The 53,535-nt window shown below is 37.0% G+C and carries 59 protein-coding genes; 15 read left to right on the top strand and 44 right to left on the bottom strand.

From position 1 onward, the window contains the following. Positions 1 to 282: 282 nt before the first annotated feature. Together AC1W31_RS09425 and AC1W31_RS09420 are read right to left on the bottom strand one after the other, a co-directional pair. Positions 283 to 717 (bottom strand): CBS domain-containing protein, encoded by a 435-nt coding sequence (locus AC1W31_RS09425; RefSeq protein WP_481734182.1) that lies wholly within the window; start codon positions 715 to 717, stop codon positions 283 to 285. Between the two features lie 66 nt (positions 718 to 783). Continuing rightward, the gene (locus tag AC1W31_RS09420) at positions 784 to 2,403 is read right to left on the bottom strand and encodes an acyl-CoA carboxylase subunit beta (protein ID WP_481734181.1); all 1,620 of its coding nucleotides are present in this window, start codon (positions 2,401 to 2,403) and stop codon (positions 784 to 786) included. 350 nt (positions 2,404 to 2,753) lie between these two features. Between AC1W31_RS09420 and AC1W31_RS09415 the strand changes: the two genes are divergently transcribed. The 7 genes from AC1W31_RS09415 (at position 2,754) to bshC (ending at position 10,700) form a co-directional block, all read left to right on the top strand. Next, positions 2,754 to 3,620: a DUF58 domain-containing protein gene (locus AC1W31_RS09415; protein ID WP_481734180.1), complete on the top strand. Its 867-nt coding sequence runs from the start codon at positions 2,754 to 2,756 to the stop codon at positions 3,618 to 3,620. A gap of 111 nt (positions 3,621 to 3,731) precedes the next feature. Further along, positions 3,732 to 4,637 (top strand): hypothetical protein, encoded by a 906-nt coding sequence (locus AC1W31_RS09410; protein ID WP_481734179.1) that lies wholly within the window; start codon positions 3,732 to 3,734, stop codon positions 4,635 to 4,637. 75 nt (positions 4,638 to 4,712) lie between these two features. Then, complete coding sequence (locus AC1W31_RS09405; protein ID WP_481734178.1) at positions 4,713 to 5,747, top strand: vWA domain-containing protein; 1,035 nt, start codon at positions 4,713 to 4,715, stop codon at positions 5,745 to 5,747. A gap of 259 nt (positions 5,748 to 6,006) precedes the next feature. Then, positions 6,007 to 7,830, top strand: a complete 1,824-nt coding sequence (locus AC1W31_RS09400; protein WP_481734177.1) for a glycosyltransferase — start codon at positions 6,007 to 6,009, stop codon at positions 7,828 to 7,830. A 195-nt stretch (positions 7,831 to 8,025) separates the two neighbouring features. Continuing rightward, entirely contained in the window at positions 8,026 to 8,655 is a 630-nt protein-coding gene (locus AC1W31_RS09395) for a DUF6624 domain-containing protein (RefSeq protein WP_481734176.1), read from the top strand. A 5-nt stretch (positions 8,656 to 8,660) separates the two neighbouring features. Continuing rightward, positions 8,661 to 9,032: a DUF423 domain-containing protein gene (locus AC1W31_RS09390; RefSeq protein WP_481734175.1), complete on the top strand. Its 372-nt coding sequence runs from the start codon at positions 8,661 to 8,663 to the stop codon at positions 9,030 to 9,032. 120 nt (positions 9,033 to 9,152) lie between these two features. After that, the gene (gene bshC, locus AC1W31_RS09385) at positions 9,153 to 10,700 is read left to right on the top strand and encodes a bacillithiol biosynthesis cysteine-adding enzyme BshC (RefSeq protein ID WP_481734174.1); all 1,548 of its coding nucleotides are present in this window, start codon (positions 9,153 to 9,155) and stop codon (positions 10,698 to 10,700) included. Between the two features lie 124 nt (positions 10,701 to 10,824). On the opposite strand, the gene AC1W31_RS09380 is transcribed toward bshC, so the two are convergent. Together AC1W31_RS09380 and AC1W31_RS09375 are read right to left on the bottom strand one after the other, a co-directional pair. Continuing rightward, positions 10,825 to 11,292, bottom strand: coding sequence for an Lrp/AsnC family transcriptional regulator (locus AC1W31_RS09380; RefSeq protein ID WP_481734173.1), 468 nt, complete (start codon positions 11,290 to 11,292; stop codon positions 10,825 to 10,827). A gap of 327 nt (positions 11,293 to 11,619) precedes the next feature. Beyond that, positions 11,620 to 11,910 carry a TIGR03643 family protein gene (locus AC1W31_RS09375; protein WP_481734172.1) on the bottom strand — a complete coding sequence of 97 codons (291 nt, stop codon included), beginning with the start codon at positions 11,908 to 11,910 and terminating at the stop codon, positions 11,620 to 11,622. A 678-nt stretch (positions 11,911 to 12,588) separates the two neighbouring features. Between AC1W31_RS09375 and AC1W31_RS09370 the strand changes: the two genes are divergently transcribed. Further along, positions 12,589 to 14,253: a glutamine--tRNA ligase/YqeY domain fusion protein gene (locus tag AC1W31_RS09370; protein WP_481734171.1), complete on the top strand. Its 1,665-nt coding sequence runs from the start codon at positions 12,589 to 12,591 to the stop codon at positions 14,251 to 14,253. A gap of 67 nt (positions 14,254 to 14,320) precedes the next feature. Here the strand turns inward: AC1W31_RS09370 and AC1W31_RS09365 are convergent, their stop codons facing one another. The 6 genes from AC1W31_RS09365 to AC1W31_RS09340 all read right to left on the bottom strand — a co-directional run bounded on the left by AC1W31_RS09365 (position 14,321) and on the right by AC1W31_RS09340 (position 24,247). After that, positions 14,321 to 14,848 (bottom strand): hypothetical protein, encoded by a 528-nt coding sequence (locus AC1W31_RS09365; protein WP_481734170.1) that lies wholly within the window; start codon positions 14,846 to 14,848, stop codon positions 14,321 to 14,323. Between the two features lie 7 nt (positions 14,849 to 14,855). Continuing rightward, on the bottom strand, positions 14,856 to 15,830 hold the full coding sequence (gene ftsY / locus AC1W31_RS09360; protein WP_481734169.1) for a signal recognition particle-docking protein FtsY: 975 nt from the start codon (positions 15,828 to 15,830) through the stop codon (positions 14,856 to 14,858). A gap of 224 nt (positions 15,831 to 16,054) precedes the next feature. Further along, the gene (typA, locus tag AC1W31_RS09355; protein WP_481734168.1) at positions 16,055 to 17,869 is read right to left on the bottom strand and encodes a translational GTPase TypA; all 1,815 of its coding nucleotides are present in this window, start codon (positions 17,867 to 17,869) and stop codon (positions 16,055 to 16,057) included. A gap of 347 nt (positions 17,870 to 18,216) precedes the next feature. Beyond that, on the bottom strand, positions 18,217 to 20,049 hold the full coding sequence (locus AC1W31_RS09350; protein ID WP_481734167.1) for a sensor histidine kinase: 1,833 nt from the start codon (positions 20,047 to 20,049) through the stop codon (positions 18,217 to 18,219). Between the two features lie 298 nt (positions 20,050 to 20,347). Beyond that, complete coding sequence (locus AC1W31_RS09345; protein WP_481734166.1) at positions 20,348 to 22,360, bottom strand: hypothetical protein; 2,013 nt, start codon at positions 22,358 to 22,360, stop codon at positions 20,348 to 20,350. 69 nt (positions 22,361 to 22,429) lie between these two features. Next, positions 22,430 to 24,247: a 3-keto-alpha-glucoside-1,2-lyase-like domain-containing protein gene (locus AC1W31_RS09340; protein WP_481734165.1), complete on the bottom strand. Its 1,818-nt coding sequence runs from the start codon at positions 24,245 to 24,247 to the stop codon at positions 22,430 to 22,432. Positions 24,248 to 24,396: 149 nt separating this feature from the next. On the opposite strand from AC1W31_RS09340, the gene AC1W31_RS09335 reads away from it, so the two are divergent. Beyond that, complete coding sequence (locus tag AC1W31_RS09335) at positions 24,397 to 24,885, top strand: gamma carbonic anhydrase family protein (RefSeq protein WP_481734164.1); 489 nt, start codon at positions 24,397 to 24,399, stop codon at positions 24,883 to 24,885. A gap of 62 nt (positions 24,886 to 24,947) precedes the next feature. Here the strand turns inward: AC1W31_RS09335 and AC1W31_RS09330 are convergent, their stop codons facing one another. Further along, positions 24,948 to 25,901 (bottom strand): hypothetical protein, encoded by a 954-nt coding sequence (locus AC1W31_RS09330; RefSeq protein ID WP_481734163.1) that lies wholly within the window; start codon positions 25,899 to 25,901, stop codon positions 24,948 to 24,950. A gap of 290 nt (positions 25,902 to 26,191) precedes the next feature. Here AC1W31_RS09330 and nadB point away from each other — a divergent pair, with 290 nt between their 5' ends. Together nadB and AC1W31_RS09320 are read left to right on the top strand one after the other, a co-directional pair. Further along, positions 26,192 to 27,775, top strand: a complete 1,584-nt coding sequence (gene nadB, locus AC1W31_RS09325; protein WP_481734162.1) for an L-aspartate oxidase — start codon at positions 26,192 to 26,194, stop codon at positions 27,773 to 27,775. A 141-nt stretch (positions 27,776 to 27,916) separates the two neighbouring features. Then, positions 27,917 to 28,717 (top strand): ceramidase domain-containing protein, encoded by an 801-nt coding sequence (locus AC1W31_RS09320; protein WP_481734161.1) that lies wholly within the window; start codon positions 27,917 to 27,919, stop codon positions 28,715 to 28,717. Between the two features lie 67 nt (positions 28,718 to 28,784). Here AC1W31_RS09320 and AC1W31_RS09315 read toward each other — a convergent pair whose 3' ends face one another. The 31 genes from AC1W31_RS09315 to rplC form a co-directional block, all read right to left on the bottom strand. Beyond that, positions 28,785 to 29,345, bottom strand: coding sequence for a hypothetical protein (locus tag AC1W31_RS09315; protein WP_481734160.1), 561 nt, complete (start codon positions 29,343 to 29,345; stop codon positions 28,785 to 28,787). 127 nt (positions 29,346 to 29,472) lie between these two features. Next, entirely contained in the window at positions 29,473 to 30,714 is a 1,242-nt protein-coding gene (locus AC1W31_RS09310) for a NupC/NupG family nucleoside CNT transporter (protein WP_481734159.1), read from the bottom strand. Positions 30,715 to 31,054: 340 nt separating this feature from the next. Beyond that, positions 31,055 to 31,618 carry a 50S ribosomal protein L17 gene (rplQ, locus tag AC1W31_RS09305; protein ID WP_481734158.1) on the bottom strand — a complete coding sequence of 188 codons (564 nt, stop codon included), beginning with the start codon at positions 31,616 to 31,618 and terminating at the stop codon, positions 31,055 to 31,057. 173 nt (positions 31,619 to 31,791) lie between these two features. Next, on the bottom strand, positions 31,792 to 32,781 hold the full coding sequence (locus AC1W31_RS09300) for a DNA-directed RNA polymerase subunit alpha (protein ID WP_481734157.1): 990 nt from the start codon (positions 32,779 to 32,781) through the stop codon (positions 31,792 to 31,794). Positions 32,782 to 33,089: 308 nt separating this feature from the next. Further along, the gene (gene rpsD, locus AC1W31_RS09295) at positions 33,090 to 33,695 is read right to left on the bottom strand and encodes a 30S ribosomal protein S4 (RefSeq protein ID WP_481734156.1); all 606 of its coding nucleotides are present in this window, start codon (positions 33,693 to 33,695) and stop codon (positions 33,090 to 33,092) included. A gap of 126 nt (positions 33,696 to 33,821) precedes the next feature. Next, positions 33,822 to 34,217 carry a 30S ribosomal protein S11 gene (gene rpsK / locus AC1W31_RS09290; RefSeq protein ID WP_481734155.1) on the bottom strand — a complete coding sequence of 132 codons (396 nt, stop codon included), beginning with the start codon at positions 34,215 to 34,217 and terminating at the stop codon, positions 33,822 to 33,824. A 116-nt stretch (positions 34,218 to 34,333) separates the two neighbouring features. Next, positions 34,334 to 34,711, bottom strand: coding sequence for a 30S ribosomal protein S13 (gene rpsM, locus AC1W31_RS09285; RefSeq protein WP_481734154.1), 378 nt, complete (start codon positions 34,709 to 34,711; stop codon positions 34,334 to 34,336). Between the two features lie 59 nt (positions 34,712 to 34,770). Then, positions 34,771 to 34,887 (bottom strand): type B 50S ribosomal protein L36, encoded by a 117-nt coding sequence (gene ykgO, locus AC1W31_RS09280; RefSeq protein WP_130895424.1) that lies wholly within the window; start codon positions 34,885 to 34,887, stop codon positions 34,771 to 34,773. Between the two features lie 15 nt (positions 34,888 to 34,902). Continuing rightward, positions 34,903 to 35,121: a translation initiation factor IF-1 gene (gene infA / locus AC1W31_RS09275; RefSeq protein WP_095160735.1), complete on the bottom strand. Its 219-nt coding sequence runs from the start codon at positions 35,119 to 35,121 to the stop codon at positions 34,903 to 34,905. A 2-nt stretch (positions 35,122 to 35,123) separates the two neighbouring features. Then, complete coding sequence (map, locus tag AC1W31_RS09270) at positions 35,124 to 35,930, bottom strand: type I methionyl aminopeptidase (protein WP_481734153.1); 807 nt, start codon at positions 35,928 to 35,930, stop codon at positions 35,124 to 35,126. Positions 35,931 to 35,960: 30 nt separating this feature from the next. Then, entirely contained in the window at positions 35,961 to 37,283 is a 1,323-nt protein-coding gene (secY, locus tag AC1W31_RS09265; RefSeq protein ID WP_481734152.1) for a preprotein translocase subunit SecY, read from the bottom strand. A 175-nt stretch (positions 37,284 to 37,458) separates the two neighbouring features. Continuing rightward, positions 37,459 to 37,905, bottom strand: a complete 447-nt coding sequence (gene rplO / locus AC1W31_RS09260; protein WP_481734151.1) for a 50S ribosomal protein L15 — start codon at positions 37,903 to 37,905, stop codon at positions 37,459 to 37,461. 111 nt (positions 37,906 to 38,016) lie between these two features. Then, positions 38,017 to 38,196, bottom strand: coding sequence for a 50S ribosomal protein L30 (gene rpmD, locus AC1W31_RS09255; RefSeq protein WP_481734150.1), 180 nt, complete (start codon positions 38,194 to 38,196; stop codon positions 38,017 to 38,019). 90 nt (positions 38,197 to 38,286) lie between these two features. After that, the gene (gene rpsE, locus AC1W31_RS09250; RefSeq protein ID WP_481734149.1) at positions 38,287 to 38,805 is read right to left on the bottom strand and encodes a 30S ribosomal protein S5; all 519 of its coding nucleotides are present in this window, start codon (positions 38,803 to 38,805) and stop codon (positions 38,287 to 38,289) included. 73 nt (positions 38,806 to 38,878) lie between these two features. Next, positions 38,879 to 39,226, bottom strand: a complete 348-nt coding sequence (gene rplR / locus AC1W31_RS09245; RefSeq protein ID WP_481734148.1) for a 50S ribosomal protein L18 — start codon at positions 39,224 to 39,226, stop codon at positions 38,879 to 38,881. A gap of 161 nt (positions 39,227 to 39,387) precedes the next feature. Then, positions 39,388 to 39,942, bottom strand: a complete 555-nt coding sequence (gene rplF / locus AC1W31_RS09240; protein WP_481734147.1) for a 50S ribosomal protein L6 — start codon at positions 39,940 to 39,942, stop codon at positions 39,388 to 39,390. A 62-nt stretch (positions 39,943 to 40,004) separates the two neighbouring features. Then, positions 40,005 to 40,400 carry a 30S ribosomal protein S8 gene (gene rpsH / locus AC1W31_RS09235; protein ID WP_481734146.1) on the bottom strand — a complete coding sequence of 132 codons (396 nt, stop codon included), beginning with the start codon at positions 40,398 to 40,400 and terminating at the stop codon, positions 40,005 to 40,007. A 169-nt stretch (positions 40,401 to 40,569) separates the two neighbouring features. Further along, positions 40,570 to 40,836, bottom strand: a complete 267-nt coding sequence (rpsN, locus tag AC1W31_RS09230; protein WP_481734145.1) for a 30S ribosomal protein S14 — start codon at positions 40,834 to 40,836, stop codon at positions 40,570 to 40,572. An 87-nt stretch (positions 40,837 to 40,923) separates the two neighbouring features. After that, on the bottom strand, positions 40,924 to 41,478 hold the full coding sequence (gene rplE, locus AC1W31_RS09225) for a 50S ribosomal protein L5 (protein WP_481734144.1): 555 nt from the start codon (positions 41,476 to 41,478) through the stop codon (positions 40,924 to 40,926). A 61-nt stretch (positions 41,479 to 41,539) separates the two neighbouring features. Next, positions 41,540 to 41,872, bottom strand: coding sequence for a 50S ribosomal protein L24 (rplX, locus tag AC1W31_RS09220; RefSeq protein WP_481734143.1), 333 nt, complete (start codon positions 41,870 to 41,872; stop codon positions 41,540 to 41,542). 13 nt (positions 41,873 to 41,885) lie between these two features. Continuing rightward, the gene (rplN, locus tag AC1W31_RS09215; protein WP_109741982.1) at positions 41,886 to 42,254 is read right to left on the bottom strand and encodes a 50S ribosomal protein L14; all 369 of its coding nucleotides are present in this window, start codon (positions 42,252 to 42,254) and stop codon (positions 41,886 to 41,888) included. 92 nt (positions 42,255 to 42,346) lie between these two features. Next, a complete protein-coding gene (gene rpsQ, locus AC1W31_RS09210) occupies positions 42,347 to 42,610 on the bottom strand; it encodes a 30S ribosomal protein S17 (protein ID WP_481734142.1) in 264 nt (87 codons plus the stop codon). A 141-nt stretch (positions 42,611 to 42,751) separates the two neighbouring features. Then, positions 42,752 to 42,937: a 50S ribosomal protein L29 gene (gene rpmC / locus AC1W31_RS09205; RefSeq protein ID WP_481734141.1), complete on the bottom strand. Its 186-nt coding sequence runs from the start codon at positions 42,935 to 42,937 to the stop codon at positions 42,752 to 42,754. 120 nt (positions 42,938 to 43,057) lie between these two features. After that, entirely contained in the window at positions 43,058 to 43,480 is a 423-nt protein-coding gene (gene rplP / locus AC1W31_RS09200) for a 50S ribosomal protein L16 (RefSeq protein ID WP_481734140.1), read from the bottom strand. A gap of 78 nt (positions 43,481 to 43,558) precedes the next feature. Next, on the bottom strand, positions 43,559 to 44,458 hold the full coding sequence (gene rpsC, locus AC1W31_RS09195; RefSeq protein WP_481734139.1) for a 30S ribosomal protein S3: 900 nt from the start codon (positions 44,456 to 44,458) through the stop codon (positions 43,559 to 43,561). A 26-nt stretch (positions 44,459 to 44,484) separates the two neighbouring features. Then, complete coding sequence (gene rplV / locus AC1W31_RS09190; RefSeq protein WP_481734138.1) at positions 44,485 to 44,850, bottom strand: 50S ribosomal protein L22; 366 nt, start codon at positions 44,848 to 44,850, stop codon at positions 44,485 to 44,487. Positions 44,851 to 44,928: 78 nt separating this feature from the next. Continuing rightward, positions 44,929 to 45,207: a 30S ribosomal protein S19 gene (gene rpsS, locus AC1W31_RS09185; RefSeq protein ID WP_481734137.1), complete on the bottom strand. Its 279-nt coding sequence runs from the start codon at positions 45,205 to 45,207 to the stop codon at positions 44,929 to 44,931. A 4-nt stretch (positions 45,208 to 45,211) separates the two neighbouring features. After that, positions 45,212 to 46,039: a 50S ribosomal protein L2 gene (gene rplB, locus AC1W31_RS09180; RefSeq protein ID WP_481734136.1), complete on the bottom strand. Its 828-nt coding sequence runs from the start codon at positions 46,037 to 46,039 to the stop codon at positions 45,212 to 45,214. 122 nt (positions 46,040 to 46,161) lie between these two features. Beyond that, positions 46,162 to 46,452 (bottom strand): 50S ribosomal protein L23, encoded by a 291-nt coding sequence (rplW, locus tag AC1W31_RS09175; RefSeq protein WP_481734135.1) that lies wholly within the window; start codon positions 46,450 to 46,452, stop codon positions 46,162 to 46,164. A 52-nt stretch (positions 46,453 to 46,504) separates the two neighbouring features. Next, positions 46,505 to 47,134, bottom strand: a complete 630-nt coding sequence (gene rplD / locus AC1W31_RS09170) for a 50S ribosomal protein L4 (protein ID WP_481734134.1) — start codon at positions 47,132 to 47,134, stop codon at positions 46,505 to 46,507. A gap of 76 nt (positions 47,135 to 47,210) precedes the next feature. Then, entirely contained in the window at positions 47,211 to 47,828 is a 618-nt protein-coding gene (rplC, locus tag AC1W31_RS09165) for a 50S ribosomal protein L3 (protein WP_481734133.1), read from the bottom strand. A 681-nt stretch (positions 47,829 to 48,509) separates the two neighbouring features. On the opposite strand from rplC, the gene AC1W31_RS09160 reads away from it, so the two are divergent. From AC1W31_RS09160 to AC1W31_RS09150, 3 genes are all read left to right on the top strand, one after another. Continuing rightward, positions 48,510 to 49,259 carry a glycosyltransferase family 2 protein gene (locus AC1W31_RS09160; protein WP_481734132.1) on the top strand — a complete coding sequence of 250 codons (750 nt, stop codon included), beginning with the start codon at positions 48,510 to 48,512 and terminating at the stop codon, positions 49,257 to 49,259. A gap of 53 nt (positions 49,260 to 49,312) precedes the next feature. Beyond that, entirely contained in the window at positions 49,313 to 50,077 is a 765-nt protein-coding gene (locus tag AC1W31_RS09155) for a methionyl-tRNA formyltransferase (RefSeq protein WP_481734131.1), read from the top strand. 114 nt (positions 50,078 to 50,191) lie between these two features. Beyond that, positions 50,192 to 51,040, top strand: coding sequence for a polysaccharide deacetylase family protein (locus tag AC1W31_RS09150; protein ID WP_481734130.1), 849 nt, complete (start codon positions 50,192 to 50,194; stop codon positions 51,038 to 51,040). Positions 51,041 to 51,067: 27 nt separating this feature from the next. Here the strand turns inward: AC1W31_RS09150 and AC1W31_RS09145 are convergent, their stop codons facing one another. After that, entirely contained in the window at positions 51,068 to 51,358 is a 291-nt protein-coding gene (locus AC1W31_RS09145; protein WP_481734129.1) for a YciI family protein, read from the bottom strand. Positions 51,359 to 51,833: 475 nt separating this feature from the next. On the opposite strand from AC1W31_RS09145, the gene AC1W31_RS09140 reads away from it, so the two are divergent. Next, positions 51,834 to 52,247 (top strand): Crp/Fnr family transcriptional regulator, encoded by a 414-nt coding sequence (locus tag AC1W31_RS09140; RefSeq protein WP_481734128.1) that lies wholly within the window; start codon positions 51,834 to 51,836, stop codon positions 52,245 to 52,247. 88 nt (positions 52,248 to 52,335) lie between these two features. Here the strand turns inward: AC1W31_RS09140 and rocD are convergent, their stop codons facing one another. Next, entirely contained in the window at positions 52,336 to 53,535 is a 1,200-nt protein-coding gene (rocD, locus tag AC1W31_RS09135; protein ID WP_481734127.1) for an ornithine--oxo-acid transaminase, read from the bottom strand.

The raw sequence follows: 53,535 nt of genomic DNA, 5'->3' as shown, positions 1-53,535 counted from the left end.
AACACAAAGCAATATTTAACCAAAAGAGAGGTTTGTCAGAAATTTAAAGATAATATCGAAAAATATGTCACTTTCGATGATAAAAGACCTAAATGGAGCTATCTTATCAAAGGAAGAATTTGACCAACTTATTATTTACACGTTACTTAGCAGGTTTTGATGTGTAATTAGTGAATAATTAATAGAGAATAATTAATAGTTTAATTTGAAGAAAACACTCCCTCTTGGGTAAACGTATCCGACTTTCAACTATTAACTATTCTCTAATAACTATCAACTATTCTACATTCCCCCAGAAATAAAATTCTGTAAATGATTAATCGTATCTTTTTGGTCTTCAATAATGTAACGCACCACATCACCCATCGAAACTAAACCCACTACGTGACTTTCTGCTATCACGGGTAAATATCTAATGTGTTTGTCCGACATCAATTCCATACATCTTTCAATGGTATCTTCAAATTTTACGGTAGCTGGCGAAGCTTGCATAATTTCCGAAACCAATGTATCGTGCGAGTGTCTTCCTTTCACAATTACCTTCTGAGCGTAATCTCGCTCTGTAACAACCCCCACAAATTTATCATTGTCATACACAACCAACGCTCCAATATTTTTTTGAACCATAATTTCCAAGGCATCATATACCGTTTTTGAGCCATCAATAACCGTCACGGTATTTCCTTTGTGATAAATAAGATTGGAGACTTTTTTCATAATGACATTGATTTTAGTTTTTAGGAAGTAAAATTTATACATATTATTTGATAAATGCAAATAATATTACACTTGAAAAACTCCAACCTTAAAATCTTTCGTAATCGGTGCGTGATTTGCGGCTTCAATACCTTTTGAAATTACTTTCCGAGTATCCAAAGGCTCAATTATTTCATCCACCCACAACCTTGCAGCGGCATAATAAGGCGTGGTTTGAACGTTGTATCTATCCATAATTCCCTTCAAAATTCCGTCCTCTTCCTCTTTCGTGAATTCTTTCCCCTTGGCTTTCATCGAAGCAATTTGCGTTTGTAGAAGCGTTTTTGCGGCTTGCTCCCCACCCATCACAGCAATTTTTGCAGAATGCCAAGCGTAAATAAAACTCGGATTATACGCCTTCCCGCACATGGCATAGTTGCCCGCACCGTATGAATTTCCGATAATTATGGTGAATTTTGGGACGATAGAATTGGAAACGGCATTCACCATTTTTGCCCCATCTTTCGTAATCCCAGAATGTTCCGACCGACTGCCAACCATGAAACCCGTAACATCTTGCAAGAAAACCAAGGGGATTCTTTTCTGGTTACAATTCATAATAAATCGAGCGGATTTATCAGCTGAATCGTTATAAATTACGCCCCCAATTTGTACTTCTCCTTTGGCACTTTTCACGACCATTCGCTGATTTGCTACAATTCCTACTGCCCAACCATCAATACGTGCGTAGCCACAAATGATGGTTTTACCGTAATCTTTTTTGAATTCGTCAAACTCAGAATTATCCACCAAACGCTCAATAATATCGAGCATATTATAAGGTTTTGTTCTTAATTCTGGAAAAATATCTAAGATTTCTTCGGGATTTTTGGTGGGTAAATGTGCCTCTGTACGATTGAATCCCGCATTTGGCAATTCTCCCATTTTACCAATTGTTCTTTTTACGTGGTCTAAACATTCTTGTTCGGTTTTGAACTTATAATCGGCAATGCCTGAAATTTCGGTGTGCGTAACGGCTCCGCCCAACGTTTCTGCGTCAATGTTTTCACCAACGGCCGCTTTGACCAGATAAGGTCCTGCCAAAAATATTGAACTTTGTCCTTCTACCATCAATGTTTCGTCCGACATAATGGGCAAATATGCTCCACCCGCCACGCAACTGCCCAAAACGGCTGAAATTTGGGTAATTCCCATCGCACTCATTAAAGAATTATTGTAAAAAACTCTTCCAAAATGCTCACGATCGGGGAAGATTTCGTCTTGCATCGGTAAAAAAACGCCTGCACTATCCACCAAATAAATAATGGGCAAATGGTTTTGCATCGCAATTTCTTGGAGGCGCAAATTCTTTTTGCCCGTAATTGGAAAATAGGCTCCAGCCTTTACCGTTTGGTCATTTGCCACGATAACGCACAGTCTGCCAGACACATAGCCTAAACCACCCACCGTTCCACCCGCAGGACAACCGCCATGTTCGGCATACATTTCGTAGCCCACAAATGCACCAATTTCTAAGAATTCTGTATTGTCATCGATCAAATAATCAATGCGTTCACGGGCGACGAGTTTACCTCTGTCGTGTTGTTTTTGAATATTTTTGAGTCCTCCGCCCAATTTGATGGTTTCCAAACGTAGCTTTCTTTCTTCCAAAAGACTTTGGTGGGCGGTTTGATTTTGGTTGTTCATAGTTTTGTTGAAGATTGTTGTGAATTTTTGCAAGATAAGTTTTTTTGGGAAATGTAGTTTATGTTTGATTGATTTTTCATTGGATTTTTTGGACATTGCGTTAATCAGAGTTTATCACAAAGTTTCACAGGTTTTTTTATTCTTCATTAGTGAAACTTTATATAAAACTCTGTGAGACTCTGAGTAACTTTCACCTTTCACCTTTTAACAAATAACTGGATTTAATAACGACTAATCAGGCTTAAATGCTTATTTTTGAGTTCTGAAAGGCAAAATGTTAGAGGCAACGATTAGGAAAGAGTGTTCTTTTAAATCACTAATTCCTACCAACCAAGTTCTAACCCTAAATAATGAACCCAAACGAATTTTTATCCAAACTTTATAAATACGAAATCAAAATTCGCAAGGCGGTAACTTCGCAAATGCGGGGAAATTTCCATTCTATTTTTAAAGGTTCAGGCTTGGAATTCAGCGATTTACGATTGTATCAATACGGTGATGATGTGCGACTTATCGACTGGAATACCTCCGCCAAAGGACACGGAACGTTCGTGAAAATATTTAAAGAAGAGAAAGAACAAACGGTATTTTTTGTGGTTGATGTGAGTGCTTCGCAAAATGTTGGGCGGTCCGACCGTTCAAAATTAGATACCATCAAAGAGATTTGTGGCGTTTTGACTTTATCAGCCATTAAGGAGGCAAGTCACGTGGGATTATTGTGTTTTTCTGACCAAAAAGAGAAATATATTAAACCCGCTAATACCCTAAAACACGGTTACAGAACGATTTTGGAGCTTTTTAAGCTAAAAGCAGAATCCACAGGAACAAATCTTAAAAAAATGATTTTGTTTACGTTGGACGTATTGAAACGCAGGAGTTTAGTAATTTTGGTATCTGATTTTATTGATACAGGTTACGAAGAAAACCTAAAAGCCCTCGCCCGAAGACATGATTTAATTGTGATTCATCTCTACGACCAACGAGAAACTAATTTGCCACGTTTGGGTATTATTCCCGTATTTGATACAGAAAGTAGAAAAACGATTTGGATTAATGCTTCTTCCAATTGGTTTAGAAATAGAATGAAAGATTTATTTGAGAAAAATTCGGAACAATTAGACCAAATATGTAAGCAAAACCGAGCCAATTATTTAGCCATTGATGCCTCGGAGGATTATGTGCCTAAATTGATTAAGTTGTTTCGGGTTAGGAAGTAGATTTTTTTAGCGTAAAAGTTTTAGAGAATAATGAATACATATTATAAGTCAATAATTCGGACATTTCATCATAGATTACAAATAAAAAATAACACATTGTTTTTGGGTCCAATGGTTATCCTCTATGTCCTATTCTCGCTTTTCTATTCATTTTCTACATCGGCCCAAATCCCCAGTTGGACACCACCCAAGGGCAAGTTTCTGAGTGATAGTGTAAAAGTGGGTTTACCCGTAAAATATGCCCTCAGTTATCGACATACGGCAACTGCGGATATTTTTTTTCCTGATTCTTCTTATAATTTTACTCCTTTTGAATTGGTTAAACGGGAATATTTTAATACCATCACCGATGAAAATGGGAGTTTGGACAGTGTAGTTTATACCCTCATTTCTTTTGAAGTTTGGCCCGTACAGGAGTTGAGTTTGCCCGTGTATGTGCTTTCTAAGCGTGATTGTACTCGTGTATTTGCCCCAATTGATTACGTGATTTTGAATAGTATTATCAAATCTGATGTGAGCATTGATACACTTTCACTCAAAAAAGATACTCGCCTCATTCCTATTGCTCGACAAGTTAATTTTCCATTAATTTTCTTGGTTATTATTGGCTTACTGCTAATGGTTGGGATGGTCTTTTGGTTTTTTGGAAAGCCTATCCGCCGACAGATTAAGCTCTTTAATTTTAAAAGACGATATGATGATTTTAGGAAACTTTTTCAACGCCTTAGTCGAGGAACGGATGATGCAAAAAAGCGTTTAGAGAATATTGAAAAGGCCGTAGTACTTTGGAAAAAGTACATTGAACGCATTGAAGACAAACCATTTACCACTTTTACAACCAAAGAAATTTTAGATAATCTCAAAGATAATCGTTTGTCGGATGCCCTTCGAGAAATTGATGCCACTGTTTATGGAGGTGTATATTCCAGTAAAACAATTGCATCTTTGCAGATACTTCAAGAACTGGCGGAAGGGCTTTATCGTGAACGCAGACTTGAGTTAGGGCTTAGTTCATAAAACGATACACGGAGAACGGTAAAAGGTAAACGGGGAATAGTAAACAGGGAGTAATTCTCCATAGAACCGTTAATTGTGGAACATTCTCCGTTCACCGTAAACCGTTTACCGAAAGATATGACAGATTGGTTTTCAAAATATTGGTTTCTCCCATCCACCTTTTCGAGTTTCGATTGGGCGCATCCCCTATATCTTTATATTTTACCGGCTATTCCAATCCTTTTCCTTTTGCGTGATTGGCTTCGGAGTAATTCTACTCAAAAACTCAATGTGGCATTTCCTGCCAATGATATTCAGTCAAATTGGATTAGTTTTTTGCGTTTTATTCCTGGTATTTTCTTGATGTTTACGATTGCGTTAATTATTATTGCGTTGGCTCGTCCGCAACGTTCAATGGCTGAATCCGACCAATTCGCTGAGGGAATTGACATTATGTTGGCGATGGATATTTCTAAATCAATGGACAACAAAGATATTCCTCCAAGTCGTTTATCAGTGGCTAAAAATGTGGCAAATGAGTTCATCAAAGGGCGTTCGCAAGACCGAATAGGACTCGTAATTTTCTCGGGAGAACCCTATTCTCTTTGTCCATTAACTACTGATTATGAAATGCTTAACGAATATATTGAAGACATCTCTTCAAATCTTATCACGATTTCTGGAACGGCCGTTGGCAATGCTTTGGGAATGTGTATCAATCGTTTAAGAGATATTAAATCAAAAAGTAAAGTAGCAATTTTGATTTCCGATGGCGACAATACTGCTGGAAATCTCGACCCTGTTACCTCCGCTCAATTGGCAAAAGCATTTGGGGTGCGAGTATATACCGTGGCGGTGGGAAGCGACAAAAATACGACCGATAAAGTGGATGAAGGCACGCTAAGAGAGATTGCCAGAATTAGCGAAGGGAAATTTTTTCGTGCCACAGATGCCCGTTCTTTAGAAAATATTTTTAAGGAAATTAACCGTTTAGAAAAAGTAGAAATTAAGCAGAATAATTACCGAAATGTCCAAGATTTTTATCATCCCTACTTACGTTGGGCAATTGTATTTTTCTTAATTTCCTTTGCTTTTAAAAGTACATTTATGGGGAATATTTTGGAAGATTAAAGGTAAAGGTTGTCGGTGACAGCCTTTTAACATTTATACCAGTAAACGAAAGCGCTTTTCTTAAAAAACAAATTCAGTAATTCAATAAATAACTTCTTATTAAATGTTTTACGACCGATATTTATACTTTTATTACAAAAAAATCATAAAATAATTTAATAAAATTATTAATTTACACTACAATAAAACGTTAAACTTACCAATAGCGGTTCGCCGACTGACTAATAACAGATAAATAATAACCAGTAAATCCCCAACTATGGAAATCCAAAACCCAATCAAATCATCTGCCAACAAGCAAAAAGTATTAATCGAAATTGCTTGGGAAACTTGTAACCAAGTGGGTGGAATCTACACCGTTATCCGAACAAAAGTGCCTTCTATGGTAGAAAAATGGGGAGATAATTATTTTCTTTTAGGTCCTTATTTCCCGCAAACTGCCTCAGCTGAATTCGAACCAGTTGAAGATTTAGACGATTCTATTGTCGGAAAAACCATTCAGAAAATGAGACAGGCGGGTTTAGGCGTACATTACGGCTATTGGCTTATTACGGGTAAACCCAAAATTATTTTATTTGATTTAAATTCGATTACTGATAAAATTAATGAATTGAAGGGGCGACTTTGGGAGTTTCATCAAGTTTCGACTATCAACGTTGAGGAAATCGTAAATCAGACGATTTTATTTGGTGAAATGATTCGTGTTTTCTTAACTGAATTATGCCAAGAGCAAGCGAATAAGGCTGAAATAGTGGCGCACATTCACGAATGGATGGCCGCAACGTGTATTCCTGATTTGAAAAAAGATGGCGTAAAAATTGCCACAGTTTTCACGACTCACGCTACCATGTTGGGTCGTTATTTAGCAGGAAATGTGCCCAATTTTTACGATAAACTCCACACTTTCAACTGGTTAGATGAAGCAAGGCATTATGGAATAGAAACCCAAGCAACCATCGAACGTTTGGCAGCAAATCTCTGCAACGTCATGACGACCGTGAGTGATGTGACCGCCCGTGAATGTGAATTTTTATTGGGTAAAGTTCCTGATTTGATTCTACCAAACGGACTCAATATCACCCGTTTCTCGGCGATGCACGAACACCAGAATCTTCATACCAAATTTAAAGATAAAATCAATGAATTTGTGATGGGGCATTTCTTTCAAAGTCAACCATTCGACCTTGAAAAAACCTTGTATTTCTTTACTTCAGGGCGTTATGAATTCTCCAATAAAGGTTATGACATCACTTTAGAAGCCCTTGCAAGACTGAATTATAAGATGAAACAAGCAAAAATTGACAAGACGGTAGTGATGTTTTTTATTACCAAACAACCTTTCCATTCCATTGACCCAGAAGTGTTGCAATCAAGGGCGGTAATGGATGAAATTCATGAAACTTGTAATGCTATCGAAAAACAAATTGGGGAAAAACTCTTCCAAGCATCAGCCTCGGCAACGGACTTGAAAATGCCCGATTTGAATGAATTTATTGACGAATATTGGCGTTTGCGTTTGCGCAGAACTATCCAAACTTGGAAGACCAACAAACGCCCAAAAGTGGTTACGCATTTACTTAAACAAGAAGATGGCATCACGAATTATACTCGCAAAGCTAATTTGATGAATAATCCTGAAGATAGGGTTAAAATTGTGTATCATCCCGACTTTATTGTTTCGACCAATCCACTTTTTGGCTTAGATTATGGTCAATTTGTGCGAGGTTGCAATTTAGGTGTTTTCCCAAGTTACTATGAACCGTGGGGATACACGCCTTTAGAATGTATTGCCCGTGGTGTGCCTACGATTACTTCTGACCTTTCGGGTTTTGGGGATTATATGATGCAAATCATGCGTGATTACGAGCAATGGGGCGTAATGGTAGTCAATCGGACTTCGCAAGATTTCCATAAAGCAGCCGAACAATTATCAGAAATGCTCTTGAAATTCGTCAAACAATCTCAACGTGAACGGATTACGCAACGTAACCGTGTAGAAAGTATTTCCGAAACTTTTGACTGGATAAATCTAAGAAGTTATTACGATACCGCCCATGATTTAGCTTTGAAGCGGAAGAAATAAAAGTAATTAACCCAGTTAGCGGTTTTCTATAAATTTAAAACAATAATAGAGGCAAAGGTTTTTACACCTTCGCCTCTATTATTACAAACGAAATTATTGAAATTTGACTTTTTACTTATTTTATTAAAATCTGGACTTTAATTCTATGCAAATCCCCAAACCATTTCGTTTAAAAAGAGCACAATTTCTAATAAAATGAAAAAGCAAATCTTGTCATTCTTATTCATACTATTTACAACGGTTCAAATGATTGCTCAAACTGAAACCGTAAAACTTCCAGCGGTTGCTAAGCAAATTGATTCGATGATTGAACATGACCAATCCGTTGCGAAACGACACATTGATTTTATGAATCAGAATGTAAAAAATGACTCGCCAGAAATGAAAAACCTGATGGATGAATGGAAATCAGTGGGTGATACAGACAAAATTCAACTCAAAACGCTTTTCAAAGAAAATGGTTTTTTGGGATACAGAGAAGTGGGCGAACAAAGCTCTCATAATTTTTTGCAAATGGTTCAACGTTTTGATGATGATGCCGTATTTCAACAAGATGTTTTGGTTGAAATGAAAAAACACATTGACAAAATCAATGCAAATCCCATCGAATTTGCGTATTTGACCGATAGGGTCAACTTCAATCAAGGAAAGCCACAAGTGTACGGAACTCAGCTTAAAATTAACGAAAAAGGCACTGGCTATGAACCCAAAATTGTTATTGACCCGCCAAATCTCAACAAAAGAAGAGCAGAAGTGGGCTTAGGAACGATTGAAGAAGCAATTTTGGTTATGAATAGACATTTTGCAACGAGTTTAAAAAAATAATATAAATGAACAAATTATTCCTAAAATCAGGAGCCATATTAGCAGGTTTATCCATTGCCTTGGGTGCCTTTGGCGCTCACGCTTTTAAAGTAGCCTTGGAAGCATCCAGTCGTACTGAAACTTATGAAACAGCAGCTCGATACCAAATGTACGGTGCTTTGACATTGATATTCGTGGGGATTTTGACCGATAAAATTTCCCATAAATTTCTCACATGGGCGGGTTATGCCTTTATCGTTGGCACTATAATTTTCTCAGGTTCACTCTATCTCATTTGTGCTACGGGCGTAACGATGTGGGGAGCAGTCGCACCCATTGGCGGAATGAGTTTGATGATAGGTTGGATTTTGTTCTTTATGGGAGTTTTAAGGAAATAAATTCCATTGCGGACTCATCCGTGGTCTAACATTACAATCTAAAAAAAGGAACAAACTATCAAACTTATTCGTTAGAAAAAAAAGGGTAAAAACCCGATTTCCCTTTACGTTAAATTCACTATGCAAATCAACCAACTTACGCTTTCAGAAGTAAATCAATTCTCGTCGTTATTTTTAGACTTCATTCAGCAATCTCCCAAAATTACGGAATTTTCTGGTAATTATCCTGATATTCAAGGGTTTAATAAACAAATTGCACTCAAAAAATTCGACGTAGAAAAGCGAAAAGTATTGGTTGAAACCCTCAAAAAGCAATACAAAAACCTTTCAAATCAACCTGATTTAGATATTCTTCTACAGGAAAATACCTTCACCGTAACAACAGGACATCAATTAAACATCTTCACAGGGCCTTTATACGTAGTCTTCAAAATGATTACGACCATCAATTTGGCGTATAAATTGAAAAGTTATTTTCCAGAATATAATTTCGTTCCTGTGTATTGGATGGCGAGTGAAGACCATGATTTTGCAGAAATCAATCACTTCTCCTTATTTGGTAAAAATTTAGCTTGGGAAACTACTCAAAAAGGAGCAGTTGGACGAATGAATCCGAAGGAATTAGAAACCTTGATTTCAGAAATGTCTGAATGTCCAACAATTTTCAAAGATGCTTATCTAAATCATGAAACATTAGCAAATGCCGCCCGATGTTACGCCCATGAACTATTTGGTAATCAGGGACTTATCTGCATTGATGCCGATGATAGAGATTTAAAAAGACAATTTATTCCAATCATTAAAAACGATTTATTAAATCATTCTGCCTTCGACATTGTCTCGAAAACGACCAAAGATTTAGAAAATTTAGGCTACAAAACGCAAATTGTTCCCAGAGAAATTAACTTTTTCTACCTCACAGACGGCGTGCGTGAACGCATTACGAAAGAGGGAGATTTATACAAAGTATTGAATACCGATATTCAATTTTCGGAAGCTGAAATATTGTATTTATTAGAAACTGAACCTGAAAGATTTAGTCCAAATGTGGTGTTACGTCCTGTGTATGAGGAAGTTATTTTACCCAATTTAGCCTACATCGGTGGCCCCTCTGAAGTGCCATATTGGTTGCAATTGAAAGGAATATTTGATTTTCACAATGTAGAATTCCCCATTTTAATGCCTCGAAATTTTGGGATGATTATCAATAAATCAACCGCTAAGAGAATTGAGAAATTAGGACTTTCAGCGAACGATTTATTCTTGGATGAAATAACCCTGAAAAAGAATTTTGTAGAGCGTAATTCGCAAAATTCATTGAGCTTAACGACTGAAAGTCAAGCGTTTGCTAATGTTTTTGACAAGATTTTAGAGAAAGCCGTGAAGGTAGATAAAACTTTGGAAGGAGCCGTGAAAGGTGAGCAACAAAAGGTTTTGAATGCTTTAGAAAACCTTGAAAAACGCCTCAAAAAAGCCGAAGAACGCAATCAAGAAACGGAAGTAAATCAACTTTTGGGGGTAAAACAAAAACTATTTCCAAATGGCGTACCACAGGAAAGAGCCGAGAATTTCTTAAATTTTTATCTCAATAATCCAGCATTTATAAGTCAAGTAGCTAAATCCTTTGACCCGCTGGATTTTAGTTTTAATATTTTAATTGAAGAGTAGTAGTGTTTGTCATTGCGTCCGCAGGGAAGCAATCTGTTGGCTTACGGGAAGAAGTATTTAAACACTTTTGCATCAGTCCAACAGATTGCTTACCTACGGTCGCAATGACAGAACTCATATATTATCACGGAATTGGCAATACTTTACTTTCTTTAAAAGTCGAAAGAATTACCATTGTTTGTGTTCCTGCTACTTCTTCAATTTCGTTAATTTTCTCCAACATTAATTTCTGATAAGACGAAATATCCTTCGCAATTATCTTCAAAAGAAAATCTCCAGAACCCGTAACGTGGTGACATTCAATTACTTCTGGAATTAAATTTACTTGAGAAACAAACGATTCGGTTACTTGTTTTTTATGTCCAGTTAAGGTAATTGTTACGAAAGTTGTTACGCCCAAACCCACTTTATCACGGTTCAATTGTGCGTGATAGCTCTCAATAATCCCTGCCGTTTCTAATTTCTTCACTCTTTCTAAAGTCGGAGCGGGTGATAGACCTATTTCTTTTGATAATTGGGCATTCGTTATTTTAGCATTTTGCTGTAAAATCTCCAATACTTTATGATCAATCTGATCCAATTTAATACTCATTTTATTAGTTGTTTAGAATTTTGAATCTACATAGACAACTTGGGTAACATAGACAAAATAGCCATAATTTTACCGTTCTACATAGTTGGTAATTTTTTAAAAAGATACGTTTTTATGATTGGCAAATAATGGTGGGACAGGATTTTAGAACAAAGCTAAATACTTTCTTTGAGATATTCTAAGAAATTTTACAAAAATACAATATGAGAGAATATTATTTTTATTAAGCGGTCATTTTCAAGTAAAAGCGGTATAAAATTTTGCAAAAACAGAATTTATAGATTCATTTATAAAAAATCTAAACAAAATCTTATTCCGTATAACTACTCAATTTCGCTTAGAAATCTTATTTAACGAAATTTTCTTTTGCAATGTACATTTAAAACGGGCATCATCTACCACGCTTTTTGCCCGATGTTTTGTCGCCCGACCTTGCACACGCTCACGCCACATACGGAAAGAAGATGGCTTCATTTCCTTACGCATTACTTCAATAACTTCTTGTTCTTTCAGTCCAAATTGGGCAGTGATTGCATCAAAAGGCGTGCGGTCTTCCCATGCCATTTCTACGATGCGGTCAATTTCTTGGTCGGTGAGAATGATTTGTTGTGTTTTCATGAAATGTTAACCGCTTGAGGGGGAAAATTGTTAGGCACAAAGTGTCAAAATTCCATAAAATAAGAGATAAAACGTTCTATTTTACGGTAAAATCAGGGTTTTGAACTGTAAAATCCGTAAATTTGAATCTGCCCAAATCTCATTTATTTAATATTTTTTACCCTATATAAAATGAGCCAAAATAATAAGCTACTCCTCAAAGTAGCATTTACCCTGGTTTCATTATTACTACTTTTATTATGGTTTGGCTTCAAAAGATATAAAGACTTATGCCAGATTTGGATCGTTAAAGAATAATGCGAAGTACGATTATTTAGTACCATCTTTTATAATTTGCCCCAGAGACAGCCCTAAATTGGTTTATATTTTTGACAACGATGGTACATTAAGCGTGATTCTAAAACTGAAAGATACCGATAGTACCAGATTGCATAACTTGAAATTCTATTTACAGCAGTTTCAAAATGATATAAATTAAGCCCTTTTTGCGTATTATTAAGCGTTTTAAATCGCAAATGGTGTAATTTTGTAATTCAAATTTTTAATAAAATCAAGATAAGAAATAGATTGTTTGGGAATGTGCAAGCAATAATGACGAGTTTAGACAAGTTAAAGCGTAATATTGACCTCAAAAAGGTCAACTACACTAAAACTAAATAATAGATAAAGAACGAACGCATGGCAGAAGAAGAAAAAAAATCACTGAATTTCCTTGAACAAATTGTAGAAGAAGATTTAGCAGCGGGTAAAAATAACGGACGTATTCTTACCCGTTTTCCACCTGAACCAAACGGTTATTTACACATTGGGCACGCAAAATCTATCTGTTTAAATTTCGGTTTGGCAGCAAAATACGGCGGACAAACCAATCTCCGTTTTGACGATACCAATCCTGAAAAAGAAGAAACTGAATACGTGGATTCTATTAAAGCCGATGTAAAATGGTTAGGCTTTAATTGGACAAATAACCAAGAATTATACGCCTCAGATTATTTTGAAAAACTTTATCAGTTTGCGGTAGAACTCATCAAAAAGAATTTGGCTTACGTGGATGACCAACCCGCTGAGATGATTGCGGCTCAAAAAGGAAATCCAAATTTGTCAGGTGATGATAGTCCATTTCGATACCGTCCAATTGCTGAAAACCTTGATTTGTTTGCCCGTATGCGGGCGGGAGAATTTGAGGATGGAGCGAAAGTTTTGCGAGCAAAAATCGACATGGCTCACCCAAATATGCACATGAGAGATCCACTCATGTATCGTATCAGACACGTCGAACATCACCGTACGGGTAATGCTTGGTGTATTTATCCGATGTATGATTTTGCCCACGGACAGTCGGATTCGGTTGAAGAAATTACACATTCAATCTGTACTTTAGAGTTTGATGTGCATCGTCCATTGTACGATTGGTTTATCGAAAAATTAAATATTTTCCCGTCTCAACAATACGAATTTGCCCGTTTAAACCTCACGCATACCGTGATGAGTAAGCGTAAATTATTGCAATTGGTACAAGAAGGCATCGTTTCAAGTTGGGATGATCCTCGAATGCCTACTATTTCGGGTTTACGCCGTCGTGGGTTTACGCCTGCATCGGTTCGTAATTTTTGCGAAAAAATTGGCGTTGGCAAACGTGAAAATTTGATTGACGTAGGCGTTTTGGATTTTTGTGTGAGAGAAGATTTGAATAAATCAGCGGCCCGTGTAATGGCCGTGCTTGACCCTTTAAAAGTGGTCATTACCAATTATCCAAAGGAGCAAACGGAAGAATTGTCCATCGAAAACAATCCAGAAGATATCGAGTCAGGCAATCGAATTGTGCCTTTTAGTCGTGAGATTTATATCGAAAGAGATGATTTCATGGAAGAACCCATGAAGAAGTTTTTCCGTCTTGGGCCTGGTTTAATGGTACGTTTGAAAGGAGCATACATTATCAAATGCGATGATTTTGTGAAAGATGAATTTGGCAATATTACGGAATTACATTGTAGTTATTTTCCAGAAAGCCGTTCGGGTTCGGATACTTCGGGCATTAGTGTAAAAGGCGTAATTCATTGGGTTTCAGCACCTCACGCAATTACTGCCGAGGTTCGTTTATACGATAGATTATTGATTTTGGAGGATGCTTCGCAGGTAGGAGATGATTTTAAGAAATTTATTAATCCAGATTCGTTGACAATTTTACCCCACGTTTATCTTGAACCAAGTTTGAAAGAGTCTAAAATCGGAACGAATTATCAATTTATGCGAAAAGGCTATTTCTGTTTAGATACGGATTCAACGGCTGAACATTTGGTATTCAATCGTACCGTTGGTTTGAAGGATAGTTTCAAGAAATAAGTTTCAACAATATAGTATTCAAAGAAATGCCCAAATTCAATAATTTGGGCATTTCTTTGAATATTCATTAATAATTCGCCTGATAATCGATCGTAAGCACAATCACTGAAAGGTTATCTTTACTTACTTTCACTGGAAAAATATTTCCATCCGCATCAAACTGATTAGCATAAAGTCCTTTTTCTCCCTCTTTCACAAAAAGCGAATATTTGCCTTCGGGTAATTCTACACAAAACTTCCCATCCGCATCAGATTTTATGGATTTAACAAAACCCGTTACAATTGCTTTGTAGAATCCATTTTGCAAGGTTGCTTGTTGCGTATTCGTAAGTTCGTACACCAAAAGCTCTCGTTGGACAGCTTTTGGTTTCGGTACTTGCAGGTCGGGCGAAGGCATTAAATTGCCTGATTTCCAAATAATTGACCCGCAAATTCCCTGATTCGGCGTTTCGATCGAATCTTTAGGTTCAATAATTTTGGGAGCAATTATTTTTACTCGTTTTACTTTCCTGGTTATCTTCTTTTTTGATTTTTGGCTGAAAGAAAGTGCTGTCAGGAAGCATAAATAAAGAATGAAGATGTATTTTATTTTCATGAGAATATTAATTTCTTTTAAACAACGAATCTACAAATTCTTTCTTGTTAAAAACCTGTAAATCTTCAATCTTCTCGCCTACGCCAATGTATTTGACGGGGATTTTTAATTGGTCAGAAATTCCGATAACAACGCCTCCTTTGGCGGTTCCGTCTAATTTAGTAATGGCAAGAGCAGTAATTTCGGTCGTTTTCGTAAATTCTTGAGCTTGGATAAAAGCATTTTGACCTGTTGAACCATCCAATACTAAAAGTACTTCGTGTGGTGCGTCTGGCAAAAATTTCTGCATTACCCGCTTGATTTTTGAAAGTTCGTTCATCAAGTTTACTTTGTTGTGCAGACGCCCTGCGGTGTCGATGATTACTACATCGGCATTTTGTTCAACTGCTTGTTTTACAGCATCATAAGCCACCGCAGCGGGGTCTGTATTCATCCCGTGGTCAATTACCTGAATACCCACTCGTTGCCCCCAAAGTTTGAGTTGGTCAACGGCGGCGGCTCTGAAAGTATCGCCCGCACCCAAAATTACTTTGTTGCCTGCTTTATGAAATTGCGATGCTAATTTACCAATAGTCGTGGTTTTACCCACACCATTTACGCCCACCACCATAATTACATAAGGTTTTACGTCGGGAATTTTAAAAGCATTTTCAATATCGTTTGATTTATTTTGTGCTAATAACTCAGCGATTTCTTCTCGCAAAATAATATCTAACTCACTGGTATTGAGGAACTTGTCTCTTGCAACTCGCTCTTCAATTCTTTTAATAATTTTGAGGGTTGTATCCACGCCAACGTCAGACGTAATCAAGATTTCTTCTAATTCATCCAACACTTCCTCATCAACTTTCGACTTACCAACTACGGCACGATTAAGTTTCGAGAAAATTCCTTCTTTCGTTTTTTCTAATCCTTTATCGAGGGTTTCTTTTTCCTCGGTATTTAAAACTTCTTTTTTCTTAAAAAAATCAAATAAACCCATTATTATTTATCAGTTATCAGTCAGTAGTTATCCGCAAATAATTTTGACTGCGTGTAAATTTTTATGATTGTGTTGTGATGTCCTACAACATTATTTCAATACTTACAAATTTACACTTACAAATCTTATACCGATACCTTAAATCTAAAATACTTTTAATTTTAAACAACAAAAGCCTTCACACGAGGCAAAGGCTTTTGAAAATCTATTTTTTTATCAGAAAACTAAACCATCTCTATTTTATTTCCCATACGTTTACGTTCTCCTGCTTCCAAGAAAATTTTACGGATACGGATAGATTTTGGTGTAATTTCTAAATATTCATCCTTTTGGATATATTCCATTGATTCTTCCAAAGAGAAGTTCAATTTTGGCGCAATTTTCACGTTATTATCCGTACCAGAAGCACGCATATTCGTTAATTGTTTCGCAGTTTGAACGTTGACTTCGATGTCATTTTGACGATTGTGTTCTCCAATTACCATTCCAGTATAAACTTCCTGCGTTGGGTCGATGAAGAATACACCACGGTCTTGTAATTTATCAATTGAATATGGCGTTGCAGCACCTGAATTCATCGAGATTAATGAACCGTTGATACGTCCAGCAATTACGCCCTTGTATGGTTCATAAGCCTTGAAACGGTGAGCCATGATTGCTTCTCCGAAAGTAGCAGTCAATACTCTTGAACGCATACCAATCAAACCACGTGAAGGAATGTTGAATTCTAAATGTTGTAAATCACCTTTTGGCTCCATGATTAACAATTCACCTTTTCCTTGCGTAGCAATTTCAATTACTTTACCCGCTGATTCTTCTGGAACGTCAACTACTAAGATTTCAACTGGCTCTAAACGTTCGCCGTTCTCACCTTCTTTGAAAATTACTTGTGGCTGTCCAACTTGTAATTCATATCCTTCACGACGCATCGTTTCGATAAGAACCGACAAGTGAAGAATACCACGACCAAATACTAAGAATTTATCTTCAGAACTTGTTGTTTGAACTTTCAAGGCTAAGTTTTTCTCAGTTTCTTTGAACAAACGATCACGTAAGTGACGAGAGGTTACAAATTTACCTTCTTTACCGTAGAATGGCGAGTTATTGATGGTAAACAACATATTCATGGTTGGCTCATCAATCGAGATTCTTGGTAATGCTTCTGGTGTTTCGTAATCAGTAACTGTATCACCGATTTCAAAATCTTCGATACCCGTCATTGCACAAATTTCTCCTGAAGAAACTTCGCTTACTTTTATCCTTCCAAGACCTTCAAATACTTGAAGTTCTTTAATTTTCATTCTTTTTACCGAACCGTCTGCCTTCATTAAAGCTACTTGCATACCCTCTTTGAAAGTTCCACGATGCACACGACCGATAGCGATACGACCTACGAAAGATGAATAATCCAATGATGTAATTTGCATCTGTGGAATACCTTCGTTGGTTGCTGCTGGAGGAATACTGGCGATAATTACGTCTAATAATTCGGTAATATCTTCCGTTCTGCGTTTCCAGTCTGTACTCATCCATCCTTGTTTAGACGAACCATAAAGCGTTTGGAAATCCAATTGGTCTTCAGTTGCTCCTAAGTTGAACATTAAGTCAAAAACTTGCTCATGTACTTCGTCAGGACGACAGTTTTCTTTATCTACTTTATTGATAATTACGATTGGTTTCAATCCTAAATCAAGTGCTTTACCTAATACGAAACGAGTTTGTGGCATTGGACCTTCAAAAGCATCTACCAAAAGGCAAACACCATCAGCCAACTTCAATACACGCTCAACCTCACCCCCAAAGTCGGAGTGACCAGGTGTATCAATAATATTAATTTTTACGCCATTATAGCGAACAGATACGTTTTTTGAAACGATTGTGATACCACGTTCACGCTCCAAATCGTTGCTGTCGAGGATTAAATCTCCGAATTCTTGGTTATCACGAAATAACTTTGAAGCGTGGATGATTTTATCGACAAGGGTAGTTTTACCGTGGTCAACGTGGGCGATAATGGCAATGTTACGGATGCTTTCCATGAATTCAATTTGAAAATTTGATGATTTCTGATTCAGCAAAAAATGCTTTAAAATCTGTAAAATATTGTCTTTTTAATCAGACGTATCAAATTCAATTTGGTAGTTAACTTTAGATTGATTTGATATAATTTTAGATTCATAAAATCAGGGTGCAAAGGTACGGATATTTTCTTAGAAAAGTGCTATTTGAAGGAAAAAATAATGAAGAATTAATTTGGAAGTATTATTTGCCGTTTTAAAGGCTAAGTTGTTGTAAATCAACGGATAAAAGCCATTTTTATTATAAGATTATTCCTGTTTTTAATTAGACTATTTTTGGGAAAATGATAAAAATGCAATTTATTATTTCACCCCTCTACCGGAATTTTCAACTTAACGGTGGTACCTTCCATACTTTTTGAATGAATTTCAATTTCTCCGCCTAAACTATCGGTACGTTTGCGCATATTGCCCAAGCCATTGCCCGTTTTGATATTATTTTCATCAAATCCAATGCCGTTGTCGGTAATATTTAAGATGAGGATGTCGCCGTTTCGGTTTAAATCAATCGTTACCTCATTGGCATTCGAGTATTTTACGATATTATTGATGGCTTCTTTAAATATTAAATAGAAATTGTATTGCTTTGAAGGTGAGAATTTTATATTAGGAAGGTTGTCGGAATTGAAGTGATAAAATATGTCTTTCATCTCTAACATTTCGGAAGTAAATTCTTTCATTTTCACCAAAACATTATCAAAATCATCTTCAGTTTGTTTGGTCGTCCACACAATATCACTCAAAGAACGCTGAACTTTCTGAGAGCTTTCGCCAATTTTACGAACCATATCTTTAACCGAATCTGTGCTTTTACCCATCTGATTTTCAACGACTTGACTCAAAATTCCGATGCTGCTCAACGTTGATCCAATATCATCGTGTAAGTCTCTGGCGATGCGACTTCTCATTTGTTCATTGGCTTGTAATTGTCGAATTACCTCCGCTTGGTACTTGGTTCTTTCTTTTCTGTCGCTATTAATCCGGTACGCCAAAGCGAAGGAAAGTAGCACCACTTCCAAGGCAGAACCCACTTGTAAGGCATTTCTGGTAAAATTATCACTTGGTAAAATATTGGATAATTGCATAATAAAAATCATGGCACTCACTAAAAAAACCGACCATGCAATCAGGAAAAATAGTGCCGTTTGCGAACCTTGTAGCCACACATACGTAGCAATCATTAATACATAAATAACGATAAAAAACGCCACGAAATGCAATAAAGTAATGCTCAAAGCACCCACGCCTACCCAATGGCTTATTAAACAAAGTACGATTAGGCCGATGAGTGCTTTGGTGATTTTTTGAGAAGCAGAAAAATAGCGGTCAGCATCCAGAAAAGTATTGGCAAATAATAAACCGAATGATACGCCTGAGGAGATAAAAATAGGGGTTATTCGGTTAAACCATAGCGCATTATTCCAGACAAATTCGTGTCCAATGCCTTTATTATACGCAAAAAAACAGGCAAAAGAGAAAACGTAAATAACGTAATAAATATATTCTTTACTACGAACGGTGAAATAGATAAAGAAATTAAAAATAGCCATGACCAGCATAATTCCTAAATAAATACCTTGCATTAAATCCTTTGGATGGTTGTCTTCAAAATATACTTTTAGCGGAGCGACTCGCACAGGAAAAAGCAGGGGTAAAGAATTTTGAAAACGAATATAATAAGTACAGGTTTGTTCTGAATTGAGATTAAGGTCGAATAAATAGAAATTAGTATGAAAATCTCGCTCGGAAACAGGTACATAAACCCCTGATTTTTTGTGCGTTATGTTATTGTTTGCATCAATTCTATAAATATCAATTGAGTCAATGACGGGTTCGGAGATTTCGAGATACAGTTTTTGGGAAGATTTATTTTGCAAGATAAATCTCGCCCAAATGACCGAAGCCGTTACGCCAAAATTAGGGTTTGGTTGAATACTTTGCGTAAAACGGGCGTCGATATCCGAACGTTTATGTACTTCTTCAAAATTTAAAGAGGCAGTTTTGTCTTCAAAAACCTCAATTTCACGTCCGATAACTTCGGCTTCATTGGGATTTTGAATAACAACTTTTCGTTGAGCAAAACCATCAGTTATTGTCAAGATTAGCATTAAAATCATTAAGCCATTTTGTAACTTTTTCATAAATCAAGTTTGCGTTTATATTCAAACCTACAAATAATCACGGATTTATCAAACAAAAAAGGTTCAAGCCGATGAGCTTGAACCTTTTTTGTTTGTTAGTGTGGATGCTTCTATGCGTACAAACGAAGGACGCTTATACGAGATAGATTTATTCACCTAACGACAACATCATTTGACAGTTTTTAAGGAAGTCCTCAGAAAAGTTTTGAATCAGTCTTTTACAAAAAAACTATTATTTTTACAAACACAGAAGCGCCTGTAAAACTTTCCTCTTATAAGCACTTCTAAAATTCAACTCTTACTTCCCTCCCAAAGAATTAATCCAAGCCGCAATCTTTTTTACATCTCCTTTTGGCACGTTAGTCATAGGTGCCATGGGTGTCAATTCTGGCCAGTTTTCTGGTTTTGGTTCGTAAATCAAGGCTTCAATTTGTTCGTTGGTATAATGGCGTTTGGCTACTTCTTTATACGAAGGCCCAACGGCACGTTCGCCTATTTTATGACAAGCCAAACACGTATATTTTGTCAATAATTTTGTTGCCTCCGCATCCGTCATTATTGCTAATTTCATTACTTTTGGCGTTACAGAAGTAGTTTTAGTATTCGATTTTCCTTTCGTTGCCGCCGCTACGCCCGCCGTAGTTGGCATGGCTTCTTTCATCTGATTATCGGGTGTATTTGCTTTTGCTCCCGCATCCACACGCTCACGTTCTGCCCGAGTTTTGGGCGTTACCAAAGCAATATTTGCCTTTTCGCCTTTCGGAATATTGTTTAAAGTATAGTATGCCGAAGCGTGTAATACTGGTAAATTATTCTTCGCTGAACGCACACTTTCGGGCTTAATTTCATGCACGTATCCTTCCCGTAAATCATCCACGACCAGTCTAACTTTCAGACCATTTTCAGATACTTTTGCGCCTCTCACGGCATTATCTTTACGGTTCACGATGGGACTTCCATAAACGGGGTGGTATTTATAAACGTAGCTCGAAACATCATAATTATTTACATTTTCAGCCGTTTTCTTATTGACAGGAGAGGTGAATTCAATCTCAAAACCATCTGGCATTGCTCTTACGGCTTTCATTTCAAAGGGCGTTTTACCCGTAAAAACCAAACGTTCTAAGCCAAAATCTTCCTTTCCAACCGAACCCCAACCACGGTTTGTGCCGCCTACATACATAGCGTTATCGCTTCCCCAAGCCATCCGCAATACTCCCGAACGAAAACCACTTCTGAAATCAAAAGAAGCTCCTTGATACTTTCCGGCCACTTTTTCCAAAAATACCCTCGCAATTTTAGACATTCCTTGGTCACCCACGAATAATTGTCCTTCGAAAGGCCCGAAGTTTCCTTTGGTATCTTCCGTAATAATTTCCGAAGTCGAAACGCCCAAAACACCGTGCGGCAACCAAACCGCTGGAGCTTTGATACCCATGTTTGGATAAGTCGATTTACCCATTTCATAAATCGTAGTCATGGGTTCGTTTTTGACATATTCGGGTTTTACATTTGGATTATCACGAGGGTCAACTTTGGCAGTAATCATTTCCTTACGCATTTTCACGGGCGATTCTGGACGGTCTGCCCAAGCCAACGAAGCGGGATGCCCCATAAAATCGCCTTTTTCAACGTGCGAAATAAAGCCAGAACCCATCCAATCGCCTTGATTATCTCCGTAAAAAAACTCACCATCAACCATGCCAATGCCACAAGGTGAACGCATTCCTGCGGCAAAAGGAGTCATTCTTCCATCTTCGGAAATCTTCATCGTCCAACCTCTCCAAGGCACAAAAGATTTTCCTGCCCACCAATCAGAATTTCCAAAACCCACATTTCCCGTAACATAAAAAGAGCCATCAGGACCGATTTTAGGTCCAAAAGAATATTCGTGATAATGCCCTGAGATGGGAATTTCATAAACCGTTTCATAACGTTCGGCTTTACCATCGCCATTTTTGTCTATTAGTTTGGTCAATTCGCCCCTTTGAGCCACATAAATTACCCCGTCTTTAACGGCAAGCCCCAAGATTTCGTGCAATCCAGAAGCTAATTTTTTATAGACTGGTGTTCCCCCGTTGATATTTTCAACGATATAAACATCTCCTCGACGAGTGGAAATTGCCATATCGCCATTGGGCATTTTTGCCATTCCTCCGACTTCCAACACAATGCCTTCGGGAATGGGGAGTTTTACGATTTTGTAATAATCGTTTTCAGTAGGTTCAGTTCCCTGGGCAAAAATGCTTCCTGTGGTCAAGCACGCTAATGTGAGGAGCGTGCAGGTATGTATGAATGATTTTATTTTCATGTTTTTAATAAATGAATAATGTTACGTGAAATTCCCTTTGAAACGGGTTAAAACCCGTTGTACAAAAGATTACCAAAGAACCGAATACTCAACTTTATCCTTTACAGACATTAAAAGTATCGTATTTTCTCCTGACTTTTCGATGGTTGCTACCGTTCCTGCTGGCACTTTGATGTAATAACTTTTTCCATCTATTTGATATGTATCATCCGTCAATTTGCTAATGCTTGAACCAACTGCCAAACGGCACATCATTGGTTTTGTGGCATTTGCATTTTTTACACTTAAAGTACGAGTCAGGTATTTTCCATCGGTAATTCTGATTTGGTCTTCCACGTCCGAACCATAAATTTTATAACGAAAAGTTGGGAGATTATCCTCATTCAAATCGTAGCCTAAACCACGATAATTTGAACTTTCGATGGGTGCTTCGGTAAATGTTCCTTTTGAATCATTTGAAACAAAAATTTGTGCATCCGTTAAGGCTAAAATTGCTCCCCGTGGACGAGAAGAACCGTCTCCCCGATTGTCCCACATTGGGGAAGTATCCAAGAAATCTCCTTTCCAAATTTGGGCAATTGCTCCATTTGAAAGGTCGTAAGTATAATGCAGTTTATCCTGATTACCCACGTTCACTGCGTGTGTAATGCGTTTTTGTCTTTTGCCATCTTTCACAATATCCGAAAACGAGCGTATGATTGTAGACTCTTTGGCATCCAAGAAAATGGGATCATTTGGAGCGGTTGCCAACATTGACCCCAATGAATGATAACCAACACCTCTAAAATTAGGGCCTTGTACATTCATTCCTAAAATTGGAGACATCCAACCATCGGTTTTATAGACGGTTATCTCCAAAGGCACATCGCCAGCGGGTAAATCTATTGTAGCAGTTCTTTTGTCATTTGAAGAAGTCCAAGCATCGGACAAAAGTTCTTTTCCATTGACTGAAACGTAATATTTTCCCCCAATTTGAAACGTGAAACGATGCTGTCCTGCGACTGGAATTTTGAGCGTTCCATTAAAGATTTGGGCAAAATCGTTTTCTTGTTTACTCACATCCCAAGTCAATTTATCAATTGAGCCTGTGGCATCGGGTTTCTTGTTCAAAAAGTCTTTGGGTTCTTTAAAACTACCATAAAAAACTTTGTAAGAAACGTTCGATAATTCTGCTGGCTTTCCACTCAAATTTGAAATGGCAAAATTTCTAAAAGCCACCGGACCATGATCACCTTGAATCATGAAAGGTCCCATCGCCGCTTCATTATTATCAATTGGACCACCCGTTGGCCCTGTCAATTCCACATTTTCTTGAATCAAATAGCCATTCAACGTAATTGATAACATTTTTGCATTCTGGGTTTTCTTACCCGACGCATCAAATTTTGGTGCTTGAAATGAAATATCAATATGCTGCCAAAGTCCTGGCGCAAGGCAGGCGTTGAGACGTGGAGCGTGCCCTTCCCAAAGAATTTCTTTCCCGTTTTCATAACGACGACGTTTATAAATACCGCCACAGTCGCCAGTCGATGGGTTTTTCACTCCCCAACTATCAAGGAGTTGAACTTCGTAGCGTCCCATCAGATAAAAACCCGAATTTGAATGATTTGCCATCATAAAATCGAAGGAAACATCCACATCGCCGTATTCTGCCACAGATTGTAAGTTTGCATTATTTTTCTCAACGGGCAAATTCACGAGAATCCCTTTACCAGCCGATGAAGTCATTACTCCGTGTTGATTAATATCGGCCGTTACATCTCCTGCAATTTGCCAATTAGTCTTTTCAGATGGTTTCCAGAAAGCCATATTATCCAAAGGAATTTTTTGTTGGGCTTTTAAAAGTAGAGGACTTATAAAAGTTAACCATAAAATCAAATGTTTCATTTTCAGCAATTTATAAATTAGTAAATTTTACGAATAACAAAAATACGCAATACTAAAACATTAATTATGTGGTTTTGCACCTCTATTTCTTCAAATGTTAATACTTTTACACAAAATGAAACGAATTGAATAAGTTGATAAAGTTGATTATGAAAAATAAACCATTTATTGCGCCTAATGCTTCTGTGATGGGAAATGTCACGTTTGGAAAAAATGTTTCCGTGTGGTATGGCGCTGTGATTCGGGCGGATGTAGAAGCCATTTTCATTGGTGATAATTCCAATATTCAAGATACTGCCGTTCTCCACGCTGACCCTGGCGACCCAACGATTATTGGCAATGACGTGACGGTTGGACACGGAGCAATTGTTCACGGAGCAACCGTGGGTGATGGTTCGCTTATCGGTATGCGAGCAACGGTGCTGAACAAAGCAAAAATTGGGAAAAACTGTATCATTGGAGCGTGTGCTTTAGTGACGGAAGGAATGATAATTCCTGATAATTCTTTGGCAGTTGGCATACCCGCAAAAGTGATTAGACAACTTTCAGAAACACAGGCTCAAATGCTGAAATTAGGCGCTTTGCATTACGTGGAAATGGCAGAGAAACATGAGGAAGGGGAATTCCCGTTGATGTAAGTAACATAAAAAACGCCCAATAATCTCAAAATTATTGGGCGTTTTCTCAAAAACTAAAATCTTTATTTTATATCAAAACTACCTTCTCCAATCTTAAATCCTTCTGAATATAATTCTATTTTATAATGTCCTTCACGATACTGAATTGCCGTTCCACGACCATAAATAATTTCAACGCCTTGTCCGTTATTTTGAAACTGAATGTCTTTTTTTACCGTATAGGTTGATTCCTTTCCGAACAAATCAAAATTGCCTGAACCCACTGCCGAATCATACAACATCGCTCCATCTGGATCAAGTACACGCATGAAAATAGTTTTTGTGTCTTGTTTAGCAATTGGATTTGGTTGTAACTGAAAAATTACCTTAATTTTATCCACTTTTGAAGCACGATAAACACCACCATCACGCTCTTTATTTTTATCCGAAAGGGCAATCGCTTGTACAAATTGTGCCTGTAAAGCGGATGCACGAGTCACTTTAGCCGTTAATTCACGGTTGCGACGATAGGCGTTATCAACCGAATCTGCTAACCCTTGCTTATCCGTTTTCAAACCCATGTTCTCACTTGTAAGCGTACTATTTTGCGTAAATAAGTCTTTATTTTTGGCAACTAAAGTTGTATTTTCACGTTTCAATTGAACCAATTCAGCATCTTTTGCTGCTAATAAAGTAACGAAATCAGCAATCTTCACATCGTATTGTTGTTTAGAGAAAGCATTCACTTTCTTCAATTGAACTTTATCCGCTTCCAACTGTTTTTTAGCTGCTTCTAATGATTCAACATCACCTCCCAAAACTTTGATTTGTGCAATCTTAGCATCCAATTGCGACCCGACAGAATCTAAACGAACCCTTGCAGAAGCTAATTCTTCTACTTTTTGATTTATCACCTGTTCTTGGTTTTTATTCATGCTTTTGGCATCATTTAATAAATATCCAAGTATCCCAGCTAATACTGCCAAGATTGCGACTCCTGCTTTCCAGATGCCATTACGTTGCGTTGATTCTTCCATAAAATTTTACTGAGTTTTGGTTAAATATGTGCGTTAAAATTACAATTTTTATTTTTTGAGTATCGAATTTAGTAATTATCAATGGATTAGAGAAATTTTAGCCATAAAATTGTGTTTCTTAAACCGTAAAGGCATTAGCTTTGTTGGTAAATTATTAGTTACTGGCTATCAGTTATTAGCTATCCGTTTAGCTTTAATTGTAAGTTTAAATGGGTATTTAAAAACTCAGATTTATCGAAATTTACGACAACCAATAACTAATTACCAATAACTGATAACAAATAAACAATATGCCCCAATACGACTTTTTAGTGATTGGCTCTGGAATCGCAGGGCTATCCTATACCGCCAAAATTGCAACTTATTTTAAAGAACAAGGCAAAGACATTAAAATTGCGATTATCACCAAAACCATTGCCGAAGAAAGCAACACAAAATACGCTCAAGGAGGCATTGCAACGGTATGGAAAGATGATGATTCTTTTGAAAAACACATTGATGATACCATGGTAGCGGGTGATTTTTTATCCGACCGTCAGGCCGTAGAAATTGTAGTCAGAGAAGCTCCAGAACGGTTAAAAGAATTAATTTCTTACGGAACAAAATTCGATAAAAAAGCTGATGGAACGTATGATTTAGTCAAAGAAGGCGGTCATTCCGACCAGCGAATTTTACATCACAAAGACTCCACCGGCAACGAAATTGAAAGAGCATTATTAGAAACCGTAAAAGCCTTTAAATCAGTGGATTTCTTTACGCATTATTTTGCGGTTGACTTAATTACCCAACATCATTTAGGCGAAAAAATCACGAAAGATACACCCAACAAAAAGTGTTTTGGAGCGTACGTTTTCAATACTTTGACGGGAAAAACAGATACATTTTTAGCAAAAACTACCCTTTTGGCAACGGGAGGTATTGGACAGGTTTATCAAAGTACTACTAATCCAACGATTGCTACGGGCGATGGAATTGCTATGGCGTATCGAGCAAAGGCGTTGGTAGAAGGCATGGAATTTATCCAGTTTCATCCAACCTCTTTGTATCAACCTGGCAAAAAACCTTCATTCCTCATTTCTGAGGCAGTTCGTGGACACGGTGGCATTTTGAAAAATTTTGACGAAACTACTTTCATGGAACGTTATGATGAACGCCTTTCGCTGGCTCCTCGTGATATTGTTGCTCGTGCGATTGACTCTGAAATGAAAATCAATGGGGTTGATCATGTTTATTTGGACACTCGCCATCTCGAACCCGAAGATTTCAAGCATCACTTCCCGATGATTTATAACTATTGTAAGGATAATCTCGGTTTAGATATCACCGGCAAAGACATGATACCCGTTGTTCCTGCTCAACATTACCTTTGCGGAGGAGTGAAAGTGAATGAATTTTCGCAGACAAATATCAGCTTTTTGTACGCTGCTGGCGAGTGTTCGGCAACGGGTTTACACGGCGCTAATCGATTGGCTTCCAATTCATTACTTGAAGCAATCGTGTATGCTCATCGTGCATTTTTAGCCTCTATCGAAACCTTTGAAGACAATGTTTTACCCACCAATATTCCTGATTGGAATGATGATGGTACGACGCATCCCGAAGAATTAGTGTTAGTAACAGAAATGGCCCGTGAATTAGAGTCAATTATGAGTAATTATGTGGGAATCGTACGGACGGACAGACGCTTAAAACGTGCTTACGACCGTCTGGAATTGATTTATATTGAACACGAAGAATTATATAAACAGTCAAAAATTTCCGTACAAATTTGTGAATTACGCAATATGATTAATGTAGCGTATTTAGTTATTAAAGACGCCAGAGCACGACATGAAAATCGTGGGTTGCACTATAATTTGGATAATATAAAGTAACGTTGGAATTGGAACGCAGATTTTCGTAGATTTTTTTAACAATATAATTAATATTTATCGTTAAAAGTAATTCAGAAATACCCACAAAGAAAATACTTTTAAATCTGTGTTGCCGAAGGCATCTGCGTTCCATAAAATATCATGCAAAAAATCTTAATCCGCTCAACGCTCATTACCGCCTTCATGCTACTAATTTGGATTGGCTTAAACCAAATCCTCAACGGAAGCATTTGGGAAGGTATGACCCTAAGCAAATCCGCCTTAACGGGTGAATATTGTGAGTTTAATAATCCAGAAAAGCTCTTTCATCAATCCATGAATACTTATTCAAATTTGGTGTATTTCTTTTTAGGCGTATTGATTTGTCAGATTGCTTGGGATGATTCAAAGAATAGAAGTTTCCAAAATCGTTTGGCAAATTTTCCATTATTATCGGCTTTAATGGGCATTTGTTTTATCTATTTGAGCTTTGGAAGTGCCTTTTTTCATGCTTCTCTCACTTGGGCGGGGCAGCGGGTAGATATGAATGGAACGTATAGCATTACTCTTACTTTGGTGAGTATTGGCCTATATCATGTTTTTCATAAAATCAATTTATCAGAACAAGCCAAGAAAATTTGGATTGCCATCATGGTCGTCATCATTCTGGCATTTTATCAAATCCATTTGCTGATTTCAAGTAGTATTCTTGTGCCAATTTTAATCCTGTTGATGTTAATTATAATCGGTATTAATTACTTCCAATTTCCTCAAAAACGACACCTTATTTTAGGGATTTTAAGTTTAGTATTAATTACCATTGCTATCAAAATCAGAACAATTGATGTGCAAAAAATAAATTGCGACCCTCATTCACTCTATCAAGGGCATTCTGTCTGGCATTTATTGGCAGGATTGAGCAGTTTTTGTAATTACGCTTTTTTTCGGTTTTGGAAAAAATAGACTTAAAAAAGGCTCAAAATTACGACAAATTTTGAGCCTTTTTTAAGTTCCTTTCCTTTCATTAACGTTACTCCATCATCTTTCTATCCGTAATTTTCAACTGTAGGTTCTTCGTAAAATTGATTACACTCTGCTTCATCTCAGCAGATTGTAGCACTTCCGTTTGACTCTGATTATATTTTAAATTAGCCAGAAACGTTACAGGAAATAAAGTAAAATTGTATTCCTGAAAAACAGGTACTTCAATCGTTTTTTTCACTGTCTTTTTAATAATCTTTTCCTTAATTGTTTCAAAAGTAATTTTCTTAGTTGTGATATTAATCTGCGGTAATTTCACTTCACGCTGACCCGTTAAAGTGGTACTTACCACATCAATATTATCAATTTCATTTATATTAAATGAAATTTTCTCCACAATCTTTTCCCCTACGGTCTGAATATGCCAAATATGGTTTGAAGTAATTCCCAAATAAACGGCTCTTTTATTCCCAAAAACCTTTGAAAATGAATCACTTATGGATTGAAAAGAAGATAGTTCGGGATATTGTACCGAAACGATAGCATTAATGCCTTCAATTTCTCGTGTAATATGGGTAAAAGAGGATAAAATACTCAGTTGATTTGCCATTTTAATTTGTTTATAGAATCGTGGTTATGATTCTTGAGTATATATGGAATTTATCAAAAAAATGCCAACCATGTAGGCTGGCATTGAATTGCAAAATTAACGATGAATTTTGTGAAATAGTATCTTCTTAAAATAATATTCCCGCCAAAGTTGCCGACATGTAACTCGCCAAAGTTCCTGCAATTAAAGCACGAACCGCCACTTTGGTTAAATCAGCACGGCGACTTGGTTCGAGGGCTGAAATACCCCCAATTTGAATCCCTAACGAGCCAAAATTGGCAAATCCGCAAAGAGCAAAACTTACAATGGCAATTGTTTTAGGTGTCAATGTACCTGCTTTAATCATCGGTGCCAATTTCAAATAAGCCACAAATTCATTTGCCGCCAATTTCGTTCCCATCAATGAACCAGCCTGCACAATCTCTGCTTTCGGAACACCCATACACCAAGCAAAACCTGCAAATAAGTAGCCCAAAAGTATATCTAAGCTAAAATCTGAGTAATTGAACATCCCTCCTACTTTACTGAAAATAAAATTCACCAAAGCAATTAAAGCCAAGAAACCAATCAACATCGCCAACACATTCAAGCCCACTTTCAAGCCGTCCGAACAACCCGCTGAAATAGCATCAATCAAGTTAGAATATTCTTTTTTAACCTTCAACGTAACCGTTCCTTTCGTTTCTGATTCCTCCGTTTCAGGATAAATTATTTTTGAAATTGCCAAAGCACCCGGAGCCGCCATGATGCTGGCAGCAATCAAATAAGAAGCAGGTACGCCAAATTGAATATATGTTGCCATGACACCACCCGCAATACAAGCATAGCTTCCTGACATTGAAGCCGTTAATTCAGACAAGGTCATGCCTTTCAAATAAGGCTTAATCATAATTTGAGCTTCTACTTGTCCCACAAAAGCACTTGAAATATTGGAAAGAGCCTCCGAACCACTAACCCCCATTAAAGCTTTCATACCTTTTGCCAAATACTTGATAATGATTTGAATAACCCCCAAATGGTAAAATATATTCACCAAAACTGCTACGAAAATAATGGTAGGAATGATATTAAAGAAGAAAATGAATCCTCCCCCGCCAAAGGCTTTAGTCACCAATGGCACATCTGCCAAAGGACCAAAAACAAATTTTGCCCCCTCCGTACTGAAGTTGATTACCCGAGTAACCCAACTTCCCAAAGTAGAAAAAACTACCGCTCCAACTGATGTTTTTAAGATAAAAAGTGCTAAACCAGCCTGCAAAGCCAATCCCATCCCAACGGTGCGGTAATTAATAGCTTTACGATTATTCGACATTAAATAGGCGATGCCCAAAATCAATACTATTCCAATGAGACCTGTGAAACGTTCCATATTTTATTTGTTGTGGTTGGTAAGAGATTTTCTCTTACCTGCTAATAATTATTTATTGAGGAAGAAATGATGCAAATTCATTCAAAAGACACGGATTAGACTTGATAGTCCATATTTAAATTTATCCATTTTATTTGCATACTGGTTTGTTGATGTAAAGACTTTGATCAACACATTATTCATTGATTTTTAAGGTTTAACAAAAATAATCAAAATTTGCAGTATTTCACACTTCAAAATTAACCGCTTAATTATTTACATAGCTTTCTAAAAAAAGTTACTAAAAAAGAGGGCTTCAACCTAAGTCGAAGCCCTCTATCAAAACACTTTTTATCGCTAATTACTCTGCAGATTTTTCTTCTTCCGAAGATTCCTCAATAGCAGGAGCAGCAGGAGTTTCATCTTCTACAATTTCAGCTGAAGGCTCTTCCGCAACCGCAACTGAAGTAGCATCAACTTCACCAGTTTCTTCTTGTTTAGTAGCACCACCTCTACGACTACGACGAGTTTTTGCAACTACTTCGGTAGCAGCCGACAGCATCGTTTCGTTGAAATCAACTAACTCCATCATACACATCTCAGCATTATCACCAAGACGATTGTTCAATTTAATAATTCTTGTATAACCCCCTGGGCGATTCGCTACTTTCTCTGCCACAATACCAAAAAGCTCTTTGATGGCCTCTTTACTTTGTAAATAAGAGAATACAACACGACGGTTGTTAGTATCATCAGTCTTTGCTTTTGTAATCAAAGGCTCAGCATACTTTCTCAATTCTTTCGCTTTCGCTACAGTTGTTTCAATTCTTTTATGAAGAATCAATGAAGTTGCCATGTTCGACAACATTGCCGCTCTGTGCGGAGCAGTTCTACCTAAATGGTTGTTTTTTTTACCGTGTCTCATTGTGTTTGTGTAAGTTTAAAATGACTAATAGAGTTTCCAACGAAAAACCACCCATCATTGCGGTTAAGTTGATTCACATCAACTCACCTATTACTACGTTTAGTTAAAATAAAAAATTGGAAGTATGGACAGACCTAAATCTGCATTCCATACTTCCAATTCTCAAATCAATATCAATCTTCGTCCAAACGGTAACGAACAACGTCCATTCCGAAGTGAAGACCTTTATCTTCAATTAATTGCTCTAATTCAGTCAATGATTTTTTACCGAAGTTACGGAATTTCATCATATCAGAAATTTCTAATCTTGCTAAATCGCCTAATGTTTTCACATCCGCTGATTTCAAACAGTTGTAAGCACGTACTGACAAATCTAAATCTGCCAATGGCGTTTTCAGTAACTTTCTCATGTGCAACATTTCCTCATCCACTACATTGTCTTCCTCAGCCTTCATTGACTCGAAAGTCATTGTTTGGTCAGAGAACAACATAAAGTGTTGGATTAAAATGTAGGCAGCACCTTTCAACGCATCTTCTGGATGAATTGAACCATCAGTTTCAATATCTACTACCAGTTTTTCATAATCCGTTTTTTGCTCAACACGAGTGTTTTCAATGCTAAATTTTACGTTTTTAATGGGCGTATAAATAGCATCAATCGGAATGTGTCCAAATGGAGGTTCAGTATTTCTTGTTTCGTCAGAAGGTACATAGCCACGACCTTTTTCTACGATGATTTCTATTTCAAACTCTTTTGATTCGTCAAGCGTACAGATTACTAATTCTGGATTCAAGATGTCAAAATAATTTGTAAATTTAGAAATATCACCTGCTTTCAAAGTCGATTGACCTTTAACTCTGACGTTAATCTTGTTTTCAAGGATTTCCTGATTTTTCTTAAAACGAACTTTTTTCAAGTTCAAGATAATCTCAGTCATGTCCTCAATCACGCCTTCAATGGCTGAAAACTCGTGCAACACTCCCCCAACCTTTACGCTTGTGATAGCGTAGCCTTCCAAAGAAGACAATAAGATTCTACGAAGTGCATTACCGATTGTAACGCCATAGCCTTTTTCGAGTGGCTTAAACTCAAATAACCCGTGAAAGTCGTCGGCTTTTTCCATGACAACTTTGTCGGGCATTTGGAATGCTAATATTGACATATTTCGTAGCGTAATTTACCTTGGAATGTGTAAGAATAGAGTAACTGATTCGCAATTTACGAATAAACTCTGTGATTCTATGAATATTTGATAAAAATATTTTGCTTAAAACTTGACAATTATAAACTTATCGTTTATATTACAAGTTTGCAAAACTTTTAGTTCCCGTTCTTATTGATTAAATGACTATACAAAACATAGTCTTCTAATCATTAGAACAAGTTTGACAGTATCAGAAATACTGTCAAATCTATTCATAGTTTCTTTATTGCAAACAAAACACAAAAAGCGTTTTGCCATAAATACGATTACTTCGAGTAAAGTTCAACGATTGCCTGCTCATTAAAATTCTCAGGAATATCTGAACGTTCTGGATAAGAAATAAATTTACCAGTCATTGTTGAGGCATCCCATTCTAACCAGTTAAAACGTTTTCCAGCTTTTCCAGTCAATGAATTTGTAACAACTTCTAATGACTTTGATTTTTCACGAACGCTAATTAATTGACCAGCTCTTAATGAATACGAAGGAATATTTACAATCTCTCCATCAACCATAATATGCTTATGAATTGTTAATTGACGTGCTGCACGACGTGTTGGAGCAATTCCTAAACGATAAACCGTGTTATCTAAACGTGCTTCACAAAGTTTCAATAGATTTTCACCTTTGATACCTTCTTTAACTGCCGCTTTATGGAATAAATTTTCGAATTGCTTTTCAAGAATCCCGTAAGTGTATTTCACTTTTTGTTTTTCTTTCAATTGTAAAGCATATTCTGAAACTTTACCACGTTTTCCTTTTCCGTGCTGACCTGGACCATAGTTTTTGCGAGCTAACGCTTTACTTGGGCCTAAGATTGGCTCGCCAAAACGACGAGCAATTTTTGATTTTGGACCTGTATATCTTGCCATTATTTGATAAAAATGAGTCATTAGCCTTCTTGTAGCTAATGAAGTAATTATGAAACATAAAGAAACGAAGGGCAATAATTACTAATTACCCCTCGCTATATTTTTAATTTTCAGATAAATCTGAAATTACACTCTACGACGTTTTGGTGGACGACATCCATTGTGAGGGATTGGGGTAATGTCTTTGATTGACAATACTTCAATACCTGCATTGGAAACTGTTCTAATAGCAGATTCACGACCAGAACCAGGACCTTTCACAAAAACCTCTGCTTTTTTCATGCCTGCTTCAACTGCCACTGCGGCACAATTTGAAGCTGCCATTTGAGCAGCGTAAGGAGTATTCTTCTTTGAACCTTTAAAGCCCATTTTACCAGCAGATGCCCAAGAAATAACTTGTCCTTGATTGTTGGTAATAGAAATAATAATGTTGTTGAAGGAAGCTTTGATGTGTACTTGACCAATTTGCTCAACTACTACAACTCTTTTCTTTGCTTTGTCTTTTCTTTTAGCCTGTGCCATTTGTTTGTTAGTTTTTCTATTCCAGTTTTGAGTACGTCCGTTCTATCGAACAACCTTCTCATCTTAGAACTTTAGCGAATTATAATCTCTCAGGATTATTAATCTCAGCTTAATTTTTACTTAGTTGCTTTTTTCTTGTTGGCAATTGTCTTACGTTTACCCTTGCGAGTACGAGAGTTATTCTTCGTTCTCTGACCACGTAATGGAAGACCTTTACGATGACGCAATCCACGATAACAACCAATGTCCATTAAACGTTTGATATTTAACTGAACTTCAGAACGAAGTTGACCTTCTGTTTTGAATTCTCCAGCAATTATCGCACGAATGGCACTTGCTTCATCATCGTTCCATTCGCCAGCTTTTTTGTCGAAAGAAATTTCAGCTTGTTTTAAAATTTTCTGAGCAGTGCTGCGACCTATACCGTAGATATAAGTCAAAGCAATTTCGCCTCTTTTTTTGTCGGGAATATCAACCCCTGCAATACGAGCCATACTTTTTTAGCTTTTTAGATTATTAAATAAGATAGTTTCACAACTTTCCTACTATATTATCATCCTTGTCTCTGTTTGAACTTTGGATTTTTCTTGTTAATAACATAAAGTTTTCCGTGACGACGAATTACCTTACAGTCAGCACTACGCTTCTTTATAGACGCTTTTACTTTCATTGTCGTAATTTATTTTTACTTGTAACGATAGACTATTCTTGCTTTACTCAAATCATAAGGAGACATTTCTAATTTTACCTTATCTCCAGGCAAAATTTTGATATAATTCATCCTCATCTTCCCGGAAATATGGGCAATCACTTGATGGGTATTCTCCAACTCCACTCTAAACATAGCATTTGAGAGCGCTTCGATGATTATTCCATCTACTTCTATGGATGATTGTTTTGCCATAATTAAATATTAACGATGTACTCTGATTTACTAATTGCTTCTTCTATAAACTTGAAAGTCGTTAAAATATCCGCCTTTCCTTTCTTTATTGCAACGGTATGTTCGTAATGTGCTGAAGGTTTTCTATCTTGTGTTCTAATGGTCCAGTTATCATTTTCTTGATGAATCGCTCGTTTACCTTGATTGACCATTGGTTCAATCGCAATAACCATGTTCTCCTTGAGCTTTGCTCCATCTCCTCGTTTACCATAGTTTGCTACTTCTGGTTTTTCGTGAAGTGATTTCCCAACGCCATGACCCACTAATTCTCTAACAATCGTAAAACCTAATTTCTCACAATAAGTCTGAATCGCAAATCCAATATCTCCCACTCGTTTCCCAAATACTGCTTGTTCAATGGCAAGATAAAGTGATTCTTTTGTGGTTCTCATTAACCTCAAAGTCTCCTCATTAACGTTTCCAATTCCATAAGTATAAGCACTATCTGCGTGAAAACCGTCTTTAAATACGCCACAATCAATCGAAATTATTTCACCATCTTTTAGTTGATAATTACTTGGAATTCCATGAACTACAACATCATTTATTGAAATACAAAGTGATGCCGGGAATTTATTACCACTTACATTATAATTCAAAAATGAAGGATGTCCTTTATGATCTTTTATATATTCGTAAGCAACTTTATCCAATTCTTTGGTGGTTACTCCTGGCTTTATAATCTTGGTAACTTCAGCATGGGTTTGTCCCAAGATAATTCCGTTTGCTCTAATTATTTCTAACTCTGCATTTGTTTTTAAAAAAATCATTTTATGAAGAGTTCTTTCAACTCTCTTGATTTATACGGTAGCTTGTGCTCTACCTTGTACTCTACCTGATTGCATCAATCCTTCGTATTTACGCATTAACAGGTAGCTTTCAATTTGTTGTAGTGTATCTAATACAACTCCTACTAAAATCAATAAAGATGTTCCTCCGAAAAATGAAGCAAAACCTCTTGTCACTCCGAATAGACCGGCAACTGCTGGAAGTATCGCAATGATAGCTAACATAATTGCACCTGGAAGTGTGATTCTATCCAAAATATCAGCAATAAAAGTTGAAGTAGCTTCTCCTGGTTTTACTCCTGGAACAAACCCACCACCACGTTTCATATCATCTGAAATTTGTGTTGGGTTAATTGAAATCGCTGTATAGAAGAAAGTAAATACAATAATCAAAAAAGCAAACAACAGATTATATCCCCATGAACTTGGGTCACCAAAATTTTGAACTACTGATTGTGCAAACTCGCTTCTTTCCGCAAATTGACCTGCCACTAAGCCTGGAACAAACATCAGTGCCTGAGCAAAAATGATTGGCATAACACCTGCTGCATTCAATTTTAATGGAATATACTGACGTTCACCACCTACTGCAGCTGATGCCCTGTTACCTACTACTTGTTTAGCATATTGAACTGGAATTCTACGAACGGCTTGAGTTACCATTACAGCACCCATTACTACGAAGAAAAGTGCTACCATCTCAATTAAAAACAATAATGCTCCTGACATTCCACGAGATTGAGCTTCACCAATAATAGCACTTGGAAAACGTGACACAATACCAATCATAATCAGCATTGAAATACCGTTACCAATTCCTTTATCTGTAATTTTCTCTCCCAACCACATACAAAACATTGTCCCAGCGATCAAAATAATTACTGAAAAGATACGGAACGACCATGCACTTACCATAATGGCTTCGGCAGGGATAGTTGTTTGTAAGTAAGCGGTTGCTTGTGCAGCAGTTACTAAAATAGTAAGTACTCGAGTAATCTGATTTAACTTTTTACGACCTGATTCACCATCTTTTTGCATTTTCTGAAAATAAGGCAATGCAATCGTTAATAACTGAATAGCAATCGAAGCAGAAATATAGGGCATAATACCCAAGGCAAAAATTGAAGCGTTATTGAATGCTCCTCCAGAGAACATATTCAATAAACCCAATAGACCTCCGTCGCCTTTTTCAGCTAACTTGTTGGCGTCTACTCCTGGTAATACAATGTATGACCCTAAGCGGAAAAAGGTAATAAACAACAGGGTATTAAGGATTCTACCTCTTAATTCCTCTATTGAGAAAATGTTTTTGATAGTGCTAATAAACTTGTTCATGCTATCTGTTTAAATAATCGTTAAGGAATAAAAATCTAATTTGTCCAACTTTTTCTTTAAATACAAATCTGTTGCCAGTTTTCATCCGATTACTTAAATATTTCTGTTGTCTATCCTGATTAATTTAAAAATTTCCAGAAATAGACCTTCATTCTATTGCTGGAAATGAATATTTTTACCCTACAATTGCTTTTCCACCTGCTGCCTCAATTGCTGCTTTCGCAGAAGCAGAAAAACCTTTCACCGTGATTTCTAAGGCTGATTTAATTTCTCCACGTGAGAGGATTTTAACCAAATCATTTTTAGAAACTAAACCATGAGTGTACAAGAAATCGTGATTAATAACGGTTGCACCAGTAGATTCAGCTATTGCTTGCAATGTATCAAGATTAAGTGCCTTGTATTCTACTCGGTTAATATTTTTGAAACCGAATTTAGGAACACGACGTTGAAGAGGCATTTGACCACCTTCAAAACCAGCTTTACGTGAATAACCTGAACGTGACTGAGCACCATTGTTACCACGAGCCGAAGTTCCGCCCAATCCTGAGCCTTCACCACGACCAACTCTTTTTCTGACCTTTGTAGAGCCTTGTGCAGGCTTTAATGAAGAAAGATTCATTGTAATATTTGTTATAGGATTTGCTAAACGCTATTCCACCATGAAATAACTCGCTTACTTTCAATTTCGTTTAGAAATTCTAACAACCTCTAATAAAGGTTGGAAAGCAATTTAGATTTTTTCGACTACAAGCAGGTGTTTCACTGCACGAATCATTCCTTCCATTGCAGGATTTAATTCCTTCTCAACGCTTTTGTTCAATTTACCTAAACCCAATGCTTGGATTGTACGTTTCTGAACTTCTGGACGTTTGATTGTACTCTTAACTTGTGTAATTTTTACCTTTGACATGGCTTATTTGAATTCTGAATTATGAGTTACGAATTCATATCGGTATTTAATACCTCATAACTCATAATTCATAACTAATAATTAGAAAAACTATCCGTTGAAAACTTTTGCTAATGAAATTCCTCTTTGGAAAGCAACTGTATGTGGATTTCTCATTTTGATGAGCGCATCAACGGTTGCTTTAACCACATTGTGAGGGTTTGAAGAACCTTTTGATTTAGCCAATACATCATGAACACCAGCAGATTCTAATACAGCACGCATTGCACCACCTGCAATTACTCCAGTTCCAGGAGCAGCAGGTCTTAACAATACAAAACCACCTGAGAATTTACCAATTTGTTCGTGAGGCACACTTCCTTTCAAAAGTGCTACTTCAAATACGTTTTTCTTTGCGTCTTCGATACCTTTTGCGATTGCATCCGTTACTTCGTTTGCTTTACCCAAACCGAATCCTACAACGCCTTTGCCATCACCTACTACTACGATAGCGGAGAAACTGAATCTACGTCCACCTTTCACAACTTTTGCTACACGGTTAATAGATACAACTTTTTCTTTTAATTCGCCTTCGTTAACCTTAATTGGTTTTGATATTAATTTCGACATTTTTTCTGAATTTGAAAATGTTTGAATTTGAAATATGTATTTGAATGAACAAATATCATATCAAATTAACTCATTAGAATTTAAGCCCTCCTTCTCTTGCACCTTCCGCAACTGCTTTCACACGTCCGTGATACAAGTATCCGTTACGGTCAAAAACAACTGTTGAAACTCCTGCTGCTAAGGCTTTCTCAGCAATTTTTGCTCCTACTTGTTTCGCACTGTCAACGTTTCCGTTGGCCAATCCTAATTCTTGTGAAGAAGCTGCTGCTAATGTATGTCCTTTTACGTCATCAATTACTTGTGCATAAATACCTGTGTTTGAACGAAATACAGATAATCTTGGCTTATCGGCTGTACCAGAGATTTTTGCTCTGATTGACAGCTTGATACGTAACCTTCTTGAATCTTTTTGCGTACCCATTGTAATGTTTATAAGTTTTGTGGATTACCGACCCACGAATTCAGTGAACAATGGATAATTAATAATGGACAATAAGCAATTGATAATTATAAAATAGTAAAATACTTGCCTACTTTTAATTACTAATTGATAATTGTTAATTGTTAATTATCAATTGAAATTTATTTCTTACCACCAGTTTTACCAGCTTTTCTACGGATTTGCTCACCCACAAAACGAATACCTTTTCCTTTGTATGGTTCTACTTTACGTAGAGAACGAATCTTTGCAGCCACTTGACCAACTAATTCTTTATCAATTCCTTCCAAAGTAACCTTTGGATTTTGTCCTTTATCCATTGAAGTGATAACTTTCAATTCGCTTGGAATTTGAACGAAAACACCGTGTGAATATCCTAAAGCTAATTCAAGAATATTTCCTTGATTTGTTGCTTTATAACCAACACCCACAATTTCCATCTCAGCTTTGAATCCTTCACTCACACCAATAACCATGTTATTAATTAATGAACGATACAAACCGTGTAATGCTTTGTGACGTTTTTGTTCAGTTGGACGTTTTACTGTTAATTCAGCACCTTCGAGCTCAACTGTAATATCTGGATCAATTGTACGTTCAAGTGAACCTTTAGGTCCTTTTACTGATACATGATTTTGATTAATCGTTACAGCCACACCTGCGGGAAGCGTAATGATTTTTTTGCCAATTCTTGACATAACTTTGTGTTTGTGCTTAAATGGAAGCCCACTATAAAACGGCTTCTTTCAGCGATGTGATATTAATAAACTTGGCAAAGAACTTCTCCACCTACGTTCAACACACGAGCTTCTTTGTCGGTGATAACGCCTTTTGATGTTGAAAGGATTGCAATACCTAAACCGTTCAATACACGTGGTAATTCACCTGCACCTTTATACTTACGTAAACCTGGTTTAGAGATTCTGTCAATTTTAACGATTGCTGATTGCTTCGTAGTCGGATTATACTTCAAAGCAATTTTGATAGTACCCTGTACGGTTGTATCGTCAAATTTGTAGTTTTGAATATATCCTTTATCAAAAAGAACCTTAGTGATTTCTTTTTTGATGTTAGAAGCAGGGATTTCAACGATTCTGTGACGTGCCTTGATGGCATTTCTCAATCGTGTTAAGTAATCTGCTATTGGATCTGTCATTGTTTTCGATATTTGAAACGTACCTCTTTTCTGAAAAGGAACGCAAAATTACGGAATTAATTTAATAAAGACAAGTTATGTTGAAGTTGAAGAGTTATTAAAATTAGATTGTATGTATAAAACCAATCTAACGCATTATTTAACTATTCAATCTTTTATAAACTTGATACTAACTTGATTTTGTTACACCTGGAATTAAACCGTCAGATGCCATTTGGCGAAACGTAACACGGTTGATACCGAATTTACGCATATAACCTCTTGGACGACCTGTCAATTTACAACGATTATGTAAACGTACTGGTGAAGCATTTTTAGGTAACTTGTCAAGTCCTGCATAATCACCTGCTGCTTTTAAGGCTGCACGTTTTACGGCATACTTAGCAACGGTTGCTTCTTTTTTTCTTTCTCTTGCTTTTACTGATTCTTTTGCCATTGTGTTTAGAATCTATGTTTTTGAGTGTTGAGTTATGAGCTTTGAGTTAAAAAGATTGACTCTTAACTCTTAACTTCTAACGCCTAATTATTTCTTCTGGTTTGCGAAAGGCATTCCCATTGCAGTTAACAATGCGTTTGCTTCTGCGTCTGTTTCTGCTGTGGTAACGAAAGTAATATCCATACCAGAGATTTTACTTACTTTATCAATTGAAATCTCAGGGAAGATGATTTGTTCTTTTACACCTAATGTGTAGTTACCACGGCCGTCAAATCCTTTATCTGCAACTCCTTTGAAGTCACGTACACGAGGAAGAGCTACTGTCAAAAGACGATCAAGGAATTCATACATTCTCTCTCCACGCAACGTTACTTTTACACCAATTGGCATATTTTCACGCAATTTGAAGTTTGAAATAGCTTTCTTTGAAATCGTAGCTACTGCTTTTTGACCTGCGATAAGGGTAATCTCATCAATACCAATATCAATTAATTTTTTGTCAGCTACTGCGGCACCAATACCTTTGTTGATAACAACTTTAGTAACTTTTGGCACTTGCATTACTGATTTGTATTGAAATTTTTCCTTTAATGCAGGAACGATTTCAGCCAAATATCTATCTTTTAATCTTGTAGTTGTCATTTTATGAAACTTTTTGTGTGGATTTCCGACCCACTGTTCAATTATCAATTATTCTAATTGACTAAATAAATTTTCCTGATGCTTTTGAGAATCTTTGTAGTTTCCCAGCTTCATTCAGTTTACGACCTGTGCGTACAGCTTTTCCGTCTTCCATATATGCAATATTTGATAAGTGAATTGAACCTTCACGTTTCTCGATTGCTCCTTGTGGACTTGTAGAAGTTGGCTTTACGTGTTTCGTTTGAAGATTTACACCTTCGATGATAGCACGATTTTTGTCAACGATTACTTTTGTAACTACACCTGACTTACCTTTTGAGTTTCCAGCGATAACGATAACGGTATCTCCAGATTTGATATGCAGTTTTGGCTGCTTATTAGATTTCTTTTGCATGATACAATTATGATTAAAGCACCTCTGGGGCTAATGAAACAATTTTCATAAATCCTGCATCACGTAATTCACGTGCTACAGGTCCGAAGATACGAGTTCCACGTGGTTCATCATTGTTATTTAACAATACGACTGCGTTATCCTCGAAACGGATATATGAACCATCTTTACGACGAATTTCTTTTTTAGTTCTTACTACTACGGCTTTTGAAACCGTACCTTTCTTCATACTTGACGATGAAAGAGCAGACTTTACAGTTACTACTACTTTATCACCAATTGAAGCGTATCTTTTTGCTGTTCCGCCTAAAACACGGATTACAAGCACCTCTTTTGCTCCTGAGTTATCAGCTACGCCAGATCTTGATTCTTGTTGTAACATTGTTTTATATCTTAATTAAATTTGAACTTTGAAGATTAGAATTGTTTGAGTAATTGCTCTCTCAAACGCTTAAATTAACGAAAATTCAAATTTTATTTCGCTTTTTCAATAACTTCAATTAATCTCCAACGCTTATTTTTTGAAAGAGGACGAGTTTCCATTACTTTCACAGTATCACCGATACCACACTCATTTTTTTCATCGTGAGCCATCAACTTGGAAGTTTTTTTCATAAACTTTCCGTAAAGTGGATGCTTAACTTTTCTTTCAATTGATACTGTGATAGATTTATCCATCTTATCACTTACCACACGTCCGACTCTGATTTTTCTCAGATTTCTTTGTAATTCTTCCATGGTTGGATTTTAAATTGTTGTTATTAATTGACTCCAAGCAGTATATTGATGGAGTCTATTTTGTTAAGTTAAAGAAGTTGAATAGCTAAGAAATTTTGATTACCAAAACTTTTTAACTTTACAACTTACAAACTCTTTAACTTACTTTGCTGCTGTAATAGCAGTTTGCAAGCGAGCTACCACCTTACGAGCCTCACGGATACGTAATGGGTTTTCGATTGGAGAAATAGCGTGGGCAAATTTTAAGCGAGCCAAAGCATCTGTTTCAGACACCAAAGTTGTTTGCAATTCTTCCAAACTCAATTTTTGAATTTCTGCGTTTTTCATGACTTTAATTTGAGAATTTGGTAACTTGAAAGTTTGAAAATTGATTTATCGTTTATGAAACTTTAAAACTTTATTCTCAAAACTATTATTTTCAAATTTTCAAATTCAACATTTTCAAATTTATGATTCTTGATAATCTTTACGAACTACGAAAGATGTACGTAATGGCAATTTTTGTGCTGCCAAACGCAATGCTTCTTGTGCAACTGCTAAAGGAACACCTGCTGATTCGAACAAAATTGTTCCTGGTTTGATACTGGCAACCCAATATTCTGGAGCACCCTTACCTTTACCCATACGAACCTCGGCTGGTTTCTTCGTGATTGGTTTGTCTGGGAAAATACGAATCCAAACTTGTCCTTCACGTTTCATTGCACGAGTTACTGAAATACGAGCCGCTTCAATCTGACGTGCAGTGATGCGTCCTGGTTCCACAGCTTTGATAGCGAAAGCACCGAAGTCAATTTCATGACCACGTGTTGCCAATCCTTTAATCCTACCTTTCTGTTGCTTGCGGAATTTGGTTCTTTTTGGTTGTAACATTGTTGTATTAAGTCTTTAAGTCGAACAGTCGTGAGTCGGATTAATTGATTATCACGACCTCTGACTAAGATTTTCTAATTATCTTTTACCTCCTGGCTTATTTCCAGCACCTCCACCACGGTTGTTATTATTGCCGCCTGGTTTGTTTGGACCGCCACCACGATTATTTGGATTTGCGCCACCTGGTGCATTGTTGTTACGACGGTCGCCTTCGCCACCACGTCCACCACGTCCACCACCACGACGATCTCCATCTTCACCTCGTCCACCACGGTTGTTACCACCACGAGAATCACCACCACCTGCGGCAGCTTGCGATGCGGCAACCCCTGCATTTGGAGAAAGGTCACGCTTTCCGTAAACTTCACCACGGAACACCCATACTTTGATACCGATTTTTCCATAAACCGTTAAGGCTTCTGAAACAGCATAATCAATATCTGCACGAAGTGTATGCAAAGGAATACGTCCTTCTTTATATCCTTCAGAACGTGCCATTTCAGCACCTCCTAAACGACCTGAAAGTTTCAATTTGATACCTTGAGCTCCCACACGCATAGCTGATGCGATAGATTGTTTCATGGCACGACGGAAAGAAATACGTGCTTCTAATTGTTGTGCGATAGTTTCGCCAATCAATTTTGCATCAATCTCAGGACGTTTAATTTCAAAAATATTGATTTGAACGTCTTTACCTGTGATTTTCTTTAATTCTTCCTTGATTTTGTCTACTTCTTGACCGCCTTTACCAATTACCACGCCTGGACGGGCCGTGTTAATTGTAAGGGTAATCCGCTTCAAAGTACGCTCGATGATTACCTTAGAGATTGCTCCCTTCGGAATACGTGCGGCTACGTATTTACGGATTTTATCGTCTTCTACTAATTTATCGGCAAAACTCTTTCCACCATACCAGTTAGAATCCCAACCTCTGACGATACCAAGTCTAAAACCTACGGGGTTTATTTTCTGTCCCATTTTGTATATTTAGATTTCTTGTCTAATTATTCTGAAATTACTGTTGGTGCGGTTGCAGATGCAACTACAAGGGTAATGTGGTTTGAACGTTTCAAGATTCTATGACCACGACCTTGCGGAGCTGGACGCAAACGTTTTAATGAAGAACCACCATCTACGGTTATAGTCTTTACAAACAAGTCGGCATCTTCCAACTTCATGTCTTCATTTTTGTTTTGCCAGTTAGCAATTGCCGAGAGTAAAAGTTTCTCTACGTGTCTTGCACCAACTTTTGGCTCGTATTTCAAAATACCAAGAGCCTTATTTACTTTCTGACCTCTAATCATATCAACTACGATTCTCATTTTCTGAGGGGAGGTCGGAACATTATTTAATTTAGCTACTGCTTCCATTTTTTGATTTCGGATTTCGGAGTTCAGAATTCGGTTTAACTATATTGACAAATTATTTGTCAGCTATAAAATACCAAATTATCTTTTACCTTTATCTTTTTTTGCTGTGTGACCTCGGAAGTTACGAGTGGGAGCAAATTCACCTAATTTATGTCCAACCATATTATCGGTTACAAAAACTGGGATGAACTTATTTCCATTGTGAACTGCAAAAGTATGCCCAACGAAATCAGGTGAAATCATCGAACGGCGTGACCAAGTCTTGATTACAGACTTTTTACCTGATGCGGTCATGACTTGTACCTTGTTGTCAAGGCGATAGTCTATATAAGGTCCTTTTTTTAGTGAACGTGCCATCTACCTATTTTTTCTTTCTACTGATGATAAGACGATTTGAATGTTTGCTCGGTGTGCGGGTTTTCTTACCTTTCGCTAATAAACCTTTACGTGAACGTGGGTGACCTCCTGATGAGCGGCCTTCTCCACCACCCATTGGGTGATCGACAGGGTTCATAACAACACCACGAACTCGTGGACGACGACCTAACCAACGATGACGACCTGCTTTACCCATTACGGTATTCATGTGATCTGCGTTAGAAACTGAACCAACCGTTGCCAAACATCTTGACAATACCATACGCATCTCGCCTGAAGGCAATTTCAATGTAGCATATTTAGCATCACGAGCCAACAATTGCGCATAAGTACCTGCTGAACGAGCCATTTCAGCTCCTCCGCCTGGGCGAAGTTCAATTGCGTGTACGATTGTACCAGTTGGAATGTTTGCCAAAGGGATAGTGTTACCTACCTCTGGTGCTGCCGTTGCTGATGAAATTACAGTCTGACCAACTTTGATACCTGTTGGTGCAATGATGTAAGTCTTCTCGCCATCTGCATACTCAATTAGAGCAATACGTGCTGTACGATTCGGGTCATATTCTACTGTTAAAACTGTTGCTTCAACATCGAATTTGTTACGATGAAAGTCAATAATACGGTAACGACGTTTGTGTCCTCCACCGATATAACGCATGGCACGGTGTCCATTTGCGTTACGACCTCCTGTTCTTTTAACCACGGCTAACAAAGGCTTGTACGGTTTTGAAGTTGTTATTTCTTCAAAAGTCGGAGCAATCCTGTGGCGTGTGCCAGGGGTTACAGGGTTTAATTTTCTTGTAGCTGCCATTTCTGTGCTTTGTTCAATTTATCGGGATGAACTCCCATAGTTTTCAATTATTAATTTATGATTAAGGATTAATAATTTTTTAAAGAATTATCAATTGTCAATTATCAATTATTAATTGTTAATTAGATTCCGTCATAGAAATCAATAACTTCGCCTTTGGCAATTGTTACGATTGCTTTTTTGTACGTTGAAGTAATTCCAGAAGTTACTTTTGTTCTGGTGCTTCTTGATTTTTTCTTACCGAATTGGCGAAGTGTATTTACAGATACTACTGCAACACCGTACATTTTCTTGATTTCTTTTGCAATCTCAACTTTGTTAGTTTTGTTTGCTACCTCAAAAACGTATTGACCGCCTTTCTGTAATTCCTGAGATTTCTCAGTAAGAATTGGTCTTTTGATAATGATGCTCATTGTCTTGTTAAGTTATTTGTTATCAGCTATTAGTTGTCCTAATATCTATTAACTAATTACTGAAATATGATTCGATTGTTGTAAGGGCTGATTCAACAATGATAAGTTGAGTAGCATTTACTAAATCATAAGTGTTAACTTGACCAGCCGTTCCGATTTGTGCTTTTTGCACGTTACGTCCCGACAAGAAGATGTTCTGATTATCTTCTGGCAAAATCAACAACGTTTTCTTTCCTGTGAATGAAAGAGCTTCCATTAAAGCTAAGTAGGACTTAGTTTTAGGAGCATCGAAAGTAAAACCTTCTAAGATGGTTACGTTTCCTGATTGTGCTTTTGCAGCAAACGCAGATTGACGAGCCAATGATTTTACTTTCTTATTAATTTTGAACGAGTAATCTCTTGGAACAGGTCCAAAAATACGTCCACCACCTTTCATTAAAGGAGATTTAGCTGAACCTGCACGAGCACCACCCGTACCTTTTTGTTTTTTAATCTTGCGAGTTGAGCGAGAAACTTCTGCTCTTGCTTTCGCCTTGTGAGTTCCTTGACGTTGATTTGCCAAGAATTGCTTCACGTCTAACCAAACTACGTGTTCGTTTGGTTCGATGCCAAAGATTTCGTCAGAAAGGGTAACTTTCTTTCCTGTTTCTTTGCCTTGTATATTTAAAACTGATAATTCCATTATTTTTGATTTTGAAAATTTGTTGATTTGATTAAATTTTGATGTTGTAAAAAATTACATCTTCAAATTTTCAAATCTATTTTTCAAGAATAACATAAGAGTTTTTCGCTCCTGGGATTGAACCTGAGACTACGATAAGGTTTTTGTCTGCGTAAACTTTCAAGATTTGTAAATTTTGAACTGTTACACGGTTTCCACCCATACGACCCGCCATACGAACCCCTTTGAATACACGAGATGGGAATGAACAAGCACCAATTGAACCTGGGTGACGACCACGGTTATGTTGACCGTGAGTTTGTCCCCCTACTCCAGCAAATCCATGACGTTTAACAACTCCTTGAAAACCTTTACCTTTTGAAGTTCCAACGGCATCAACAAAGTCGCCTTCTGTGAATAATTCTGCGGTGACGGTTTCTCCTAAGATAAGTGCTGTGTCAAAAGATTTAAACTCAACGAGTTTTTTCTTTGGAGTGGTACCTGCTTTTTTGAAGTGACCTAAAAGAGGTTGCGTAGTATGCTTCTCTTTTTTCTCGCCATAACCTAACTGAATAGCGCTATAACCTTCTTTCTCTACTGTTTTTACTTGCGTTACTACACAAGGACCGGCTTGGATCAGCGTACAAGCGAGGGCAGAGCCATCAGCGTTGTAGAGGCTGGTCATACCGATTTTCTTTCCGATAATTCCAGACATTTTATTAGAATAAAACGTTAATAATTGATTGATAATGAACGATTTACGAATGTCCTCACGACAGTCCATGTAAATCGGACTGCAAAGGTCGGGATTTTATTTGGCAAAAGCTAAATTGTTTGCAAATAAAATTAATTTACGAAAGTGGAAGGAATGAATTGAAAAGCGACAAGATATACTCGTGCAGGACAGGTAAAACCTGTGATACGAAAGAATGTTCTTGTGTAGCTTAACATTAAAATCAATTGCTGGGCATTCAACAAATTAATCCAATATCAGTTCTAACACTATTGTTAATTTTGAAATTAACGTTGTAAATTTTGACCTTTACGAATTGATTTGAGAGATTTTTAGTTCTATTAATTTTTAAATTTTATCGAGTTCTGCCAACCCGTATAAAAATGAAGAAACATGTGCTCCCTAAATCGGACTGCAAAATTAGTGGTTTCTTTTTGAAATACAAGGGGTTAGCGAAAATAATTTTATCATTTTTTAATTACAATTGTCCGCTTGCTAATTTTCCTCTGACAATACCAAAGTCGTTGATTATCTTTGCAAACACGTAGAGAGGATAAAGAACAATAGGTTTCGAAGACAATAGGTCAGATTTTAATGAGTTAATTGTATTTTTCTATTTTTCAATGTCTCCTAAATTATTGATGCAATTGCAAATTATATCCTATGAAAATATCCATCATTACCGTTTCTTTCAACAGTGCCCAAACCATTCGTCAAACCATTGAAAGTGTGCTTGCTCAGGATTATAACGATTTGGAATATATCGTGATTGATGGAGATTCAAAAGATGGAACGGTGGGGATTTTGGAGTCTTTCGGCGATAAAATCAAGTTTATTTCTGAGCCTGACAAGGGAATTTATGATGCCTTGAATAAAGGTGTAAAAATGGCTTCAGGCGAAATTATTGGAACAATTGGAGGTGATGATTTTTATCCTAACTCACAAGTTATCAGCCATGTAGTCAAAACGTTTGAAGAAGCGAAGTCGGATGCCGTTTATGGAGATAAGCAATATGTAAACATGGGCGATGATGAAACAATTGTGCGTTATTGGCAGTCGGGTGAGTACATACGGGAGAATTGGCTGAAGGGTTGGATGCCACCGCATTTGTCGTTTTATTTGAAAAAATCTGCTTTTGGGAAGTTTGGTTACTATATTACAGATTTCACCTGTTCGGGAGATTATGAGTTAATGCTGAGAATGTTGTATAAAAATAAACTGACTGCAAAATATCTTCCAGAAGTAGTGATGACGATGCGAAATGGCGGAACGAGTACTGCCTCTTGGAAACATCGCTTTCGGGCAAATATGGAAGACCGTCGTGCTTGGCGAGTTAATAATTTAAAACCTCGCTGGTACACGCTTTGGATGAAACCGATTGCTAAGATTGGTCAGTTGTTTATGAAAAAATAAAATCTGTTGAAAATCATTAAAATGACAGTTGAAAACCTGTCTTACTCTAAAATATGCGTATAATTTTGCTTACCCAAGATGATCCATTTTATTTGGCTCAAAACATTGATTATTTGATTAAAAATCTCCCTGAACACTCAGAAATAGTGGCTACAGTGGTTTTTGAGGTTTCACCGTTTGGGAAACGAGAATCCTTCACTGATAAACTTAAAAAGACTTATGATATTTTTGGCTTAGGTTTCTTTGTGAATTATGGGGTAAAATTTGTACTCTCTAAACTGAATCCGAATAAAAAAGTAAAGAATATTTTGGCGAGGCACAAAGTACCTTTGGTAGAGATTGAGGGGAATATTAACAAAGCCGAAAACTTGGATAAGTTACGGACTTATGAACCCGATTTATTAATCTCAATCGCTGGAAATCAAATATTTAAGATGCCTTTGATTAATCTTGCTACAAAGGGTTGCTTGAATTTGCACACGGCTTTATTGCCTAAATATCGTGGATTGATGCCGTCTTTTTGGGTAATAAAAAACAATGAAAAATATACCGGTGTTTCCATTTTCTTTGTGGATGAAGGCATTGATAGTGGTGATATTTTGGTTCAGAAAAAAGTGGAAATTGGCAATAAAACGCAAGCGGAATTAATTGACGAAACTAAGTTGTTGGGAATGCAAGCAATTTTGGAATCAGTCGAGAAAATTCATTCGGGAAACTATGAAATTATCCCAAATCCAAATGAAGAAATGACTTACTTTACTTTTCCTACAAAGGAGGATGTGAAGGCATTTTTGGCTTCTGGAAAAAAGTTTTACTAAATAGCTACGAGCTTCGAGCCATGAGCTTCGAGCCATGAGCTTCGAGCATTTTTGAAAGCTAAATTTTACAAGTATTAAATGCTGATAGCTCATTGCTCACAGCTAAAAGCTAAAATGAATATTCTTACATTTGATATAGAAGAGTGGTTTCACATTTTGGATAATAATTCGACCAAAACGGAAGCAGATTGGGCAAAATATCCCAATCGCATCCATGAAAATATGGAGCAAATTTTCCAACTTTTAGAGCAAACTAATCAGCAAGCAACTTTCTTTTGCTTGGGTTGGGTTGCCCGAAAACACCCTGACATCATACGAGCAATTGCGGAACGTGGCTACGAAATTGCTACTCATTCCGACTTGCATCAATTGGCTTATGAACAAAGTCGGACGGAATTTAAAAATGACTTAGAAACATCAATTAAAGCTTTGGAAGATGTTTCTGGCAAGAAAATTAGGGCGTACAGAGCGCCAGGGTTTTCGATAAAACAAGAAAACAAATGGGTTTTTGAGGAATTAATTAAGCATGGAATTGAAGTGGATTGTTCAGTATTTCCTGCCAAACGTTCGCACGGTGGGTTTGAGCAATTTGGGCTTGCTGAACCTTGCTGGATTGATATTGATGGAATGCGTTTGAAGGAATTTCCGATAAATACGGTCAATGGTTTTGGGCAGTCACTTATTTTTTCGGGCGGTGGATATTTTCGCCTTCTCCCCTACCCTGTTTTGCAGTTTTTGACGAAAAAATCTAATTATGTAATGACTTATTTTCATCCGAGAGATTTTGATGCCAACCAACCCATGATTGAGGAATTAAGTCGGATTCGTAAGTTTAAATCTTATTATGGATTGGCTGGTTGCTTAGACAAATTACAGGATTTAATGACCGATTTCCCATTTATTGATTTGGCTTCTGCCGAGAAATTGGTGGATTGGAATAAGGCTAAAATTGTAAAAATTTAGTGTACTTACCGATTTTGGAAAATCGGATTACACCTTGGCTACACGAAATGGTTTTACATCAAATTTCTCCCATACTTTTTGTTGAATATAAGGTTCTGAATCCATCCAATTTTGAAGTTCTTTTGGGTCTTCAAATTGGAGGATCATCATTGAACCAATCATCTTTCCTTCATCATTTAAGATTGCTCCTCCAAGGATAAAATTCCCATTTTCCTTCATTTTTTTAACGCCTTCCAAATGATAAGGTCTTACGTTCATGCGATGATCGAGCGCATTTTCGTGAGTCCCGTCGTATGCGATTATTAAATATTGATTCATCTATTTTTATAATTTCGGATTGAATTACAAAAATAATAAATTATGCGTGACTTTTTAAAAATATTCCTGTCGTAAATTTCAATCAATCCTTTATTTTTTAGCGTTAAATTCAGAAAAAAAATCAAGTTTGGTATATTTAAGTAAAATTTAATCTATGTTAATCTCATTTTAGGAGGTTTTATTATCATTTTTCTACTTTTATATAATTAATTAACATTTGATAATTTAATTTGTGCAAAAAAAATGTTTTTTTGGCATTGCTATTATCCTTTTATGTAAAATATATAACAACTCGCCGAAGACCAGAAATACTATGACCCGTAATTTAATACAATTTATAACGAAATTCGTTCCTTTTACTGAAGAGGAATTAAGGAAATCCGAACATTTTTTTTCGGAAAAAATACTAAGGAAAGGTGATTTTTGGGTTAAAGAAGGAGACCTTAATACTGATGTATTATTTTTAAATAAAGGAATGATTCGTACATATTTTGTAAAAAATGAAATCGAAAAAACATTTGATTTAACCATCGAAAATCAGATTGTTACTGCAACCGAATCTTATTCTTTTGGGATGCCAAGTAGAGATTTTCTTCAGGCAATAGAAGATTGTCATTTATGTGTGATTGCCAAAGAAAATTTAGATATTCTTTTTTCTCAATCAGCCAAATGGGAACGCCTTGGCAGACTCATTTTTGAGGGTTATACCATCAGTCAAGAAGTTAGATTACGTTCTTTTATTTCAGAAACCGCCCAAGAACGTTACGAACGATTAGCAAAATACCAGCCCGAATTGATCCAACGAACTCCGCAAATATATTTAGCCAATTTTTTAGGAATTACCCCGCAATCTTTGAGTCGTTTGCGTAGAAAAATCATACCCAAGTAGAAAGGGAGACAGGAGAAAAGGAGATGGAAAATAGGAAGAGTAAATTTTATACTTTCCCGTGCCTCCTTTCTCCCTTTCTCCGTAAAGCCTACCAGTTCAAAATCACCTTCTCAATTACATCGCAAGCCTCATTCATTTGTGATTCTGTAATAACTAATGGCGGAGCAAAACGAATCTTATTGCCGTGCGTTGGTTTTGCCAAAAGTCCATTTTCTTTAAAAGCCATACACATGTTCCAAGCCGTTTCTCCTTCTTCTGAATCGTTGATTTCTATGGCATTTAAAAGTCCTTTCCCCCGTACAATTGTCAGTAAATCAGGACGTTTTGTCATAATATCGCCCATTCTTTTTCTGAATAATTGCCCCATTATTTCAGCATTTTCAGAGAGATTTTCGTCTTGAATAACTTTCAAGGCTGCCACCGTGACGGCACAGGCTAAAGGATTTCCTCCATACGTTGAACCGTGTTCGCCAGGTTTGATGGTGAGCATAATTTCGTCATCACAAAGCACTGCCGAAACGGGATAAACGCCTCCAGAAAGTGCTTTTCCAAGAATCAAAATATCTGGTTTAAAGTCCTCGTGGTCGCAACATAAACGCTTACCTGTACGGGCAATGCCTGTCTGCACTTCGTCAGCAATGAAAAGTACGTTTTTAGCTTTACACATTTCGTAAGCCTTTTTCAAATATCCTTCATCTGGAACTACTACGCCTGCTTCGCCCTGAATGGGTTCGACCATAAAACCTGCCACATTTGGGTCTTTTAAAACCTCCGCCAACGCATTCAAATCGTTGTACGGAATAATTTCATAACCTTGCAAAAGGGGTCCATAATCTGAATAACTTGATGGGTCGGTTGAGGATGAGATGGCGGCAATTGTTCTGCCCCAGAAATTCCCTGCGGCAAAAACGGTTTTGGCTTGGTCTTGAGGAACACCTTTTACTTTATATGCCCATTTACGGGTTAATTTCAAGGCTGTTTCCCCTCCTTCGGCTCCTGAGTTCATCATCAGCACTTTATCATATCCGAAATATTCGCACATAAATTTTTCACAAATTCCTAATTGGTCATTGTAAAATGCTCTTGAAGTTAAAGTTAAATTTTGAGCTTGCGCCACTAAAGCCTGAACAATTTTTGGATGACAATGACCCTGATTTACCGCACTATAAGCGGAAAGGAAATCGAAATAGCGTTTATTATCAACATCCCAAACGAATACGCCTTCGCCTTTTTGAAGGACTACGGGCATTGGATGATAATTATGAGCTCCGAAACGGTCTTCGAGCAT

This window comes from Arcicella sp. (genome assembly GCF_964672035.1).
Note: the sequence above shows the minus strand (reverse complement) of the source record. Positions and strands in the feature narration are given on the sequence as shown.

Coding starts and splice junctions, on each gene's coding strand:
- AC1W31_RS09425 (WP_481734182.1), bottom strand. CDS start 717: ATGAAAAAAGTCTCCAATCTTATTTATCACAAAGGAAATACCGTGACG.
- AC1W31_RS09420 (WP_481734181.1), bottom strand. CDS start 2,403: ATGAACAACCAAAATCAAACCGCCCACCAAAGTCTTTTGGAAGAAAGA.
- AC1W31_RS09415 (WP_481734180.1), top strand. CDS start 2,754: ATGAACCCAAACGAATTTTTATCCAAACTTTATAAATACGAAATCAAA.
- AC1W31_RS09410 (WP_481734179.1), top strand. CDS start 3,732: ATGGTTATCCTCTATGTCCTATTCTCGCTTTTCTATTCATTTTCTACA.
- AC1W31_RS09400 (WP_481734177.1), top strand. CDS start 6,007: ATGGAAATCCAAAACCCAATCAAATCATCTGCCAACAAGCAAAAAGTA.
- AC1W31_RS09395 (WP_481734176.1), top strand. CDS start 8,026: ATGAAAAAGCAAATCTTGTCATTCTTATTCATACTATTTACAACGGTT.
- AC1W31_RS09390 (WP_481734175.1), top strand. CDS start 8,661: ATGAACAAATTATTCCTAAAATCAGGAGCCATATTAGCAGGTTTATCC.
- bshC (WP_481734174.1), top strand. CDS start 9,153: ATGCAAATCAACCAACTTACGCTTTCAGAAGTAAATCAATTCTCGTCG.
- AC1W31_RS09380 (WP_481734173.1), bottom strand. CDS start 11,292: ATGAGTATTAAATTGGATCAGATTGATCATAAAGTATTGGAGATTTTA.
- AC1W31_RS09375 (WP_481734172.1), bottom strand. CDS start 11,910: ATGAAAACACAACAAATCATTCTCACCGACCAAGAAATTGACCGCATC.
- AC1W31_RS09370 (WP_481734171.1), top strand. CDS start 12,589: ATGGCAGAAGAAGAAAAAAAATCACTGAATTTCCTTGAACAAATTGTA.
- AC1W31_RS09365 (WP_481734170.1), bottom strand. CDS start 14,848: ATGAAAATAAAATACATCTTCATTCTTTATTTATGCTTCCTGACAGCA.
- ftsY (WP_481734169.1), bottom strand. CDS start 15,830: ATGGGTTTATTTGATTTTTTTAAGAAAAAAGAAGTTTTAAATACCGAG.
- typA (WP_481734168.1), bottom strand. CDS start 17,869: ATGGAAAGCATCCGTAACATTGCCATTATCGCCCACGTTGACCACGGT.
- AC1W31_RS09350 (WP_481734167.1), bottom strand. CDS start 20,049: ATGAAAAAGTTACAAAATGGCTTAATGATTTTAATGCTAATCTTGACA.
- AC1W31_RS09345 (WP_481734166.1), bottom strand. CDS start 22,360: ATGAAAATAAAATCATTCATACATACCTGCACGCTCCTCACATTAGCG.
- AC1W31_RS09340 (WP_481734165.1), bottom strand. CDS start 24,247: ATGAAACATTTGATTTTATGGTTAACTTTTATAAGTCCTCTACTTTTA.
- AC1W31_RS09335 (WP_481734164.1), top strand. CDS start 24,397: ATGAAAAATAAACCATTTATTGCGCCTAATGCTTCTGTGATGGGAAAT.
- AC1W31_RS09330 (WP_481734163.1), bottom strand. CDS start 25,901: ATGGAAGAATCAACGCAACGTAATGGCATCTGGAAAGCAGGAGTCGCA.
- nadB (WP_481734162.1), top strand. CDS start 26,192: ATGCCCCAATACGACTTTTTAGTGATTGGCTCTGGAATCGCAGGGCTA.
- AC1W31_RS09320 (WP_481734161.1), top strand. CDS start 27,917: ATGCAAAAAATCTTAATCCGCTCAACGCTCATTACCGCCTTCATGCTA.
- AC1W31_RS09315 (WP_481734160.1), bottom strand. CDS start 29,345: ATGGCAAATCAACTGAGTATTTTATCCTCTTTTACCCATATTACACGA.
- AC1W31_RS09310 (WP_481734159.1), bottom strand. CDS start 30,714: ATGGAACGTTTCACAGGTCTCATTGGAATAGTATTGATTTTGGGCATC.
- rplQ (WP_481734158.1), bottom strand. CDS start 31,618: ATGAGACACGGTAAAAAAAACAACCATTTAGGTAGAACTGCTCCGCAC.
- AC1W31_RS09300 (WP_481734157.1), bottom strand. CDS start 32,781: ATGTCAATATTAGCATTCCAAATGCCCGACAAAGTTGTCATGGAAAAA.
- rpsD (WP_481734156.1), bottom strand. CDS start 33,695: ATGGCAAGATATACAGGTCCAAAATCAAAAATTGCTCGTCGTTTTGGC.
- rpsK (WP_481734155.1), bottom strand. CDS start 34,217: ATGGCACAGGCTAAAAGAAAAGACAAAGCAAAGAAAAGAGTTGTAGTA.
- rpsM (WP_481734154.1), bottom strand. CDS start 34,711: ATGGCTCGTATTGCAGGGGTTGATATTCCCGACAAAAAAAGAGGCGAA.
- ykgO (WP_130895424.1), bottom strand. CDS start 34,887: ATGAAAGTAAAAGCGTCTATAAAGAAGCGTAGTGCTGACTGTAAGGTA.
- infA (WP_095160735.1), bottom strand. CDS start 35,121: ATGGCAAAACAATCATCCATAGAAGTAGATGGAATAATCATCGAAGCG.
- map (WP_481734153.1), bottom strand. CDS start 35,930: ATGATTTTTTTAAAAACAAATGCAGAGTTAGAAATAATTAGAGCAAAC.
- secY (WP_481734152.1), bottom strand. CDS start 37,283: ATGAACAAGTTTATTAGCACTATCAAAAACATTTTCTCAATAGAGGAA.
- rplO (WP_481734151.1), bottom strand. CDS start 37,905: ATGAATCTTTCTTCATTAAAGCCTGCACAAGGCTCTACAAAGGTCAGA.
- rpmD (WP_481734150.1), bottom strand. CDS start 38,196: ATGTCAAAGGTAAAAATTACACAAGTTAAGAGTACAATCAAACGTCCA.
- rpsE (WP_481734149.1), bottom strand. CDS start 38,805: ATGTCGAAATTAATATCAAAACCAATTAAGGTTAACGAAGGCGAATTA.
- rplR (WP_481734148.1), bottom strand. CDS start 39,226: ATGGGTACGCAAAAAGATTCAAGAAGGTTACGTATCAAGCTGTCAATC.
- rplF (WP_481734147.1), bottom strand. CDS start 39,942: ATGTCAAGAATTGGCAAAAAAATCATTACGCTTCCCGCAGGTGTGGCT.
- rpsH (WP_481734146.1), bottom strand. CDS start 40,400: ATGACAGATCCAATAGCAGATTACTTAACACGATTGAGAAATGCCATC.
- rpsN (WP_481734145.1), bottom strand. CDS start 40,836: ATGGCAAAAGAATCAGTAAAAGCAAGAGAAAGAAAAAAAGAAGCAACC.
- rplE (WP_481734144.1), bottom strand. CDS start 41,478: ATGACAACTACAAGATTAAAAGATAGATATTTGGCTGAAATCGTTCCT.
- rplX (WP_481734143.1), bottom strand. CDS start 41,872: ATGCAAAAGAAATCTAATAAGCAGCCAAAACTGCATATCAAATCTGGA.
- rplN (WP_109741982.1), bottom strand. CDS start 42,254: ATGTTACAACAAGAATCAAGATCTGGCGTAGCTGATAACTCAGGAGCA.
- rpsQ (WP_481734142.1), bottom strand. CDS start 42,610: ATGGAAGAATTACAAAGAAATCTGAGAAAAATCAGAGTCGGACGTGTG.
- rpmC (WP_481734141.1), bottom strand. CDS start 42,937: ATGAAAAACGCAGAAATTCAAAAATTGAGTTTGGAAGAATTGCAAACA.
- rplP (WP_481734140.1), bottom strand. CDS start 43,480: ATGTTACAACCAAAAAGAACCAAATTCCGCAAGCAACAGAAAGGTAGG.
- rpsC (WP_481734139.1), bottom strand. CDS start 44,458: ATGGGACAGAAAATAAACCCCGTAGGTTTTAGACTTGGTATCGTCAGA.
- rplV (WP_481734138.1), bottom strand. CDS start 44,850: ATGGAAGCAGTAGCTAAATTAAATAATGTTCCGACCTCCCCTCAGAAA.
- rpsS (WP_481734137.1), bottom strand. CDS start 45,207: ATGGCACGTTCACTAAAAAAAGGACCTTATATAGACTATCGCCTTGAC.
- rplB (WP_481734136.1), bottom strand. CDS start 46,039: ATGGCAGCTACAAGAAAATTAAACCCTGTAACCCCTGGCACACGCCAC.
- rplW (WP_481734135.1), bottom strand. CDS start 46,452: ATGAGCATCATTATCAAAAGACCAATTCTTACTGAGAAATCTCAGGAA.
- rplD (WP_481734134.1), bottom strand. CDS start 47,134: ATGGAATTATCAGTTTTAAATATACAAGGCAAAGAAACAGGAAAGAAA.
- rplC (WP_481734133.1), bottom strand. CDS start 47,828: ATGTCTGGAATTATCGGAAAGAAAATCGGTATGACCAGCCTCTACAAC.
- AC1W31_RS09160 (WP_481734132.1), top strand. CDS start 48,510: ATGAAAATATCCATCATTACCGTTTCTTTCAACAGTGCCCAAACCATT.
- AC1W31_RS09155 (WP_481734131.1), top strand. CDS start 49,313: ATGCGTATAATTTTGCTTACCCAAGATGATCCATTTTATTTGGCTCAA.
- AC1W31_RS09150 (WP_481734130.1), top strand. CDS start 50,192: ATGAATATTCTTACATTTGATATAGAAGAGTGGTTTCACATTTTGGAT.
- AC1W31_RS09145 (WP_481734129.1), bottom strand. CDS start 51,358: ATGAATCAATATTTAATAATCGCATACGACGGGACTCACGAAAATGCG.
- AC1W31_RS09140 (WP_481734128.1), top strand. CDS start 51,834: ATGATTCGTACATATTTTGTAAAAAATGAAATCGAAAAAACATTTGAT.
- rocD (WP_481734127.1), bottom strand. CDS start 53,535: ATGCTCGAAGACCGTTTCGGAGCTCATAATTATCATCCAATGCCCGTA.